Source organism: Bacillus stercoris (genome assembly GCF_029772985.1).
In the GTDB taxonomy this organism is placed as follows: Bacteria; Bacillota; Bacilli; order Bacillales; family Bacillaceae; genus Bacillus; species Bacillus stercoris.
This window is the reverse complement of record NZ_CP121861.1, coordinates 3,156,829-3,214,499: the sequence shown is the minus strand read 5'-3', so window position 1 is coordinate 3,214,499 and position 57,671 is coordinate 3,156,829. Positions and strand designations below refer to the sequence as shown.

General features: G+C 46.4%; 54 protein-coding genes, 3 pseudogenes and 1 riboswitch (2 of these 58 only partly in view). Of the genes and pseudogenes, 25 read left to right on the top strand and 32 right to left on the bottom strand.

What is annotated here, in order from left to right:
• Nucleotides 1-995, bottom strand: partial view of an MDR family MFS transporter gene (locus QA442_RS16775; RefSeq protein WP_095432675.1) — the 5' portion only. It extends 208 nt beyond the left edge of the window; only the first 995 of its 1,203 coding nucleotides appear in the window; the start codon lies at nt 993-995; its stop codon lies beyond the left edge, outside the window.
• A gap of 113 nt (nt 996-1,108) precedes the next feature.
• Here QA442_RS16775 and QA442_RS16770 point away from each other — a divergent pair, with 113 nt between their 5' ends.
• A complete protein-coding gene (locus QA442_RS16770; protein WP_095432674.1) occupies nt 1,109-2,836 on the top strand; it encodes an SgrR family transcriptional regulator in 1,728 nt (575 codons plus the stop codon).
• A gap of 35 nt (nt 2,837-2,871) precedes the next feature.
• Here QA442_RS16770 and QA442_RS16765 read toward each other — a convergent pair whose 3' ends face one another.
• Together QA442_RS16765 and QA442_RS16760 are read right to left on the bottom strand one after the other, a co-directional pair.
• On the bottom strand, nt 2,872-3,201 hold the full coding sequence (locus QA442_RS16765; protein ID WP_095432673.1) for a four-helix bundle copper-binding protein: 330 nt from the start codon (nt 3,199-3,201) through the stop codon (nt 2,872-2,874).
• A gap of 118 nt (nt 3,202-3,319) precedes the next feature.
• Nucleotides 3,320-3,757: a ferritin family protein gene (locus tag QA442_RS16760; RefSeq protein ID WP_040083516.1), complete on the bottom strand. Its 438-nt coding sequence runs from the start codon at nt 3,755-3,757 to the stop codon at nt 3,320-3,322.
• A 183-nt stretch (nt 3,758-3,940) separates the two neighbouring features.
• Between QA442_RS16760 and addB the strand changes: the two are divergent.
• From addB to hlpB, 5 genes and pseudogenes are all read left to right on the top strand, one after another.
• Nucleotides 3,941-7,440 (top strand): annotated as a pseudogene (addB, locus tag QA442_RS16755) (helicase-exonuclease AddAB subunit AddB).
• On the top strand, nt 7,427-11,131 hold the full coding sequence (gene addA / locus QA442_RS16750) for a helicase-exonuclease AddAB subunit AddA (protein ID WP_095432671.1): 3,705 nt from the start codon (nt 7,427-7,429) through the stop codon (nt 11,129-11,131). Before addB ends, addA begins: the two are co-directional and overlap by 14 nt.
• Before the next feature lie 71 nt (nt 11,132-11,202).
• Nucleotides 11,203-12,378: an exonuclease subunit SbcD gene (sbcD, locus tag QA442_RS16745; protein ID WP_095432670.1), complete on the top strand. Its 1,176-nt coding sequence runs from the start codon at nt 11,203-11,205 to the stop codon at nt 12,376-12,378.
• On the top strand, nt 12,375-15,767 hold the full coding sequence (gene sbcC, locus QA442_RS16740) for an exonuclease subunit SbcC (RefSeq protein ID WP_095432669.1): 3,393 nt from the start codon (nt 12,375-12,377) through the stop codon (nt 15,765-15,767). The genes sbcD and sbcC overlap by 4 nt, the downstream gene beginning before the upstream one ends.
• 13 nt (nt 15,768-15,780) lie before the next feature.
• Nucleotides 15,781-16,083, top strand: a complete 303-nt coding sequence (hlpB, locus tag QA442_RS16735) for an HNH nuclease-like protein HlpB (protein ID WP_014663462.1) — start codon at nt 15,781-15,783, stop codon at nt 16,081-16,083.
• 36 nt (nt 16,084-16,119) lie between these two features.
• On the opposite strand, the gene QA442_RS16730 is transcribed toward hlpB, so the two are convergent.
• The 8 genes from QA442_RS16730 to QA442_RS16695 form a co-directional block, all read right to left on the bottom strand.
• Nucleotides 16,120-16,338: a spore germination protein gene (locus QA442_RS16730; protein WP_003233096.1), complete on the bottom strand. Its 219-nt coding sequence runs from the start codon at nt 16,336-16,338 to the stop codon at nt 16,120-16,122.
• A gap of 31 nt (nt 16,339-16,369) precedes the next feature.
• Nucleotides 16,370-16,771 carry a spore germination protein GerPE gene (locus QA442_RS16725; protein WP_032725362.1) on the bottom strand — a complete coding sequence of 134 codons (402 nt, stop codon included), beginning with the start codon at nt 16,769-16,771 and terminating at the stop codon, nt 16,370-16,372.
• Nucleotides 16,771-16,947: a spore germination protein GerPD gene (gerPD, locus tag QA442_RS16720; protein ID WP_095432668.1), complete on the bottom strand. Its 177-nt coding sequence runs from the start codon at nt 16,945-16,947 to the stop codon at nt 16,771-16,773. Before gerPD ends, QA442_RS16725 begins: the two co-directional genes overlap by 1 nt.
• On the bottom strand, nt 16,944-17,561 hold the full coding sequence (gene gerPC, locus QA442_RS16715; RefSeq protein WP_003245548.1) for a spore germination protein GerPC: 618 nt from the start codon (nt 17,559-17,561) through the stop codon (nt 16,944-16,946). Before gerPC ends, gerPD begins: the two co-directional genes overlap by 4 nt.
• A gap of 23 nt (nt 17,562-17,584) precedes the next feature.
• Nucleotides 17,585-17,818: a spore germination protein GerPB gene (locus tag QA442_RS16710; protein ID WP_015483061.1), complete on the bottom strand. Its 234-nt coding sequence runs from the start codon at nt 17,816-17,818 to the stop codon at nt 17,585-17,587.
• Nucleotides 17,819-17,832: 14 nt separating this feature from the next.
• Nucleotides 17,833-18,054: a spore germination protein gene (locus tag QA442_RS16705; protein WP_003233088.1), complete on the bottom strand. Its 222-nt coding sequence runs from the start codon at nt 18,052-18,054 to the stop codon at nt 17,833-17,835.
• A gap of 402 nt (nt 18,055-18,456) precedes the next feature.
• A complete protein-coding gene (locus QA442_RS16700) occupies nt 18,457-18,627 on the bottom strand; it encodes an aspartyl-phosphate phosphatase Spo0E family protein (protein ID WP_014663466.1) in 171 nt (56 codons plus the stop codon).
• A 144-nt stretch (nt 18,628-18,771) separates the two neighbouring features.
• A complete protein-coding gene (locus QA442_RS16695) occupies nt 18,772-19,695 on the bottom strand; it encodes a CotH kinase family protein (protein ID WP_095432666.1) in 924 nt (307 codons plus the stop codon).
• A gap of 154 nt (nt 19,696-19,849) precedes the next feature.
• Here QA442_RS16695 and QA442_RS16690 point away from each other — a divergent pair, with 154 nt between their 5' ends.
• From QA442_RS16690 to wprA, 3 genes are all read left to right on the top strand, one after another.
• Nucleotides 19,850-20,755, top strand: a complete 906-nt coding sequence (locus QA442_RS16690) for a fumarylacetoacetate hydrolase family protein (protein WP_095432665.1) — start codon at nt 19,850-19,852, stop codon at nt 20,753-20,755.
• 115 nt (nt 20,756-20,870) lie between these two features.
• The gene (locus QA442_RS16685) at nt 20,871-21,227 is read left to right on the top strand and encodes a YisL family protein (RefSeq protein WP_014663470.1); all 357 of its coding nucleotides are present in this window, start codon (nt 20,871-20,873) and stop codon (nt 21,225-21,227) included.
• Nucleotides 21,228-21,394: 167 nt separating this feature from the next.
• Complete coding sequence (wprA, locus tag QA442_RS16680; RefSeq protein WP_095432664.1) at nt 21,395-24,079, top strand: cell wall-associated protease WprA; 2,685 nt, start codon at nt 21,395-21,397, stop codon at nt 24,077-24,079.
• A 31-nt stretch (nt 24,080-24,110) separates the two neighbouring features.
• On the opposite strand, the gene QA442_RS16675 is transcribed toward wprA, so the two are convergent.
• A complete protein-coding gene (locus QA442_RS16675) occupies nt 24,111-24,692 on the bottom strand; it encodes a DUF2777 domain-containing protein (protein ID WP_080478319.1) in 582 nt (193 codons plus the stop codon).
• A gap of 145 nt (nt 24,693-24,837) precedes the next feature.
• Here QA442_RS16675 and asnB point away from each other — a divergent pair, with 145 nt between their 5' ends.
• Nucleotides 24,838-26,682 (top strand): asparagine synthase (glutamine-hydrolyzing), encoded by a 1,845-nt coding sequence (asnB, locus tag QA442_RS16670; RefSeq protein ID WP_095432663.1) that lies wholly within the window; start codon nt 24,838-24,840, stop codon nt 26,680-26,682.
• A gap of 129 nt (nt 26,683-26,811) precedes the next feature.
• Here asnB and QA442_RS16665 read toward each other — a convergent pair whose 3' ends face one another.
• Nucleotides 26,812-27,291, bottom strand: a complete 480-nt coding sequence (locus QA442_RS16665; protein WP_095432662.1) for a DinB family protein — start codon at nt 27,289-27,291, stop codon at nt 26,812-26,814.
• Between the two features lie 231 nt (nt 27,292-27,522).
• Between QA442_RS16665 and farP the strand changes: the two are divergent.
• Nucleotides 27,523-28,348: pseudogene (gene farP / locus QA442_RS16660) on the top strand (farnesyl diphosphate phosphatase).
• Nucleotides 28,349-28,377: 29 nt separating this feature from the next.
• Here the strand turns inward: farP and QA442_RS16655 are convergent.
• The gene (locus QA442_RS16655) at nt 28,378-29,745 is read right to left on the bottom strand and encodes an MATE family efflux transporter (RefSeq protein ID WP_095432660.1); all 1,368 of its coding nucleotides are present in this window, start codon (nt 29,743-29,745) and stop codon (nt 28,378-28,380) included.
• A 123-nt stretch (nt 29,746-29,868) separates the two neighbouring features.
• Here QA442_RS16655 and QA442_RS16650 point away from each other — a divergent pair, with 123 nt between their 5' ends.
• The 3 genes from QA442_RS16650 (at nt 29,869) to iolX (ending at nt 32,997) form a co-directional block, all read left to right on the top strand.
• Nucleotides 29,869-30,732, top strand: a complete 864-nt coding sequence (locus tag QA442_RS16650) for an AraC family transcriptional regulator (protein WP_014663476.1) — start codon at nt 29,869-29,871, stop codon at nt 30,730-30,732.
• Between the two features lie 17 nt (nt 30,733-30,749).
• Nucleotides 30,750-31,763 carry a transcriptional regulator DegA gene (gene degA / locus QA442_RS16645; protein WP_095432659.1) on the top strand — a complete coding sequence of 338 codons (1,014 nt, stop codon included), beginning with the start codon at nt 30,750-30,752 and terminating at the stop codon, nt 31,761-31,763.
• Between the two features lie 205 nt (nt 31,764-31,968).
• Nucleotides 31,969-32,997, top strand: coding sequence for a scyllo-inositol 2-dehydrogenase (gene iolX, locus QA442_RS16640; RefSeq protein WP_095432658.1), 1,029 nt, complete (start codon nt 31,969-31,971; stop codon nt 32,995-32,997).
• A gap of 48 nt (nt 32,998-33,045) precedes the next feature.
• Here the strand turns inward: iolX and QA442_RS16635 are convergent, their stop codons facing one another.
• The gene (locus QA442_RS16635) at nt 33,046-33,555 is read right to left on the bottom strand and encodes a DinB family protein (RefSeq protein WP_038428145.1); all 510 of its coding nucleotides are present in this window, start codon (nt 33,553-33,555) and stop codon (nt 33,046-33,048) included.
• Nucleotides 33,556-33,605: 50 nt separating this feature from the next.
• Nucleotides 33,606-34,251 (bottom strand): annotated as a pseudogene (locus QA442_RS16630) (LysE family transporter).
• 85 nt (nt 34,252-34,336) lie between these two features.
• On the opposite strand from QA442_RS16630, the gene QA442_RS16625 reads away from it, so the two are divergent.
• Complete coding sequence (locus QA442_RS16625; protein WP_095432656.1) at nt 34,337-35,791, top strand: aminotransferase-like domain-containing protein; 1,455 nt, start codon at nt 34,337-34,339, stop codon at nt 35,789-35,791.
• Between the two features lie 7 nt (nt 35,792-35,798).
• Here the strand turns inward: QA442_RS16625 and QA442_RS16620 are convergent, their stop codons facing one another.
• Nucleotides 35,799-36,437, bottom strand: a complete 639-nt coding sequence (locus QA442_RS16620) for a pentapeptide repeat-containing protein (protein WP_095432655.1) — start codon at nt 36,435-36,437, stop codon at nt 35,799-35,801.
• A gap of 204 nt (nt 36,438-36,641) precedes the next feature.
• Between QA442_RS16620 and QA442_RS16615 the strand changes: the two genes are divergently transcribed.
• Nucleotides 36,642-37,448 carry an alpha/beta fold hydrolase gene (locus QA442_RS16615; protein ID WP_095432654.1) on the top strand — a complete coding sequence of 269 codons (807 nt, stop codon included), beginning with the start codon at nt 36,642-36,644 and terminating at the stop codon, nt 37,446-37,448.
• A 26-nt stretch (nt 37,449-37,474) separates the two neighbouring features.
• On the opposite strand, the gene cysC is transcribed toward QA442_RS16615, so the two are convergent.
• The 3 genes from cysC to QA442_RS16600 form a co-directional block, all read right to left on the bottom strand.
• Nucleotides 37,475-38,074, bottom strand: a complete 600-nt coding sequence (gene cysC / locus QA442_RS16610) for an adenylyl-sulfate kinase (protein WP_095432653.1) — start codon at nt 38,072-38,074, stop codon at nt 37,475-37,477.
• Complete coding sequence (gene sat, locus QA442_RS16605) at nt 38,071-39,240, bottom strand: sulfate adenylyltransferase (protein ID WP_095432652.1); 1,170 nt, start codon at nt 39,238-39,240, stop codon at nt 38,071-38,073. The genes cysC and sat overlap by 4 nt, the downstream gene beginning before the upstream one ends.
• A gap of 113 nt (nt 39,241-39,353) precedes the next feature.
• A complete protein-coding gene (locus QA442_RS16600; RefSeq protein WP_095432651.1) occupies nt 39,354-40,064 on the bottom strand; it encodes a phosphoadenylyl-sulfate reductase in 711 nt (236 codons plus the stop codon).
• Between the two features lie 178 nt (nt 40,065-40,242).
• On the opposite strand from QA442_RS16600, the gene QA442_RS16595 reads away from it, so the two are divergent.
• Together QA442_RS16595 and QA442_RS16590 are read left to right on the top strand one after the other, a co-directional pair.
• A complete protein-coding gene (locus QA442_RS16595; RefSeq protein WP_095432650.1) occupies nt 40,243-40,929 on the top strand; it encodes a 2-phosphosulfolactate phosphatase in 687 nt (228 codons plus the stop codon).
• Complete coding sequence (locus QA442_RS16590; RefSeq protein WP_014663488.1) at nt 40,926-41,684, top strand: phosphosulfolactate synthase; 759 nt, start codon at nt 40,926-40,928, stop codon at nt 41,682-41,684. The genes QA442_RS16595 and QA442_RS16590 overlap by 4 nt, the downstream gene beginning before the upstream one ends.
• Nucleotides 41,685-41,728: 44 nt before the next feature.
• Here the strand turns inward: QA442_RS16590 and QA442_RS16585 are convergent, their stop codons facing one another.
• From QA442_RS16585 to QA442_RS16555, 7 genes are all read right to left on the bottom strand, one after another.
• Entirely contained in the window at nt 41,729-42,358 is a 630-nt protein-coding gene (locus QA442_RS16585; protein WP_009966972.1) for a YitT family protein, read from the bottom strand.
• A gap of 95 nt (nt 42,359-42,453) precedes the next feature.
• Nucleotides 42,454-43,569 carry a mandelate racemase/muconate lactonizing enzyme family protein gene (locus QA442_RS16580; protein ID WP_095432649.1) on the bottom strand — a complete coding sequence of 372 codons (1,116 nt, stop codon included), beginning with the start codon at nt 43,567-43,569 and terminating at the stop codon, nt 42,454-42,456.
• A gap of 8 nt (nt 43,570-43,577) precedes the next feature.
• Nucleotides 43,578-44,846 (bottom strand): MFS transporter, encoded by a 1,269-nt coding sequence (locus tag QA442_RS16575; protein ID WP_069839038.1) that lies wholly within the window; start codon nt 44,844-44,846, stop codon nt 43,578-43,580.
• A gap of 112 nt (nt 44,847-44,958) precedes the next feature.
• Nucleotides 44,959-45,807, bottom strand: a complete 849-nt coding sequence (locus tag QA442_RS16570; RefSeq protein WP_095432648.1) for a GNAT family N-acetyltransferase — start codon at nt 45,805-45,807, stop codon at nt 44,959-44,961.
• Between the two features lie 4 nt (nt 45,808-45,811).
• Nucleotides 45,812-46,261 carry a GNAT family N-acetyltransferase gene (locus tag QA442_RS16565; RefSeq protein WP_141237733.1) on the bottom strand — a complete coding sequence of 150 codons (450 nt, stop codon included), beginning with the start codon at nt 46,259-46,261 and terminating at the stop codon, nt 45,812-45,814.
• A gap of 88 nt (nt 46,262-46,349) precedes the next feature.
• Complete coding sequence (locus tag QA442_RS16560; RefSeq protein WP_095432646.1) at nt 46,350-48,185, bottom strand: bifunctional homocysteine S-methyltransferase/methylenetetrahydrofolate reductase; 1,836 nt, start codon at nt 48,183-48,185, stop codon at nt 46,350-46,352.
• An 89-nt stretch (nt 48,186-48,274) separates the two neighbouring features.
• A riboswitch (SAM riboswitch) is annotated at nt 48,275-48,392 on the bottom strand.
• A 106-nt stretch (nt 48,393-48,498) separates the two neighbouring features.
• Complete coding sequence (locus tag QA442_RS16555) at nt 48,499-48,990, bottom strand: YajQ family cyclic di-GMP-binding protein (RefSeq protein ID WP_095432645.1); 492 nt, start codon at nt 48,988-48,990, stop codon at nt 48,499-48,501.
• Between the two features lie 146 nt (nt 48,991-49,136).
• Here QA442_RS16555 and QA442_RS16550 point away from each other — a divergent pair, with 146 nt between their 5' ends.
• The gene (locus QA442_RS16550; RefSeq protein ID WP_069839034.1) at nt 49,137-49,985 is read left to right on the top strand and encodes a CvfB family protein; all 849 of its coding nucleotides are present in this window, start codon (nt 49,137-49,139) and stop codon (nt 49,983-49,985) included.
• Nucleotides 49,986-50,037: 52 nt separating this feature from the next.
• Here QA442_RS16550 and QA442_RS16545 read toward each other — a convergent pair whose 3' ends face one another.
• Genes QA442_RS16545 through QA442_RS16535 form a run of 3 tightly spaced genes read right to left on the bottom strand, consistent with a single transcriptional unit; the run spans nt 50,038 to nt 52,069 of the window.
• On the bottom strand, nt 50,038-50,622 hold the full coding sequence (locus QA442_RS16545; RefSeq protein ID WP_003244950.1) for a sporulation delaying protein family toxin: 585 nt from the start codon (nt 50,620-50,622) through the stop codon (nt 50,038-50,040).
• A complete protein-coding gene (locus QA442_RS16540; RefSeq protein WP_095432644.1) occupies nt 50,619-51,548 on the bottom strand; it encodes a sporulation-delaying protein SdpB family protein in 930 nt (309 codons plus the stop codon). The genes QA442_RS16545 and QA442_RS16540 overlap by 4 nt, the downstream gene beginning before the upstream one ends.
• Entirely contained in the window at nt 51,533-52,069 is a 537-nt protein-coding gene (locus tag QA442_RS16535; protein ID WP_095432643.1) for an SdpA family antimicrobial peptide system protein, read from the bottom strand. Before QA442_RS16535 ends, QA442_RS16540 begins: the two co-directional genes overlap by 16 nt.
• Nucleotides 52,070-52,246: 177 nt before the next feature.
• Between QA442_RS16535 and QA442_RS16530 the strand changes: the two genes are divergently transcribed.
• The 4 genes from QA442_RS16530 to nprB all read left to right on the top strand — a co-directional run bounded on the left by QA442_RS16530 (nt 52,247) and on the right by nprB (nt 55,242).
• Nucleotides 52,247-52,594, top strand: a complete 348-nt coding sequence (locus tag QA442_RS16530; protein ID WP_003245674.1) for a PadR family transcriptional regulator — start codon at nt 52,247-52,249, stop codon at nt 52,592-52,594.
• The gene (locus tag QA442_RS16525; RefSeq protein WP_095432642.1) at nt 52,591-53,178 is read left to right on the top strand and encodes an HAAS signaling domain-containing protein; all 588 of its coding nucleotides are present in this window, start codon (nt 52,591-52,593) and stop codon (nt 53,176-53,178) included. The genes QA442_RS16530 and QA442_RS16525 overlap by 4 nt, the downstream gene beginning before the upstream one ends.
• A gap of 18 nt (nt 53,179-53,196) precedes the next feature.
• Complete coding sequence (locus tag QA442_RS16520; RefSeq protein WP_003233021.1) at nt 53,197-53,490, top strand: DUF3784 domain-containing protein; 294 nt, start codon at nt 53,197-53,199, stop codon at nt 53,488-53,490.
• A gap of 135 nt (nt 53,491-53,625) precedes the next feature.
• Nucleotides 53,626-55,242: a neutral protease NprB gene (gene nprB, locus QA442_RS16515; RefSeq protein WP_095432641.1), complete on the top strand. Its 1,617-nt coding sequence runs from the start codon at nt 53,626-53,628 to the stop codon at nt 55,240-55,242.
• 46 nt (nt 55,243-55,288) lie between these two features.
• Here the strand turns inward: nprB and QA442_RS16510 are convergent, their stop codons facing one another.
• On the bottom strand, nt 55,289-56,140 hold the full coding sequence (locus QA442_RS16510) for a DegV family protein (RefSeq protein ID WP_069149351.1): 852 nt from the start codon (nt 56,138-56,140) through the stop codon (nt 55,289-55,291).
• A gap of 138 nt (nt 56,141-56,278) precedes the next feature.
• Here QA442_RS16510 and QA442_RS16505 point away from each other — a divergent pair, with 138 nt between their 5' ends.
• Both QA442_RS16505 and QA442_RS16500 read left to right on the top strand, forming a co-directional pair.
• Nucleotides 56,279-57,121: a YitT family protein gene (locus QA442_RS16505; protein ID WP_003245017.1), complete on the top strand. Its 843-nt coding sequence runs from the start codon at nt 56,279-56,281 to the stop codon at nt 57,119-57,121.
• Between the two features lie 18 nt (nt 57,122-57,139).
• Nucleotides 57,140-57,595: a BsuPI-related putative proteinase inhibitor gene (locus tag QA442_RS16500; RefSeq protein WP_306646088.1), complete on the top strand. Its 456-nt coding sequence runs from the start codon at nt 57,140-57,142 to the stop codon at nt 57,593-57,595.
• 30 nt (nt 57,596-57,625) lie between these two features.
• On the opposite strand, the gene QA442_RS16495 is transcribed toward QA442_RS16500, so the two are convergent.
• On the bottom strand, nt 57,626-57,671 hold the 3' portion of the coding sequence (locus QA442_RS16495; protein WP_003233010.1) for a DUF3813 domain-containing protein. It continues 152 nt past the right edge of the window; only the last 46 of its 198 coding nucleotides appear in the window; the start codon falls outside the window, past its right edge; its stop codon occupies nt 57,626-57,628.

Sequence of the window (57,671 nt, the reverse complement as noted above, 5' to 3'; positions counted from 1 at the left end):
TGAGGCGGTGCCAATTTTGAGATGAAGGTCTGGATGTGAGTTAATCCGATGCTTTCGCCAACCGTCATCACCGCTGCCGTCACTAAAAGCATTGTCGGGGATGTTGAGCATGCAAAGCCGGCAGCCGCAAGGGAGTAGCAGATATAAGTAATGAAAAGAATCGTTTTCATTGTAAGCTTTTCAGTCCCTTTGACAAGAGGAACCTGGAAAACAAAGCTGAATAAAGCCTTTGCTGCTGAGTAGATGGTCAGCATGGACAGATAATCAGAAAACATATTTTTGCTGAACAGTCGGTATGTTGTTTCTGTTTGCGCATATAACATGCTGATGGGGAGAGAAAGCAGCAAAAGAAGCAGGACGGGCCTGTATATCGTAAAGCTCGCTGACTTTTCCTGTGTCACAGCTGTGTTTTGCGGCTTTGTCTCGGGAAGTTTCAATGCAGCTGCCAGAAAGTAGATGAACAAGGCTGCGGCATCTAAAGCGAATATCCATTCAGGATTTTGTTTGTACAGGAGCATTCCGAGCAGCGGCCCTGCCGTCAGGCCGGCTGAATAGATCGCGTTGATGACCGCAAATACTTCCGAACGTCTGCTTTCTGGCGTGCTTTCGGCGATTTGGGCGCGGGAAGCGGGAATGTATAACGATCTTCCGATGCCATTCACGACATAAAGAATGGCGAAAACATACGCATGCTCAGCAAATACAAACCCTGTCATTGCAGATGATTGCAGAAGCAATGCGATCAAAATCGCTGTACGCCGACCAAGCTGGTCCGTCACCCGTCCGGCAGCGAGCGTCAGGAAAAGATCAGCAAATGGCTGAAGGCTGATGATCAGCATTGGCATCATGACATTGCCGTTTAATTGTTCATGCAGATACAGCACCATAAAAGGTCCCATCATTGCACCTGTCAGGCTTGTCAGCATTTCGCCGAAAAAGCGGAGCCAAACGGGAGCGGTATATCTTGATTTAATAGATTGAAAGCTGGTCAGCATGTGATCGCCGCCTTTCGGTGTTTGATATAGTAGTAGTGTATAGAAGGGGCGGCGACCCAAAAAGTGAAGAAAAGAAGAGATAAAAGTTCCCCTTTTGTCGGGAGGTGCGGGGATTGAAGCTAATTGAGCACTACGTGGCACTTGTAAAAACAGGACGGGCTGAGTATGGGCAAATGAACGAAATGACGCTCACTGAGATTGCCGACAGTTTATTTTGTACGGAAAGAAATGCAAAGCTCATTTTACATAAGCTGGAGAACAGCAATTGGATTACCCGGGAAAGCGGGGCGGGGCGCGGCCGTAAATCAAAAATCGCGTTTCTTCGGAGGCCTGAGGAACTGCTTCTTCAAACTGCCAAGGAATATACCATGGCTGGAAAGCTTAAAAAGGCAGAGGAGCTGCTTCAGCAGTATCAGTCAGCGTTTCCGGAGCTTCAAAATGAATATGGTATGTGGTTTTCTGAGGTATTTGGTTTTGTGACAGAGTCCGGCCGGGATGGAGAAAAGGATGTTCTCCGGATGTTCATCTCCCCTGAATCTGCCAGCAGTTTTGATCCATGCCAAATATTTTTGCGGTCTGAGGGCCATTTCGTCAAACAGATATTTGATACGCTTCTCACGTTTGATCCGGATATGCAGGAGCCGAAGCCTCATTTGGTTCATGGATGGGAAGAGGATGGAAAAAAACGGTGGAGATTTTTTCTTCGAAAAGGTGTGTCGTTTCATAATGGGCAGCTGCTGACATCGCGGGACGTTGCGTTTACGTTTCAGCGCTTTTTGGAACTGGCTGACAACCCGTATAAATGGCTGCTGCACGGAGTGAAACAAGTCTTAGAAAAGGGCCCTTATTGTGTGGAGATCATACTTGATAAGCCGAATGAGTTTTTGCCGTATGCTCTTTGTGACGAACGGCTGTCCATATTGTCGGCAGAACAGGGCTGCGGGATCAATGGAACAGGGCCTTTTCGGGTGAATCAGCATCACGGCTGGATGCTTGTGCTTGAAGCCTATGAGCGCTACTTCAAGGGGCGCCCCTATTTGGATCGCGTGGAGTTTGTGTTTTCTGAACAAGCCGGTGAGATGAACGGATTTACCATTCAAGAAAAACAAACATGTCTTGAGCAGCAAACTGTTTTTGATGAGCGGCATGTCCAGTATTTGTCGCTCAATCTGAAAAAGAAGGGGCCTCTTCAGCACCGAAGCTTTAGAAAAGCGCTCCGGCTGTTGATTTCCTCTGAACGGCTCGTTCGTGAAGCGGGAGGGCACCGAAGAATCCCGGTTACGTCCTTTTGGCATTCGAGTTCTTTTGAGTTAGAGGGCGTTACGCCATCTGAATTGTTGAAGAAAAGCGGATACGAGGGCGAAACAATGGTGCTGTATACCTTTTCGGAAACAGATCATCGTGAGGACGCCGAATGGATTCAAAATATGTGCGCCCAACACGGGATCAAGCTTACACTTCAATTCTGTGATGCTGATAATCTGCGACGGCCGGAAGTCGTGCAGATGGCGGATATCATTCATGACAGTGCGACGTTTTATCAAGATACCGAGTTTGGTTTTCTGCATTTGCTGCTGTCGGAGAACAGTTTCTTGTGCCAGCATCTATCTGAAAAGCTGACACAATTCTGCTCGGGAATGATAGAGCGGATGTTTTCCATGCCTGACCGCTGTTCGAGAATGAATATCCTGCGTGACATTGACCGTCAGCTTACACAGGAGCTGAATGCAATTCCGCTATATCAAAATGTGTTACAGGTGACATCAAGTAACAATGTAAAAGGCCTGGTGCTTGATGAAGAGGGATGGATTGATTTGTACTCCGTGTGGCTGTCCAAATAAAAAAGAGGGTTCAATCATTGAACCCTCTCCGTCTTTTAAGACGCCGCCATGCTGCGGCATTGTTCAGCGCAGGCGAAGCAGGCTTTCGCACATGCTTGGCAATGATCGTGATCATGCTTTTCGCATTCAGTGCCGCACGCTTCACAAATATCGGCGCAAAGTGCACAAATTTCTTTCAAAAACGGGCTGTCCGTTTGCATGGCTTTGACTGCCAGCGCGCAAATATCCGCGCATTCCCTGTCAAGCCGGATGCAGCCGCTGAGATCGTGATGCGCGCTTTCATCCAGGCATTTTGTAAAACAATGATTGCAAGCCTCCATACAATCAATGCAAGCCTCAATACAAGCTTCTGAATATTGCTCCATGGTTGATTCCCCCTGTATGGCAATGTATGGTTTTATGTTTCCCGGCTGCATTTGAAAAAAACGGAGGAATGTGTTTTTAGCTGAGGAGATATGTACATATACCCTAAAACGGGTATATCTAACGTTTGGCCAGATAGTATAGGAACCAGACAGCGTGATTTTGTTCATCACGTGCGGCGCGCGTGAAGACGCCTTTCGCTTTTAAGTTTGACGTTTCCTCGGCTGCACGCAAGTAAAAGTCGACGGTTTCTTGTTCATCTTTAAAAGCGGCGTCCAGTCCTCTCGTGAAATGGTCCGGGCACTCTTCCGTTTGTTTCGGCATGATGTGCTTGCCGGTAATCGATCCGTACAGTGTGGAAAATTCACGAAGGTGGCGGATCTCGTCACGTCTGATTTCTTCAATCTGTTTTCTGACTTCATCGCGGTGGGCTAGTTCGGCAAGCCTGCGGTAGCATTGAATTGCACTGAATTCTCCGTTGATGGCCTTCTGCAAATTCCGAATCAAAACAGGATCTTCCCGGTACGGCACCGGATAGGGATAGTAACTGTAATGCAAGAGGATTCAACTCCATTCCTAGGAATTGGGCTTCTGTAAAAGTATATGTTGGGCAAGGAGAGATGTGCAGGGATAATCAGCTTTTTATATGTGAAAAGGCCGTTTTTACCAATAGATCAGATTGGTCATTTTCGTCAACATTCGATAAAATATATAAAGATAAAAAGAGAGGGGTCTTCTAATTTGGGAGCAGAGTTTTTAGTAGGCAGGTCCGGGAGTGGAAAAACGAAGCTGATCATCAACAGCATTCAGGATGAATTGCGCCGGGCTCCATTCGGGAAGCCGATCATTTTTCTAGTCCCGGATCAAATGACGTTTTTAATGGAATATGAGCTTGCTAAAACGCCAGATATGGGCGGGATGATACGCGCTCAAGTGTTCAGCTTTTCACGATTGGCCTGGCGCATCCTTCAGCATACGGGAGGAATGAGCAGGCCGTTTCTGACGAGCACCGGCGTACAAATGCTCCTGCGGAAGCTCATTGAGGAGCATAAACAGGAGTTCAAAGTCTATCAAAAAGCGAGTGACAAAAACGGGTTTACCGCACAGGTTGAGCGGATGCTGACAGAGTTTAAGCGGTATTGTCTGGAACCGGAGGATATCCGCCGGATGGCGGAAAGCGGAACGGCTTCCGAATATCGCGGAGAACGTGTGTTATCTGAAAAGCTCCATGACTTATCGATTCTGTATCAGCAAATGGAAAAAAGCCTCGCAGATCAATATCTTCACTCTGAGGATTATTTGACATTGCTGGCAGAGCATATCCCGCTTGCGGAAGATGTAAAAGGCGCGCATATCTATGTGGATGGCTTTTATCAGTTTACACCGCAGGAATTCAGGGTGCTGGAGCAGCTTATGGTTCATGCAGAGCACATCACGTTTTCGCTCACAGCGGACAAGCCGTCATATGAGCGGGAGCCGCATGAACTGGAATTGTTTAGAATGACGGGAAAAACCTATTACCGCCTGCATCAGAAGGCGAAGGAACTGAATTTAGACATTACGTATAAAGAGCTGAGCGGGACTGAGCGGCATACAAAGACGCCCGAATTGGCCCATCTAGAGGCGCAGTATGAAGCGCGTCCTGCCGTTCCTTACGCAGAAAAACAAGAAGCACTGACTGTAATGCAGGCCGCGAACAGACGAGCTGAGCTGGAAGGTATTGCCCGGGAAATTCACGCCCTCGTCAGAGAGAAAGGATATCGCTATAAGGATGTAGCAATTCTTGCGCGCCAGCCGGAAGACTACAAGGATATGGTGAAGGAAGTTTTCGCAGATTACGAGATTCCTTATTTCATTGACGGAAAAGCATCTATGCTGAACCATCCGTTAATCGAATTTATCCGCTCAAGCCTTGATGTTCTGAAAGGGAATTGGCGTTATGAAGCGGTGTTTCGCTGTGTGAAAACCGAACTGCTATTCCCGCTCAATGAACCGAGGGCCAAAGTGAGAGAACAGGTCGATCAGCTCGAAAATTACTGTATCGCTTATGGGATCAAAGGCGACCGCTGGACAAAGGGCGACCGTTTCCAATATAGGCGCTTTGTGTCGCTGGATGATGATTTTGCGCAGACCGATCAGGAAATCGAAATGGAAAACATGTTGAATGACACCCGCGATTGGATTGTTCCGCCGCTTTTTCAGCTTCAAAAACGAATGAAAAAAGCAAAGACGGTACATGAGAAGGCGGAGGCGCTCTATCGCTATTTAGAAGAGACGGAGGTGCCGCTGAAGCTGGATCAGGAAAGGCAGCGTGCTGAGGAAGATGGCAGAATCATTGAAGCACAGCAGCATCAGCAGGCGTGGGACGCAGTCATTCAGCTGCTTGAGGAGTTTGTTGAAATGATGGGAGATGATGAGATTTCTCTTGATTTGTTTCAGCAAATGATAGAAGCCGGCGCGGAGTCGCTTACATTTTCGCTTATTCCGCCTGCGCTTGACCAGGTATTTGTCGGCAATATGGATTTGTCCAGAATGTATGGCACATCCTGTACCTTTGTGCTCGGGGCAAACGACGGCGTTCTCTAAGACGCCCTGATGAAAACGGGGTTCTGTCGGATGATGACCGGGAATGGCTGAAAACGATCGGGGTTGAGCTTTCCTCAGGCGGACGGGAGCGTTTGCTTGATGAGCATTTCCTCATCTACATGGCATTTTCAAGTCCGTCTGACCGGCTTTATGTATCGTATCCGATTGCAGATGCGGAAGGAAAAACGCTTTTGCCGTCGATTGTCGTTAAACGGCTGGAAGAACTGTTTCCGCATCATAAAGAGCGCCTGTTGACAAATGAACCTGAGCAGGTCAGCGATGAGGAACAGCTGAAGTATGTCGTCAATCAAAGCGTGGCACAGTCCTTTACTGCGAGTCAGCTCAGATTATGGACCCGGGAATATGACATCAGCGACGTCTGGTGGAGCACGTACAATGTGCTGATGAGTGAGCCGGACAGGCTGCAATCGAAAAAGCTGTTCTCAAGCCTGTTTTTCCGGAATGAAGTGAAGCAGCTTGAACGCAGTGTGTCAAGACAGCTCTATGGTGAACGCATTCAGGGCAGCGTATCGAGAATGGAAACCTTTAACGCATGTCCGTTTTCCCATTTTGCGTCACACGGGCTGCATCTGAAGGAACGGCAATTTTTCAAGCTTGAAGCGCCGGATATTGGCCAGCTGTTTCATTCCAGCTTAAAGCTGATTTCAGACAGGCTGCGTGAGCAAAAGCTGGATTGGCGAGATTTAACGAAAGAGCAGTGCGAGCTGTTTTCTTATGATGCGGTAGAGCGGCTGGCACCGAAACTGCAAAAGGAAATTTTGCTCAGCTCAAACCGGCATTATTATGTAAAGGAAAAACTGCAAAAAATTGTGACGCGTGTGTCCGGTATTTTAAGCGAGCATGCGAAAGCGAGCGGATTCGTACCGATCGGGCTGGAACTGGGCTTCGGAGGAAAAGGGCCGCTTCCGCCGCTGACCTTTCAACTGAAAAACGGCTGTACGATGGAGCTCGTCGGGCGTATTGACCGTGTGGATAAAGCTGAAAGCTCAAAAGGCCTGCTCCTCAGAATTGTCGATTATAAATCAAGCGACAAAGGCCTTGACTTAGCGGAAGTATATTACGGATTGGCGCTGCAAATGCTGACGTACCTTGATTTATCGATTACACATTCAGCCGACTGGCTCGGAATGAGGGCAACGCCTGCAGGAGTGCTGTATTTCCATATTCATGATCCGATGATTCAATCTAATCTCCCGCTCGGGCTTGACGAGATTGAACAGGAGATTTTTAAGAAATTTAAAATGAAGGGCCTGCTCCTCGGCGATCAGGAAGTGGTTCGCCTTATGGATACAACCCTTCAAGAGGGACGGTCAAATATCATCAACGCCGGCTTGAAAAAAGACGGCTCTCTCAGATCAGACTCGGCAGCAGTCGGTGAAAAGGAATTTGATCTTTTGACAAAGCATGTGCGCCGTACCTTCCAAGAAGCAGGCGAACAAATTACCGACGGCCGCGTATCCATTGAGCCGTACAAAATGAAGAACAAGACGCCGTGCACATACTGTGCGTTCAAATCAGTGTGCCAATTTGATGAATCACTAGAGGAAAACGAGTATCGCACATTAAAAGCTGAAAAAGACAAGACGATACTTGAGTGGATAAAAAAGGAGGCGGATGGCAATGAACATTCCTAAACCGGCAGATAGCACATGGACAGATGACCAATGGAATGCCATTGTTTCAACCGACCAGGATATTCTCGTGGCAGCGGCTGCGGGCTCTGGTAAAACCGCTGTGCTCGTTGAACGAATGATTCGGAAAATCACCGCGGAGGAAAACCCGATTGATGTAGACCGCCTTCTCGTTGTGACATTTACAAACGCCTCAGCGGCAGAGATGAAACACCGAATTGCGGATGCCTTGGAAAAAGAGCTTGTACAACGCCCCGGCTCGCTGCATATTAGACGGCAGCTTTCTCTTTTGAACCGGGCCAGCATTTCGACGCTTCATTCCTTTTGCCTGCAAGTGCTGAAGAAATATTACTACTTGATCGATCTTGATCCGGGTTTTCGGATAGCTGATCAGACGGAAGGCGAGCTGCTTGGGGATGAAGTGCTTGACGAGCTGTTTGAAGACGAATATGCAAAGGGCGAAAAGGCATTTTTTGAGCTTGTTGACCGCTACACGACAGACCGGCACGATCTGGATCTCCAATTTCTCGTTAAACAAGTGTACGAGTATTCCCGATCCCATCCCAACCCGGAGGCGTGGCTGGAAAGCTTTGTTCATTTGTATGATGTATCAGAAAAGAGCGCCATCGAGGAGCTGCCGTTTTATCAATATGTCAAAGAGGATATTGCAATGGTGCTTAACGGGGCGAAGGAAAAGCTCTTGCGCGCGCTTGAGCTGACGAAAGCGCCGGGCGGCCCGGCGCCGCGTGCTGACAATTTTCTTGATGATCTTGCGCAGATTGATGAACTGATCGAGCATCAGGACGATTTTAGTGAACTATATCGTCGTGTGCCCGCCGTCTCCTTTAAGCGTGCCAAAGCAGTAAAAGGGGATGAGTTCGATCCGGCGCTCCTTGATGAGGCGACAGATTTGAGAAACGGCGCGAAGAAACTGCTTGAAAAGCTCAAAACCGACTACTTTACGAGAAGTCCTGAACAGCACTTGAAAAGCCTAACCGAAATGAAGCCTGTCATTGAAACGCTTGTACAGCTTGTTATCAGCTATGGAAAACGGTTCGAAGCCGCGAAGCAGGAAAAATCAATCATCGATTTTTCTGATTTGGAGCATTACTGTTTAGCGATTTTGACAGCTCAGAATGATAAAGGTGAACGTGAGCCGAGCGAGGCTGCAAGGTTTTATCAGGAGCAGTTTCATGAGGTGCTCGTTGACGAATATCAGGATACCAACCTCGTACAGGAATCGATTCTGCAGCTCGTCACAGGCGGGCCGGAGGAGACTGGCAACCTGTTTATGGTAGGAGATGTCAAACAGTCGATTTATCGATTCAGGCTTGCGGAGCCGCTTCTTTTCCTTTCTAAATACAAACGGTTTACAGAGAGCGGGGAAGGCACGGGGCGGAAAATCGACTTGAATAAAAATTTCCGAAGCCGTTCAGATATATTAGACAGCACAAACTTTTTATTTAAACAGCTGATGGGCGGCAAAATCGGTGAGGTCGATTATGACGAGCAGGCTGAGCTGAAGCTTGGTGCGTCGTATCCGGACAATGACGAGACGGAAACGGAGCTGCTGCTGATCGACAACGCAGAAGATACGGATGCAAACGAGGAAGCGGAAGAGCTTGAAACCGTGCAGTTCGAGGCAAAAGCCATCGCTAAGGAAATTCGCAAGCTGATTTCATCGCCATTTAAGGTGTATGACGGAAAAACGAAAACACATCGCAATATTCAATACCGAGATATTGTGATTTTGCTCCGCTCCATGCCGTGGGCTCCGCAAATCATGGAAGAGCTGAGAGCACAGGGCATACCGGTTTACGCCAATTTAACGTCAGGCTATTTCGAAGCGGTCGAAGTCGCCGTCGCGCTTTCGGTGCTGAAGGTGATCGATAATCCGTATCAGGATATACCGCTTGCCTCTGTGCTGCGTTCACCGATTGTCGGTGCAGATGAAAACGAGCTGTCTTTGATCCGGCTTGAAAATAAAAAAGCGCCGTACTATGAGGCGATGAAAGACTACCTGGCTGCCGGTGACCGGAACGATGAGCTTTATCAAAAGCTGCATACGTTTTACGGACATCTGCAAAAATGGCGTGTCTTTTCGAAAAACCACTCAGTATCTGAGCTGATTTGGGAAGTGTACCGCGACACGAAATACATGGACTATGTCGGCGGGATGCCGGGCGGAAAACAGCGCCAGGCCAATTTGCGTGTTCTTTATGACAGGGCGCGCCAATATGAATCAACGGCATTTCGCGGCTTGTTTCGTTTCCTGCGGTTTATCGAACGCATGCAGGAGCGGGGCGATGATCTTGGTACGGCGAGAGCGCTCAGCGAGCAGGAGGATGTTGTCCGCTTAATGACGATTCACAGCAGCAAAGGGCTCGAATTTCCAGTCGTGTTTGCAGCGGGTCTCGGCCGGAATTTTAACATGATGGATTTAAATAAATCGTACCTGCTGGACAAGGAGCTCGGATTCGGCACGAAGTATATTCATCCGCAATTGCGCATCAGCTACCCGACGCTGCCTCTCATTGCGATGAAGAAAAAAATGCGCAGGGAGCTGCTGTCAGAGGAATTGCGTGTTCTCTATGTTGCATTAACGAGAGCGAAGGAAAAGCTGTTTCTGATTGGCTCGTGCAAGAATCATCAGAAACAGCTCGCAAAATGGCAGGCATCCGCGTCCCAAACTGATTGGCTCCTTCCGGAATTTGACCGCTATCAGGCGAAAACATATTTAGATTTCATCGGACCGGCTCTTGCCAGACATAGAGACTTGGAGGCTTTGGCTGGAAACGGTACACCAGTACACGCTGATATCTCAGGCCATCCAGCTCGTTTTGCCGTTCAAATGATTCATTCCTATGATTTGCTTGATGATGATGTGGAAGAAAGAATGGAAGAAAAAAGTGAACGTCTGGAAGCGATCCGCCGAGGGGAACCAGTTCCCGGCTCGTTTGCGTTTGATGAAAAAGCCCGCGAGCAGCTGAACTGGACCTACCCGCATCAAGAGGTGACACAAATTCGGACAAAGCAGTCGGTTTCTGAGATCAAGAGAAAAAGAGAGTACGAGGATGAATACAGCGGCAGGGCACCTGTAAAACCGGCTGACGGAAGCATTCTGTACAGACGTCCCGCTTTTATGATGAAAAAAGGCCTGACAGCGGCAGAGAAAGGTACTGCCATGCATACGGTGATGCAGCATATCCCGTTGTCACATGTGCCGTCGATAGAAGAAGCTGAGCAGACGGTTCAAAGGCTTTATGAAAAAGAGCTGCTTACTGAAGAACAAAAAGACGCTATTGATATAGAAGAAATCGTGCAATTTTTCCATACAGAAATCGGGGGACAGCTGATCGGTGCGAAATGGAAGGACCGGGAAATACCTTTCAGCTTGGCGCTTCCGGCTAAGGAGATCTATCCTGATGCAGAGGAGGCGGATGAGCCGCTTTTAGTGCAGGGGATCATTGACTGTCTCTATGAAACTGAGGACGGATTATATTTATTGGATTATAAGTCGGACCGGATTGAGGGCAAATTTCAACATGGATTTGAAGGAGCGGCCCCGATCTTGAAGAAACGATATGATACCCAGATTCAGCTGTACACGAAGGCAGTTGAGCAAATTGCAAAAACAAAGGTAAAGGGATGTGCGCTTTATTTCTTTGACGGAGGGCACATTCTCACATTATAGCGAGATCCGTAAGCTCCGGGATTTCAGACGGAGCGGGTCTCGTTTTCTATATAAAAGAGAGGTGAGAGCATTTGCGGATTTTACATACAGCTGACTGGCATCTTGGAAAAACGCTTGAAGGAAGAAGCAGGCTGAGTGAGCAGGCCGATGTGCTGGATGAACTGAATACGATTGTAAAGGATGAGCAAATTGATGCCATTGTAATGGCGGGAGATGCGTTTGACACCGTGAACCCGCCGGCTTTAGCTGAGCAGCTGTTTTATGAAAGCCTGTCTGCGCTCAGTGACAGAGGAAAGCGCCCGATCGTTGTCATTGCCGGAAACCATGATAATCCTGATCGTTTGTCCGCCGCTTCACCGCTGACACATGAAAGCGGCATTCATTTAATCGGTTATCCGACAACAGAGCCGATTCATATTGATGTGCCCTCAGCAGGGGAGCTTTTGGCGGTTGGAGCGCTGGCGTATCCATCAGAAGCGCGGTTGAATGAAGTGCTATCCGATACGTTTGATGAAAAGCTGCTCCGTGATCATTATGACGTGAAAATCAGGCAGGCGTTTGAACATATGACAAGCCGTTTCCGGAACGATGCAGTGAAGATTGCCGCCAGCCATATTTATGTCGCAGGCGGAAACCAAACCGATTCAGAGCGGCCGATTGAAGTCGGGGGTGCATACACGGTGGCTGCTGAAAGCCTGCCTGCGGGTGCCGCTTACGTCGCGCTCGGGCATTTGCATCGCCCGCAAACGATCAAGCGGGCGCGGACGCTTGCGCGTTATTCAGGATCTCCGCTCGCCTACAGCTTTTCTGAAGCAGGCTACGCTAAATCAGTGACGATCGTGGACGCAAAGCCGGGGGAAGACGCCTCTTGGCGTGAGGTATTATTATCAAGCGGCAAGCCCCTTGTGAAGTGGAAAGCGGCAAATAGATTAAGTGAGGTGTACAGCTGGCTGGATGAAGGCAGGGATCAGAATGCTTGGATTGACCTAGAAATCCGTGTCACGGACCAGCTGTCACTTGAAGAGATTCACAGGCTACGGAAGGCGCACCCGGGTTTTATCCATATCAGGCCGGTTTTTGAAGAAAAGAACAAAGACCGGGAACGGATCGAGGTTAAACAAGTCTCAATCGAGGACCGCTTTAAGAAATTTTATGAAAAACAAACTGGCGGCGCGGTGCCGGATGAAGAAATGGTGAAGCTGTTTTTAGAGCTTGCATCAGGCGTTGAAGAGGAGGATGCGAAATGAAGCCGATCGCCTTAAGCATTAAGGGGCTCCACAGTTTTAGAGAGGAGCAGACGATAGATTTTGAAGGCCTTTCCGGTGCTGGTGTTTTCGGCATTTTCGGCCCGACAGGAAGCGGTAAATCCTCTATTCTCGACGCAATGACGCTTGCTTTATACGGAAAGGTGGAACGGGCGGCAAATAATACGCACGGAATCTTAAACCACGCCGAAGATACGCTGTCTGTTTCCTTTACCTTTGCGCTTCAGTCGAATCATCAAATCTCATACAAAGTTGAGCGTGTGTTTAAGAGAACGGATGAAATGAAGGTGAAAACGGCACTTTGCCGCTTCATCGAAATCAAGGATGAGCATACGGTGCTGGCTGATAAAGCCAGCGAAGTGAATAAAAGAGTGGAGGAGCTCTTAGGGCTGACGATCGACGATTTTACGAGAGCGGTGGTGCTGCCCCAAGGGAAATTTGCTGAATTTCTGTCTTTAAAAGGGGCAGAGCGCAGGCATATGCTTCAGCGTTTATTTCATTTGGAGCAATATGGAGACAGGCTTGTGAAAAAACTGAGGCGGCAGGCGCAGGAAGCCAATGCGAGAAAAAATGAAATGCTTGCTGAACAGTCCGGTCTTGGTGAGGCGAGTTCAGAGGCAGTTGAGCAAGCGGAAAAGGCTCTCGAACAAGCCGAAACCAGGCTGGAAGCGATGAGGAAGAGCCGTTATCAGGCGAAAGAGCGATTTACGGAGCATCAGGAGATTTGGAATGTCCAAAAGGAACAATCCGCTTATGAAGAAGAGAAAAAACGTCTCGCGGAAGAACAGCCGCATGTAGACATTATGCAAAAACGCCTGCTGGAAGCGGAAACAGCCGCCGCTCTTAAGCCCTATGCGGACCGATACGCAGAAGCGATCCAGCATGAGGCGAAAGCTGAAAAGGAACAAACGCTAGCCCGAAAGGATTTAGAAGACCGGAATGCTTTCTTTCAGCAAAAACATGAAGAGTATGAAGCGTGGCGCCAGCATAAAAGCGAGAAAGAGCCTGAGCTTTTAACTAAGCAGGAACAGCTTTCCCGTTTGCAGGAAATCGAAATGAAACTGAGTGAGGCCAAGCAAGAGGAAGAGCGCAAAAAGGCTGAACTCCGGCAGAAAGAAGAGGCTCTTCAATCTGTCATGAGTGAATTGGAGACCGTAACAGACCGCCTGACACGAGGGCAAAACAGACAGACGGAATTGAAGCAGCAGCTCAAATCCCTGCAGGTGACATCCGATGAGCGAAGAAGCTGCCAGCAGGCCGCAGAAATGGCATTGCACATCAGGCAAACTGAAGAGCAAATCAAAAAAGAGAAAAATCGAAGTGACGAATTGAACCTCGTGCTGCAGAAGATGAATGAAGAGAAGAATACACTTGTTCAAAGGACGGAAGCGGAAGAAAACAACATCATTCAGGCATATGAGGCTGTGCAAACCGTGTACCATTTGGTGTGCGAGGCGGAACACTCATTAACACGTATGACTGAAGAGGCTAGAAAGAATCAACATACGCTTCACTTACAGCGTGAAAAAGCAAGGATGGCACTCCTGACAAAAGAGTTAGCGCAAAAACTGACCGCTGGAAAGCCTTGCCCGGTCTGCGGTTCAACCGATCACGATCCATCCGCGTCAGTACATGAAACGTATGAAGCCGACAGCCATCTTGAAGAGTACATCAAACGGACAGATGTGTTATTGACGGAAGCAGCAGCTCTCAGCCAAGAGATTCTTTCAGCCAAAATTACGCTTGAAGAACAGTCCGCACGCTTTATTGAACAGTGTCCGTTTTTGCAGACAATTCAAGCGCAGAACCTTGAAGCGGCGGCTTCCTTCGAGAATCAGCCGGTGTATGAAGCATTTGAAACTGCCAAATTTGAATGGAAACGAATCAAGCAGGACATTCTTTCTGTTAAAACACGCATGGCACAAATAATCGGCGCCTATCAGGAGTCTTTAAAAAAGGCCGAGCAGCTTAATGAAAAAATCGGTTTTGAAAAAAGAGAGGCAGACCGTATTGAAAGCATCATCACCGAGCTTCAAACTTCATTGGACAGCCGTCTGAACATGTTTAAAAAAGCATTTCAGGATCAATCTGTGGACGAAGCAGAAAAATGGCAAAAAGCCATTGAAGAAAAGGACCGGGCTGCAGAAGAATGTGAAAAACGAATTGAGAAGAGTATCGCGTTTCTTGCTGAGCATGAAGCACAAAAGGAAAAACTGCGGGAATCGGGACACCGGCTTGAACGGGAAAAACTGGAGCTTCATTATGCCGCTGAACGCATCAAGAGCGTGATAGCTGATTATGAGAACGAACTCGGAGATTATGCAAAAGGAGATTCCATTCAAGTCAAACTCCACTCTGTCCAGCAGGATCTAAAGCTGTTAAAGGAAAAAGAACAATCTTTATATGAAGAATTGCAAAGCGCCCAAATGAAGCTCAATCAGGCGAAAAGCCGCGCTTCGGCAAGCGAGCTCACTCTTCAAGAGGCGAAGGGGAGATTGGAAAAAGCAAAAGCTGCTTGGCTTGAGCATGCCCAAAATACCTGCTTTACCCGGACTGAAGAGGTTGAACAAAGTCTCATCCCAGCCGATGAACTTGAAAAGATGAAAACTGGCATAGACCAGTTTATGGATAAACTGAAGCAAAATGCTGCAAACTTAAAACGAGTAGCAGAGATACTTGACGGCAGAGCGATATCAGAGAGCGAATGGAGCGAAACCGTTGCAGCATTACAAAAAGCTGAGGACGCATTTGGCGCTGCTATAGAGGAAAAAGGCGCGGCTGCGAAAGCACTGGCCGTCATTCGCGACCATCATAAACGATTTAAAGAAATTGAAGCGGAACTGAAAAAGTGGCAGACGCATATCGACAGGCTGGACAAGCTGCAAGCTGTGTTTAAAGGCAATACCTTCGTCGAATTTTTAGCTGAGGAGCAGCTTGAAAGCGTTGCGAGGGACGCCTCAGCAAGACTCGGTATGCTGACGAGACAGCGCTATGCCATCGAAGTAGATTCTGAGGGCGGCTTTGTGATGCGGGATAATGCGAACGGAGGCGTAAGACGCCCGGTATCCAGTTTGTCTGGAGGAGAAACCTTCCTCACTTCGCTATCACTTGCTCTTGCGCTGTCTGCCCAGATCCAGCTTCGCGGAGAATACCCGCTCCAGTTCTTTTTCTTAGATGAAGGATTCGGCACACTGGATCAAGATCTGCTTGATACGGTTGTAACGGCCTTGGAAAAACTTCAGTCAGACAATCTGGCTGTCGGTGTCATCAGCCATGTGCAGGAACTGCGTGCACGGCTTCCGAAAAAACTGATCGTCCATCCGGCTGAACCGAGCGGCCGCGGTACACGGGTATCACTTGAGTTGATGTAAAGGGGGAGCTGATATGGCAAAGCAGACTGCCGGAATATGTGAGCTGTGCGGCCGGAGCGATGTCCAGCTGACAGAGCACCATCTCACACCGAAAGAAGAAGGCGGAACGTTTTTGCCGACAGCGATGCTCTGTATTCCTTGCCATAAACAAATTCATGCCTTATATACCAATCAAGAGATCGCTGTACGCTTAAACGGAATAGAAAAGCTCAGAAGCGATCCAGAGCTTGCCCGGTTTGTCAAATGGATCAGAAAACAGCCGCCTGAGAAGCTGATCAAAACAAAGAAATCAAATGAACGAAAAAAGAAAAAATGACTAAAAAGCAGCCCTCTCTTTGCAGAGCGGCTGCTTTTATCCGTTTCCAACCATATCCTGATCGTTGACATCGGGGTCTATATAATTTGTCGCGTTGACTGCGTTATTTAATAGAAGGAAATCTCCCGTGTTTCCTGCTCCCGAACCGAGCGCAGATTTTGAAGAGCTTTTCGGAGAAAGGTAAAAGGAATCACCAAAGTTTACGACTCCGCCCGATATGGAATTGATAGCTATAGGCCCGACAATTGCTGGCATAAACGACACCCTTTATCGAAGTCTCTGTTTATTATATGTTCTTGGCGGGCGATTGTGAGCGCGGAGACTGAATCTGTCTGATATGTTTGATTCTTGCATCACCGCGGATAAGCGAAGCTGAACCAGCATGTAAAACAGAAGAGGCGGACACCCCTTGAATTTTGATGCTGCGAACATAAATAGCCGGCACCTCGTGGCAAAATGCGCTTTGTACACCTGTTTCGGGAATCGGCTTCACTGCCTGCTGCTGAAAGATCTGGTACTCCTTTTTGTTAAATGAGCCTTCATTATTGTAAAACGTGGACAGAGAACGCTGAACAGCAAATACTTTTACACTCATATCGATTTCATTTGTGTCGCCAACTTGAAACACACTTGCGATCCCGAGGGAATTAAACTTAACTAGTCTGATGCGTGATATGCGTTTAAGCATTATTCTGGCGCAAGCGGAACAAACGGCCCGATAATAAGAGATTCAGGCGGTGTATCAAAAATAGAAGACAGGTAGATGGATTCAGTGTCTCCGATGTGGAAAACGGAGGAACTGGACACACCGTTCATCCGGATGTCCCCGACTTCCAAGCTGCGGTTGATGACTGTAAAGATCATGCTTGCTCATCTCCTTTCATTTCTGATGGAATATGCTCCAGAAAGTGTTCTACAGCGCGGATGACATCACGCTTCACATGCTCAGCGATATGTTCTGCATATTGTGCAGGCGGTGTATTTTCTTCTTTTTTGATATGGGACATATAATAGTGAATCCGGCTGTCCATTTGTTTTCTGATGTCTTCAATAACATGATGTCTGTTTGTATCGTCAAGTCTGCTGTCATATTGGTTTTCAAGCTGTTCCAAAATATCTGGGATTTCCTCGGTTAAGTACATGTCGACATTCTGGCGGATTTGCTGCATGAGCTGAGCGCTCTCTTCCTGCTGCATCATCCCGATTTGCGGTGTCGACTGGCTGACGTCAAAGTTTTGGACGCTGTTCGGGTCAGTCGGATTTAAGCCGATATTCAAAGTCCCGTCGAGCCTTTCGATTTTCAGCTGATCAAATTTATACTCCACACGCTCAATGGTAGTGGCCGGCCGCTGTTTCATCGTATTCATTTCAGTTTGAATCTCTTTCAGCTGACGTTCGAGCTGCTGAATGTGAATCGCCTGCTGCTGAACGAAGGAATTCAAGTTTTGCAGGTAAGAGGAAACAGATTGATCATACATGTTCTTTCACCTCTTTCATATGATTAACGGCCAGGAGGCTGGAGCGGGACCAATGAACCTGTAGAAGGCCCCTGTAATTCAACTGGCTGCCCCGCGGAGGCTACCTCAGGTGCGGCCTCTACGTAACTTCCTGTATTATACAAATTTGACAGAGACTTGATTGATCCGGCGCTCCCGATTTGCAGAATGGAGGAGTTGCTGATTGATTCCAGCCGGAGATAGTTGATTTGAATGGTTTGATTAATATAGAAGTTCATGAGCCTCACTCCTTTTACGCATTGGCCACGATCGGCTGATCAACCGCATCATTGTCATACACATTCGTCGCGTTTTGATAATTCATCACCTTGAGGCTGTCGCCAGTATTAAAGCTGCCAGCACCGGCAAACGTTCTGACCTGAGCCTGAGGAGAAATCGTAATGCAGTCCCCGATGTGAACGACTCCGCTCGTACCAATCGCATTAATTTTAAACGCTCCGACAATGGCTGGCATACGAGCACATCCTTTGTTGAAAAATTTAAAAAAGACAAGTAAAGTGAAAATACAATTCTGATTTCACTTGGGCTATTCACGATAGCTTATGACAAACGCACATATGTGTGAGAGAAATTTAAAGGGGACATATCGGCTCTTGGTGAAAGCGTTTTATTTTTTCGGGCCGTTATGTTTTGTGTATAAGTTGAGCGGACATGCGGCTAAGGATGCCGCGATCCGCCTATGGTTATTTTGGTTTGTTTCTTTGGTGTTTTTGCGTGTAGAAATGCTTTTTGGAGTATGTCGTGCTGCGGTATACGATTGTTGGGCGGGCACATTCTCGCCCTGAGGTATATCCCAGAAGTGCTGAGCAAAAAGCGGAGTCACATGTGGTGTATTCGAATCGTTATCGAAAATGGTTTACATACGGGAGTTTTCAAGATATCCCGAAAACATCATTTCTTCTTTTATCCGGGTATTCAGCAGGATATCCAGCTCTTGGCTGCATTGAATCGTTTCCTTTGAATTCATGCCGTATTTTTGTGCTGTTTCAATTAGTGTGATTCTCATTTCTTCAATTTTACAGTTCATTACGCTATCTCCAATTCTAGATTTTATTTTGATATAAATACAGGATATCGTTAGTATAACCTATTTTGGCTGAAAAGGTTGCCTTTCGTCAATTTGACTAAAAAAGCGACATTTTTTGCTGCGGCTTTTTTGAAGGAGAAAGGACTATAGTCTTGCTAAGTGTGCTTGTAAAAAGTCCTGCCGTTCCTCAATTTCTCTAAGTATGTTTGTCTGCTCCTTTTCGATCTGAAAGGGGATTTTTTTTAGAAAAGGATCATCATCAGCTCTTTGACAAATGTCAAGATGCCATTCGCTGATGAAAGGAGACAATCGTTCAATAGTAAACGACCGGTTCAGCACGTTTTTCATTAATGTGTGATATTGCGAACGGAAGGCGGGAATGGAAAGAAGCCTTGACGAAAGCGTCTCTCCTTTTGCCAGAAGCGGGTCCTCATCATACCTTCCTTGAAAGGCAAGTGATCTTGTCTCTATCGGAGAAACGTAAATCCGGCTGGATTCATTTAAACAAAATGTGTAATAAAAGCCTTGATTGGTGCAGGCATTGCCAATCAGCCACAAAAAAAACAGCTTGACATCCAGATACAATTTAATGCGTTCGGCCAATTCGTCATCTCCAGCTGTGCGGATCAGTATAAAAAATTCATGCAAGAATGCGGAAGAATCATCGTTAAAAACCGACACTGGAACCCTTGGATCGGAGGTCTTCACTCCGTAACTCGTTCTACCGGCTGGCTGATGGTTCTTGATGTTCAAATAAATGCCTTCAGGCTGGCCATTGATGGTCAGGAAGCTGTACGAGGCAGCGGGAGCAGGGACGCCGATCTGGTCAAAAAAACAATAGGCGAGTCTGCGCCGCATCAGGGACGGATCATCCTGTTCCGCGTTCAAAAAAAGTGTCCTTTCACCAAGCAGAGACCTTTCCCAGCTGATTTCATAGGATGCCTTTTCCGCTCTGTCACGCTGTGTGAGAAGAATGGGAGAAACAGACCGGTCTGTTACGAAAAGCCCCTTGGCAGTACCTTTCCTTTTCAGCTGCTCCCGGTGAAAAAATAAATGTACGCTTTCCATATTCTTTCCTCCTTCTCAAAACGACATTTGTATGATATGAACAGCAAGCCCGTCCTGAAACGAAATGAAAACGAATATGAGAAAAAGGGATTTCAGCATTCGACAGAGAATACATGAAGGAGCATTCTGATTTAAAAGATGATGGAGGAATAACATGAAATTTGCGACAGGGGAACTTTACAACCGAATGTTTGTCGGCCTGATCATTGATGATGAGAAAATTATGGATTTGCAAAAGGCTGAAAAAAAACTGTTTGAACTTGAGACGATTCCGGGATCGCTGATTGAATGTATCGCAGAAGGGGATAAATTCGTTGCGCATGCAAGGCAGCTGGCCGAGTGGGCGAAGAAACCGAATGATGAGCTTGGATCATTTATGTATACATTATCTGAGGTGAAGCTCCATGCACCCATTCCGAAGCCATCAAAAAATATCATCTGCATCGGCAAAAACTACCGGGATCACGCGATTGAAATGGGAAGTGAGGCTGATATTCCGGAGCATCCGATGGTATTTACTAAATCGCCGGTAACGGTTACGGGGCATGGTGATATCGTCAAGGGACATGAAGAGGTCACCTCCCAGCTTGATTATGAAGGAGAACTTGCTGTCGTGATCGGAAAAAGCGGGACCCGCATTTCAAAAGAAGACGCATATGACCATGTTTTCGGATATACGATTGTGAATGATATCACGGCGCGTGATCTGCAAAAAAGGCATAAGCAGTTTTTTATCGGAAAAAGCCTGGATACGACATGTCCGATGGGACCCGTGCTTGTACATAAATCATCGATTCAGGAGCCGGAGCGCCTCAAGGTTGAAACAAGAGTCAACGGTGAGCTGCGCCAATCCGGTTCAGCAAGCGATATGATCTTTTCCATTCCGGAATTAATTGAAACCCTCTCAAAGGGGATGACGCTTGAAGCGGGAGACATCATTGCCACCGGTACCCCGTCTGGTGTCGGCAAGGGGTTTACGCCCCCAAAATTTTTGCGGTCAGGTGACAAAATTGATATTACAATCGACCCGATCGGAAAGCTGTCAAACCAAATCGGCTGAATAAAACTGGAGGGCGGACCTGAACCCGCCCATTTTTTCTGACAATCTTCTTTGTGGCAGAGGACATGTTCATGGTACTATAAGTGGGGTAATTTATCTGATAGGGGGAACATATATGACACACCTACATATTACAACATGGGTAGTGGCGCTGATTCTGCTTTTCGTCAGCTACTCGCTCTATTCTTCAGGAAGTGCGAAGGGCGCAAAAATCACTCATATGATTCTGCGGTTATTCTATATCCTTATTATTCTGACAGGAGCTGAGCTGTTTGTCCGTTTTGCCAACTGGAACGGGGAATATGCCGGCAAAATGATTCTGGGCATTATCACCATCGGACTGATGGAAATGCTCCTCATCCGCAAGAAAAAAGAAAAATCAACAGGAGGCCTGTGGATCGGCTTTGTCATTGTTCTTGTGCTGACAGTGCTGCTTGGTCTGCATTTGCCAATCGGTTTTCAATTATTTTAATCGAAAATCCCGTGAACCCGGCTCTTTGATAGAGTTGGGTTTTTTTATAATTATCCCCTTATATACCAAATCATTTAAAATAACCTTAAAATTCCCTGTAAGCGGTATCTCGTCCTATGAAATTATGATACCTTCAAGGAGATTCATTATTTTGCAGGAGGGATATCATGAAACGTAGAAAATTCAGCTCGTTTGTGGCGGCAGTGCTTATTTTTGCACTGATTTTCAGCCTGTTTTCTCCGGGAACCAAAGCCGCAGCGGCCGGAGCGATTGATCAGGCGGCTGCTCTGGAAAACGGCAAAGAGCAGACAGGCGCCATGAAGGAGCCGGAACAGGTGAAATGGTACAAAGTGACTCCGGGAAAGACGGATATTCAGAAAAACTCTCATATGGCACTGACCGTAAAGAGTGATTCAGTACTGAATGTATCTGTATATCCAAGTAAGGAAAAAGCGCTTAAAGATGAAACGTTTGAGATGTACCGATCTTTCACAGCGGAGGATGGAAAAAGCGAAATCATTTTTCCATACGCGTGGAGCGGCCCTTACTATGTAAAAGTTGAATACCTCGGAGAAGAAGAACCGGAGGACGGCGGAACAGCAAAAGCAGCTGCAGAAGCCAAGTATACGATTGGGTATAAAGGCACCAAAAAACAGCCATCAGATTTAGAAGAGGAAGAAGCTTGTCCGGTTGAAATGAGTGTCGATCAGAAGAAATCTGGAAAAGGCATTCTGGATAAGCTGAGAGCGATTCGGGATGAGCAGCTGAGCCAAACAGCAGAAGGCAAAGAACTGACAAGCCTTTATTACAAAGCAGCACCGTTTATCGTTGCAAAGCTCGCACTCAATAAAACAGCAAGAAATGAAATCTATCAGGATCTTGTGACATTAAAGCCGTTATTTGACGATGTGTCAGAAAACGGAACGTCATCTTCATATAAGGTCACTGAAAAGGATCAAAAAGCGATCAATCGGCTATATGACAAAGCTTTACAGTCGGTACCATCTTTCCTTAAAGAGGAAATAAAGAAACAGGCGGATCGATTAAATATTAAGCAGCTGCAAGGCAAAACAGCAGGAACAATTTTAACTGAAAACAATATTGCAGCAAAAAGTGAAGTTCAGACAACAAAGGTTATTTTCAAGGTGAAGGATAATAAAAGCCTCTCATCCGTACATAACGAAATGAAGGGCTTTTCTGCAAGCGCACAATCGAAAAAAGACATTTCTAATGTGAAAAAGGCAAAGAAACTGTTTGACAATCTATATTCATTTGAACTGCCAAAAGATGAGAAACAGAACGGCACATATACGGCAAGCGCCAAACGGGTCAAAAGCGCTGCCACGACATTATCCAAGATGTCTAACGTAGAATTTGCGGAGCCTGTTCAGGAATACAAGAGCCTGGCAAACGATATTCAATATCCTTACCAATGGCCGCTTAAAAACACTGGTGAAAACGGCGGTGTCAAAAACGCGGATGTAAAATACGAGCCTGCCAGCACATTGCTGTCCAAGCGCAAGCTTAACGATACACTCATTGCAGTAGTAGACACAGGCGTTGACAGCACGCTTGCCGATTTAAAAGGAAAAGTAAGAACCGATCTCGGACGCAATTTTGTCGGACGGAATAACAATGCAATGGATGATCAGGGGCATGGAACGCATGTCGCCGGAATTATCGCCGCCCAAAGCGATAACGGCTACTCAATGACTGGATTGAACGCCAAAGCGAAAATTATCCCTGTCAAAGTGCTTGATTCCACGGGCTCCGGAGATACTGAACAAATCGCACTCGGCATCAAATATGCTGCTGACAAAGGAGCAAAGGTAATTAATTTAAGTTTAGGCGGAGGCTACAGCCGCGTGCTTGAATTTGCTTTGAAATACGCAGCTGACAAAAATGTCTTGATTGCCGCAGCCAGCGGGAATGACGGAGCCAATTCTTTATCTTATCCTGCATCTTCTAAATATGTGATGTCAGTCGGCGCCACAAACCGCATGGATATGACCGCGGATTTTTCTAACTATGGAAAAGGCCTGGACATCTCTGCTCCAGGGTCTGATATCCCGAGCTTAGTGCCGAACGGAAATGTCACATATATGAGCGGAACATCCATGGCGACGCCATATGCTGCCGCTGCTGCGGGACTGCTGTTTGCTCAAAATCCTAAGCTGAAAAGAACAGAAGTAGAGGATATGTTGAAAAAGACTGCAGATGATATTTCCTTTGAAAGTGTCGATGGCGAAGAAGAAGAGTTATATGACGATTATGGCGATCCGATTGAAATTCCAAAGACACCTGGAGTAGACTGGCACTCAGGCTACGGGCGCCTGAATGTCATGAAGGCTGTCAGCGCAGCTGATTTACAGCTCAAGGTCAACAAGCTGGAAAGCACTCAAACAGCTGTCAGAGGAAACGCAAAGGAAGGCACGCTGATCGAGGTGATGAACGGCAAAAAGAAACTCGGCAGCGCCAAAGCCGGAAAAGACAATGCGTTCAAGGTTAATATCGCGACTCAAAAACAGGATCAAGTACTGTATGTGAAAGCAACAAAAGGCGATGCGAAAACATCGTATAAAGTTGTTGTCGTCAAAGGAAAACCTTCTGGCACACCGAAAGTAAACGCGGTCAAATCGAAGGATACGGCAGTAAAAGGGAAGGCGAACAGCAAAGCGATGATCAGAGTGAAAAACAAATCAAAGAAAGTCATTGCTTCTGCCAAGGCTGACGCAAAAGGAGCGTTTTCGGTGAAAATCAAAAAACAAAAAGCCGGAACGGTGCTGTATGTCACGGCTGCGGATACAGATAAAAAAGAAAGCAAGGAAGCAAAAGTTGTCGTAGAAAAGTAACCAAAAAGCGGTGCTCGATGCACCGCTTTTTTTATTTGCGTCCCCGTTGGACTGCTGAATACATGATGGATCGCTTTCCGTTTGAAGCCGTCCATTCAAACCGGTCTCCTGTCCCTTCGCTGCTGTAGTGATGCTGCATCGCGCATTGGGCGGTATCATTTGAAAAGTGATAAAAGGACACACCCTGCTCCTCCGAAGTATTTGAAAAGACTCCTTTATTATAAGAAAAGACGCAATCGAATACCGATAAGCCGAAGCTGTGCAAGTGCTGCAGAAATGCGAGAAAGGTTTCGTCGTCAAGCGAATCCAAAAGAGCCATAAGCGGCCGCTTGACTGATTTCTCATAGCGGATGCGTTCTCCACCGGCAAGGGAGATGTTTTCTTCACCGCATGCCAGAACCAATTGATCCTGAAAGCCGGCTTGCTCCCACTTTCCTTTATGATGAACCCAGATTGGGCTATGTTGGAGACTGTCTGCCAAAAGTATATCACCTTCCCCGTTTTCGATTAAACAGATGCCGTCTTCGATGAGGATGGTGCCGTATTCCCATTTTCGTTCCTCTGTATATATCAATTGTTTCCGTTTCATGCATGCTGTCTCCTTTTTCTTCATTCCTCTCTTTTCTTTCCAATTCAAGCCTGTCCCATACAACTCTTTTATGGACAAATCAACTATCTGCCTATAGATGCATAAACTTACTAAGGTGCTGAAAGAAACGAAATTGTTACGATAGAAACGGGATTGGAGCTGATATCACATGTGTGGAATTACGGGTTGGGTCGATTTTAAAAAGCAGCTCGTCCAGGAAAAACAAACGATGAACAGAATGACAGACACTCTTTCCAAACGAGGGCCTGATGATTCTAACGTTTGGGGAGAGCACCATGTTTTATTCGGACATAAAAGACTTGCTGTTGTTGATATTGAAGGCGGACGCCAGCCGATGGCGTGCACCTATAAAGGCGATACGTACACCATTATTTACAATGGCGAGCTGTATAACACGGAAGATTTGCGCAAAGAATTGCGGGCTCGGGGCCATCAATTCGAGCGTACGTCAGATACCGAGGTGCTTCTTCACAGCTACATTGAATGGCAGGAAGACTGTGTGGACCATCTCAATGGCATATTCGCTTTTGCTGTGTGGGATGAAAAGCGCAATCTGCTGTTTGCCGCAAGAGACCGTCTCGGCGTAAAGCCGTTTTTTTACACGAAGGAAGGCTCTTCATTTCTCTTCGGGTCAGAAATCAAAGCGATCCTCGCACACCCTGATATAAAAGCGCGAGTGGACAGAACGGGACTTTCTGAAATTTTCGGGCTTGGACCGTCCAGAACCCCGGGCACTGGCGTATTTAAAGGCATAAAAGAAATCCGTCCAGCTCACGCGCTGACGTTTTCCAAAGACGGGCTTAAAATTTGGCGTTATTGGAATGTTGAAAGCGAAAGACATACGGACAGTTTTGATGACACGGTTGCCAATGTCAGATCATTGTTTCAAGACGCGGTGACACGGCAGCTTGTGTCGGATGTGCCGGTTTGTACATTCCTATCAGGCGGTCTGGACTCAAGCGCGATTACAGCGATTGCGGCGGGCCATTTTGAAAAGGAAGGAAAAGCACCGCTTCATACTTATTCAATTGATTACGAAGAGAACGATAAATTTTTTCAAGCAAGCGCTTTTCAGCCGAATGATGACGGGCCATGGATTGAAAAAATGACAGAGGCTTTCGGCACAACGCACCACAAATGTGTCATCAGCCAAAAGGATCTCGTTGATCACTTGGAGGAAGCTGTACTGGTCAAAGACTTGCCGGGAATGGCGGATGTCGACTCATCCCTGCTGTGGTTTTGCCGGGAAATCAAAAAGGACTTTGTCGTCAGCCTGTCGGGAGAGTGCGCGGATGAGATTTTCGGCGGGTATCCGTGGTTTCATATGGCTGACGTCGAGTCAGGCTTTCCATGGATGAGGTCGACAGAGGAGCGGATCAAGCTGCTTTCTGACTCATGGCAGAAAAAATTGAATCTGAAAGAATACGTAAATGCCAAATACGAAGAAACCTTGGCGGAAACGCCATTATTAGATGGAGAAACGGGTGTGGATAAAGCAAGAAGACAGCTGTTCTATTTAAATATGCTTTGGTTTATGACGAACCTTTTGGATCGGAAGGATCGCATGAGCATGGGTGCGAGCCTGGAAGTGCGGGTGCCGTTCGCCGATCACCGGCTTGTGGAATATGTTTGGAATATTCCGTGGGAAATGAAAATGCATGACAACCGGGAAAAAGGCATTTTGCGCAAAGCGCTCGAGGGCATTTTGCCTGATGACATTCTGTATCGCAAAAAAAGCCCGTATCCGAAAACGCACCACCCGGAATATACAAAAGGCGTCAGCGAATGGCTGAAAACGATCAGAAGCCAAAAGGATTCTGTACTCCATACCTTGCTGGACAGAAAACAATTAGATCAGCTTTTAGAAACGGAAGGTTCCTCCTTCAAGGTTCCGTGGTTCGGACAGCTTATGAAAGGGCCTCAGCTGATCGCCCATCTAGCCCAAATTCATACATGGTTTGAAGCGTATCGCATTGATATTGACGAGAGGTAGGTTCAATGCAGATGTGATTAAAAGCCAGAGATGTATAGATTTAAATAAGAAGGATAGATGAGCAGGGAAATATATGCTCTATCTATCCTTTTTTGTACAACAGCACTATCGAATTGCCCCCGCATTCCTTCAATAAGAATGAATAGGTTTTAATGTTCTGCCGATAAAACTAGCTGATACCGGGCTTAACTTTAATTCCCTAGCCCATACAGAAAGTTGACCAATATGGTGAATTTCGTGAGCGATGATATGGTGTAATATTTCATCTCGCGTATATAAAACACCTGTCTCCCAAGGAACGCTTACAAGTTCATCTTTTATTTGATCTGAATGTGTTTGTAAAACATCAATTATTTCAGTTCGGAATGTATTTGAGATAGATTTCACTTTATTGAGTGTTTGATAATCAGCGAACTGAACAGCGATATCTTCTTTTCCTTGGATAGCACGAATCCAACTATATTCCACATCAATAATATGAAAAAGGGTATATAAAATATTCTCTACTCCGCCAAGACGGTTTTTAAGTAATTCTTCAGTGGTTAGTTGATGACACCAAGTAAACCATTGATCTCTAACCTGCCAGTTATATTCAAAAAATTTTATCACTGAACTCACTCCAATACTATCATGTAACATAACAATTAGCCCTTTTTTCCGTGATTCCTCTATTATTGAAGTGATGATTGAGAAATGTTTACATTCTACCTGTTGTATGGCATTAAAAATAATAATGCATATCTCGTCGATGATGCTGTGCGTCTTGTTACTTTTACAAAGTAAGAATCGGCATTTTCTTCATATACAATTAGGAAAAAACATACTAGACTTGAAGAAGCAGTGATACATAGGAGTGAGAAAAATGAAAGAGATAAAAGAAGCTTACCAGCAATGCGGACAGATTGTTGGCGAATACGCGCCAGCCTGTTTCAAAGCATTATCATATCTCCCGCTAAAGCAAAGACAAGCCTCTTGGGCAGTATTGTCGTTTTGCCACACGGCGGCCAGTGCAGACGAAAAGGTATTGCCCGCATTTGAAGCTAAAGCTGATCATGTTTACCAAAGGACAAATAACGGTAATCAACATCTATGGAAGGCTTTTGATCATGCGTATCGGACCTTTACATTGGAAAGCGAACCATTTCGGGAGTTTATTGCCGTACAAAAAGAAGACGCCAAGCCGTATGATGACCTTGATGAACTGCTCATGTACGCATATCGGACGGGCGGTGCTGCCGGATTGATGCTGCTGCCGATACTGACACGTCGAAAACAAGGTCAGCTCAAACAAGCAGCCGTCTCTCTCGGCTTGGCCATACAGCTGGTTCGCTTCTTAAGTGATCTTGGCACAGATCAGCAAAAAAACCGCATTCCCCGTCAGGTAATGCAGCAATTCGGCTATACAGAGGCTGATCTCCAAAAAGGCACCGTAAATAAAGCGTTCACAATGACGTGGGAGTATATCGCTTTTGAAGCAGAAGCCTACCTTGAAGAGTGTCAGGATGCCTTGCCGTTATTTCCGCAGTATTCACAAAAAACGGTGAAAGCCGCTCTTCATTTGTACCGGGCTGTTTTAGAAAAAATCCGGGCGGAGCAGTATGATGTATTTCAACATCAATACGCCCTCACAGAGAATGAAGTGAAGCGGATTCTGTCTGACATATAAAAAAACACCCGGCCTTATTGAGCCGGGTGTTACGCCATACCTTTTTGAATCCAGATGCGGGAGCGCCATCTTCTGTACATTAAGATTCCCCGAACCCATTCATCCGCGATAAAAGAAATCCAAATGCCGGCAAGACCGAAACCGAGATGGATGCCGAATAGATAAGCAAGCGGGAGACCGATGCCCCACATTGAAATCATTGCCATGTAAACCGGGAATTTCGCATCCCCCGCGGCACGCAGGGAGTTAATGATAATGACATTAAACGAGCGGCCCGGTTCAAGGATAATCGTCATGGCAATCAAAAGGCTTGCAGTCGCAATAATGTCCGGGCTTTGTGTAAAGATGCCGATCAGGTCTTTTGAAAAGATCGTCATTAAAACTGAGGTAGCCGCAGCAATTCCGAGTGCCCAATATAAGCTCTTCATGCAGCGCTCATAAGCGGCATCAAATTGTTTGCCGCCGATATAACGGCCGATTAAAATTTGCGTACCTTGGCTGATCGCAGTGCCGAACAGCAAAATAAACATCGTAATATTTTGCGTATACACTTTTGTTGTCAACGCCTGCGCGCCCATGATCGCGATAAAATACGTGACAATCATTTGCGACAGGTTGTATGACAGCTGCTCTCCCGCAGAAGGGATGCCGATTTTCAGCAGCTTGCGCAAATGCTCTTTATGCATATGAAATACTTTTTTCAGCGTCATCTTTAGCTGAATGCGTTTGTTGACTATCACAATCATCGCGATTAATCCGATGACGCGGGCGATAGATGTAGACAGCGCCACACCGGCAACGCCGAGAACAGGAAAGCCGAACAAACCGAAAATCACCACAAAGTTTCCGGCAATGTTTAAAATGTTCATGCCGATAGTGACAAACATTGTATCTTTTGTATAGCCGTAGCTTTTTAAGACCGCGCTGAATGTCATGATTAAAGCCTGAATAAAGGACAGACCTCCGACAACTTGTAAAAAGACTTTCGCATCAGGCATCAGCTCGTTTGATAATCCCATCATATGAAGCAGAGGAACCGCCGCGAAAAAAATGATGGCACTGATCGCAAGGCTGATGAAGAAGTTGGCGCCGATTGACACATAAGCGACTTCCATGGCTTCTTTCTTTTGCCGCGAGCCTAAAAATTGTGAAATCACAACGGTCGTTCCTGTGGCGATAAAGCTGAACATCACGATAATTAAATTCAAAATCTGGTTGCTGACGCCGACTGCTGCCACGCTGTTATCCGAGTATTGGCTGAGCATCAGTGTATCGGCATTACCCATAAACATATATAATGAGACCTCAATAAAGATCGGCCAAGTAAGCGAAAATAATGAGAACGTTTTGTCAGCGGGTTTTTTCAAAGCAGTTGATTTGAAGACAGCTTGTTTCATCGTGTCTAACCCCTTTCGTAAATAAAATCAACGTTTTAAAGTGTACCTCCATTTCCTTATAATAAAAAGGGAGAGAAACGATACTTCTTGTAAAAATCCGACTTAAAAAGGAGGATGATTCAAATGCCTCGCATCCTGTTTACAGTCCCGCCTTTTCCGGTATTTATCGCGGCCGGAGAAGGGGTTTTTAAAAAGGGAGAAACCCATGTGAAACGTGTATTCTCCGTGTTTGATCTGATATATGTCAAAGACGGAACGTTATATATTACGGAAAATGAGAAATCATTCTCCATTAAAGGCGGCGAGTACATTCTGCTTTCTCCCGGTCTCGAACACTATGGAACGAAGGGCAGTGATGAAGCAACCTCCTACTATTGGCTTCACTTCGATGAACATCGTTATGAATTTACAGCTAAGGGAGGCAGCAATTGGTCTGAGCTTCAGCAGGAAAAAGGGAGCTTCGAAGAGCCGGCCCGCTACGGATTGGCTTTGCCGAGAAAAGGCAAGGTGCAGCGCCCGCAGTTTATGGCCCAGCAGTTTGAAAGACTGATTGATTACTCCGCGGAAAACTCCGATTTGCCGCTCAGAAAGCAAATCTTATTTGAGGAGCTGATGCTGCATCTGCAAAAAGAAGCGTTCCAAATACCGTCTGCGAAAGAGCGGGTAGCCTGGGAGGCGGCCCGGTACTTACAGGAGCATTATAAGGAAAAGACGACAATCAAGGACCTGTCACTCGCCCTTCACTATCATCAGGATTATGTGAGCCGCTGCATGCAGCAGGTGCTCGGCGTAACGCCGGCACAATACACGAACCGGGTGAGAATGACAGAAGCGAAGCGTCTTTTATCCTCTACAAATGATAAAATGGGAGTTATTGCAGAAACGGTTGGAATGGAAGATCCGACATACTTTTCGAAACTCTTTAAGCAGATAGAAGGGATTTCACCAATTGAATACCGGAAAATTGTCAGCCGGAAAGTTCAATAACCAAACGAGGGATGAACATGAAAACAACAATCTACGATGTGGCAAGGGCGGCGGGTGTCTCGATTACAACCGTGTCGCGTGTGATTAACAATACGGGGAGAATCAGCGACAAAACGCGGCAGAAGGTCATGAATGTCATGAATGAAATGGCATACACGCCCAATGTCCACGCCGCGGCGTTAACGGGAAAACGAACGAATATGATCGCTCTCGTAGCGCCTGATATTTCAAATCCGTTTTACGGCGAGCTTGCCAAAAGCATTGAGGAAAGAGCGGATGAGCTTGGTTTTCAAATGATGATTTGCAGCACCGATTACGATCCGAAAAAAGAAACGAAATATTTTTCTGTACTGAAGCAGAAAAAGGTGGACGGCATTATTTTTGCGACAGGGATTGAAAACCATGACAGTATGTCTGCTCTGGAGGAAATCGCCAATGAACAGATTCCGCTTGCCATGATTTCTCAGGATAAACCGCTGCTTCCGATGGATATTGTCGTCATGGATGATGTTCGCGGCGGGTACGAGGCTGCCAAGCATCTTCTGTCACTCGGCCACACGAACATCGCCTGTATTATCGGAGACGGGTCAACAACAGGTGAAAAAAATAGAATCAAAGGCTTCCGCCAGGCGATGGAGGAAGCGGGCGTGCCCATTGATGAGTCACTGATCATCCAGACGCGATTTTCCTTGGAAAGCGGCAAGGAAGAAGCGGGTAAATTGCTCGACAGAAACGCTCCGACGGCTATTTTTGCCTTCAATGACGTATTGGCCTGCGCCGCCATACAAGCTGCAAGAATAAGAGGCATAAAAGTGCCGGACGACCTTTCTATCATTGGTTTTGATAACACGATACTCGCAGAAATGGCGGCTCCGCCCCTGACGACCGTAGCCCAGCCGATAAAAGATATGGGGCGAAGCGTCATTGAACTGCTGGCAGAAGCAATAGAGGGAAAACGGAAGACGAAACATAAAATAGTGCTCCCGCCTGAACTTGTTATCAGACATTCTACATCACCGCCTAACACATAAGCCCGCTAATGAGCGGGTTTTTTCATTAGGAAAGTTGAAGCCAAAAAACATATTGCGTGTAAACCAAAGGCAGTGTAAAATGAAACCATCTTTTGAGAAAGCGCTTGCGCAAAAATGAAAGCGGAGTTGCCGCTGTTTTTTTAGATGTTGAGAGAAAGCGCTTTCTCCAAGCGATCCTGAAATGAGACAAAGGAGAGGATGGGGCGTGGAACATCAAGTAAGATGCGCAGTATTGGGATTAGGAAGGCTCGGTTATTATCATGCGAAAAATCTCATCACCAGTGTACCAGGGGCAAAGCTGGTCTGTGTCAGTGATCCGTTGAAAGGGAGAGCGGAGCAGGTTGCCAGAGAATTCGGTATCGAAAAATGGTCAGAGGACCCATATGAGGTGTTAGAAGATCCCGGTATTGATGCTGTCATTATCGTAACACCGACAAGCACACATGGTGATATGATCATCAAAGCAGCCGAGAACGGCAAACAGATCTTCGTTGAAAAACCGCTGACATTAAGCCTTGAGGAATCTAGAGCAGTTTCTGAAAAAGTGCAGGAGACAGGTGTCATTTGCCAAGTCGGCTTTATGAGACGATTCGATCCCGCATACGCAGATGCCAAGCGGCGGATTGACGCAGGTGAAATCGGCAAACCTATCTATTATAAAGGCTTTACGCGCGATCAAGGCGCGCCACCCGCAGAGTTTATCAAACACAGCGGTGGAATTTTTATCGACTGTTCCATCCATGACTATGATATTGCCCGTTATTTGCTAGGGGCGGAAATCACTTCTGTTTCAGGACACGGCAGGATTCTGAACAATCCGTTTATGGAGCAGTACGGCGATGTGGATCAGGCGCTGACGTATATTGAATTTGACTCCGGCGCAGCGGGGGATGTCGAGGCAAGCAGAACCTCTCCATACGGACATGACATCCGGGCGGAGGTGATCGGGACAGAGGGCAGTATTTTCATAGGAACATTGAGAAATCAACATGTGACCATCCTTTCGGCTAAAGGGAGCAGTTTTGATATCATTCCAGACTTTCAAACTCGTTTTCATGAAGCCTACTGCTTGGAGCTTCAGCATTTTGCCGAGTGTGTCCGGGATCGAAAAACACCGATTGTGACTGATATTGATGCGACGATCAATTTAGAAGTGGGTATCGCCGCAACCAATTCCTTTCGGAGCGGCATGCCGGTCCAGCTAGATGTGAAGCGTGCTTATACAGGTATGTAAAAGCTAGTATGTTGCATTGAGGCTTTCCGCAAAAAAAGCAAGGACATTTTAACCCTTGCTTTCTCTTTTCTCATATAAATAGTACATATAATCAGTAGGTATGCCTGAATGGCCCAGCTGTCTCAGCATGGCGGTTACGTTCCCTCTGTGGTAAGTGCCGTGATTGACGACATGCAGGATGGTGTCTGCATAGGTTGATTCCAGTGTACCTAGTTTCGGATGCTGCATTGTGAAGGTCTGTTCTAAGTCCGTCTGGCGGCTGAAGAAATCATGATACTGTGACTCCAGCTCGGCAGCGTGCTGTTTAATCGCTGCCATATTACCTTGCGCGGACTCTAATTTACCTGCGCTGTCTATAATCTCTTGGTAGGCCACTCCCGAAAGAACATTCAGCCAAATGTAGTCAGCCCTGCACATATGAAGCAGCACGTCGCTGACAGAAGGAAATACGCTCTTTACTTCTTGATAGGCAGTTTCCTCCGGCAGGTTTTCGATATGGGTAAATATTTTCTTATTTGCCCAAGAATGATAGTCATAAAACTGTTTTGCATCAGTCATCAGCATTGCCCCCTTTTCTAAGAAATTCGTTTTTTTCATCTGTTTCTCCTTCAATTGCAAAAGAGTGATACCCCAAAATATCCTGCCGCTGCCCACATGACCGCTGCAGAGCATTTGTTTACGATCACCATTAGCCTGCCGCTCGTATCCATTGTTTGAAACAGCCTGCCCGCTATTGCAAGACTGCTAAACCAAATCCAAGATACAGCGATGCAGGCGGCCATAAAGAGCCATTTCTCAAGCCCCGAATATTGAAGAGAACTCGTGCCGATGACACCGATCGTATCCAGAATGGCATGCGGGTTTAAAAGTGAAACAGCGGCCGCAAACACGGCTTGCTTTTTTGCTGTAAATGTATGTTTTTCATCTTGGCTTGTTTTTGGACGGCTGTTCCAAGTTACCCAGCCCATATAAAGCAAAAATAAAAATCCGCCGGCCATCATCACTGCCTTAAACATGGGCAGCTGCTGCACAATGACAGATACGCCCGCAACAGCTAATACAATGAGCAGGGTGTCGCAGACTGAAGCACTGATGACGGCGGGGAGTGCTCGCCAAACATATTTTTGCCACGCGCCTTGCTGAAAAATAAACACATTCTGCACTCCCAGCGGCAAAATTAAGCCAAACGCGAGCAGAATTCCGTGAATGATTGCATTCATGCTGAAAAAAGCTCCTTTCACATCTTTTTTTCAATCATAAAAAAGATGTTTACCAAAGTCTCCAGCCATTTGGTTGGGTTTGGACCCAGCCAAATGTATAATGTGAAAAAAGGGGGGGCATGACCTTGTCGCAATGGAAGCCAAGCCGAAAGTCAGATGTTCCGCTGCATCGGCAGATCGAACAATATATGAAAGACAAAATTCTTCACGGAGAGTGGGCTGTAGGGACGAAAATCCCTTCACAGAGAACGCTGGCCGACATGTTTCAAGTCAACCGCAGCACAGTCACAGCAGCTATAGATGAACTCACGTCTCAAGGCTTGTTAGAGGGAAGAAGAGGCGGCGGTACGAAGGTTGTAAACAGTACTTGGAGCGTGCTGGCGGCTGAGCCTCCGCTTGATTGGAGCGATTACGTCCGTTCGGGCATTCATCGCCCTAACTCTTCCATCATTCAGGCTATTAATCAGAACGAACCAAGAACGGATATCATCAGATTAGGCACAGGAGAACTTTCACCGGATCTGCTGCCTGCTGACACAATGGGCCGGATGTTTCAGCGAATCAATTCGTGTGCCCTATCTTTAGGGTACGAGCAGCCGAAAGGAAACCGTCAGCTGAGGGAAGCGGTGGCGGACCATTTAAAAGGAAAGAAGATCCGTGTGTCACCGTCTGCAATTTTAATTGTGTCCGGCGCACTTCAGGCACTTCAGCTCATCTCAATTGGACTTTTAAAACGAGACTCTGTCATTTTGACGGAGAAGCCGTCCTACCTTCAATCTTTGCATGTGTTTCAATCAGCGGGGATGCGGCTTCGCGGCTTGCCGATGGATAAAGAAGGGATCAAGGCGGGGCTTGTTTCTTCTTATCGAAAACAATATGGAGGACAGCTGCTTTACACGATTCCGTCGTTTCAAAATCCGACTGGCACAGTCATGTCAGAGCAGCGGAGGAAAGAGATCATCAGCCTGTCAAAAAAAGAGCAGCTGCCCATCATTGAGGATGATGCGTATGGTGATTTATGGTTCGAAGAAAAACCGCCGCAGCCGTTGAAAGCAATGGATCACGAGGGCCATATTCTGTACCTGGGCACGTTTTCAAAAACGGTTAGCCCCGGTCTGCGAATCGGCTGGATTGCCGGTCCGGAACCGGTTATTGAAAGGCTGTCGGACATTAAAATGCAGACAGACTACGGTTCAAGCGGACTGTCCCAGTGGGCGGCTGCCGAGTGGCTGTCGCAGGGGTATTATGAAGAGCATCTGACTTGGGTGCGAAGGGTGCTTAAACAAAGGAGAGACGCCGCCGTTCATTTTCTCGAGCGGTATGCGGGGGACATTGCCTCGTGGCGGATTCCTGCCGGCGGCTTTTATATTTGGGTGACATTTCATAAAAACCTGCCTGTCAGCCGTTTCTTTTATGAACTGCTGAAACGGCAAGTGCTTGTGAATCCCGGTTCCATTTATGACGGCGAAGACCGAAACAGCATCAGGCTGTCATATTCCTATGCATCTCTTGGGGATTTGGAAACTGGCATTAAGGCGGCAGCCGAAACAGCCCGCCGCCTGATGATGTCCTAAGCTTTTGTTATACGATGACAGCTCCCAGCGCCCTGGCGAAAGCAATCGCGTGCTCAGGTGCGATTTTGCAGCCTTTCAATTTGTCGAGGGAGACATGAAGCTGTTCAAAACGGCACGTGCTGATGTCCATGTTTTGAAGGGACGTGCCGGAAAAGCTGGCGCCTTCCAATTCGCACCTGTCAAAGTGTGTCTGCTGGAGCACCGTATTGCTGCACTCACTTTGCATAAGAGCACAGTGATCAAATCGAACTTGTTTCATATTTGAATACGAAAATGAGCTGAAATGTCCGTGGCATTCCTCGAATGAAACATTCCGCAGCGTTGCTTCCGCCACATTCATTCCAACCATTTTTGACTGCTTAATAGAAGTTCTGTGAATGACAGCTCCGCTGAAATCGGCGTTTGATAAATCACATTTTTCAAAGATTACATCGGTCAGTTCAATATGCCGAAAAGACACATCGATAAACACGACATTTCTAAAGATCGTTTTTTCCACACAAAGTCTTTCGATATCTTCGCCGAAGATTGTACAATCTTCAAACAAATGCATGCTGATTACATCATCCTGCGTCACGGCATCATGAAAATCTGCGGTTTGCAGGATTTCCGGTATATTCGGTTTTTGAATTGTAATTTTATTCATGTGATGACATCCTTTGCTGCCCGAAAAACAGAGGCTTCCGGGTTCAATTTAGTAGATCGTTAAGGAATTTGATACATATAGTAAATCGTAAAGAGCCTTTCTTGGTACAGCAGCCCGCTTGTTTTGTAAGCATAAATGGAAAGCTTCCTGTACGTCAAGGCGTTTACAGGCCGGGAAAGCCAAAGGGAACAGGAGGAATGCGAAATGGGGCATTACGTCAAAACCGAGGAGCATGTGACACTGTTTGTAGAGGATATCGGACATGGAAGGCCAATCATCTTTTTGCACGGGTGGCCGTTGAATCATAAGATGTTTGAATATCAAATGAATGAGCTTCCGAAAAGAGGCTTCCGTTTTATCGGCATTGATTTACGGGGATATGGACTATCTGACCGCCCTTGGGAAGGCTATGATTATGACACGATGGCCGATGATGTGAAAGCAGTCATTTATACGCTGCAGCTTGAGAATGCGATTCTTGCCGGTTTTTCAATGGGCGGAGCCATTGCAGTCCGTTATATGGCAAGGCATGAGGGAGCCGATGTTGATAAGCTGATTTTACTGTCAGCAGCGGCACCCGCGTTCACAAAACGCCCGGGTTATCCGTACGGAATGAGGAAGCGGGATATTGACGATATGATTGAACTGTTCAAAACGGATCGGCCCAAAACACTGGCGGATTTAGGGAAACAGTTTTTTGAGAAAAAAGTGTCCCCAGAGCTGAGACAGTGGTTTCTCAATCTGATGCTGGAGGCCTCCTCCTACGGGACGATCCACTCGGGCATTGCATTAAGAGACGAGGATCTCAGAAAGGAACTTGCTGCAATCAAGGTGCCAACGCTGATCCTGCACGGGAGAAAGGATAAAATTGCGCCGTTTGATTTTGCGAAAGAGTTGAAGCGCGGCATCAAACAGTCGGAATTGGTTCCGTTTGCAAACAGCGGGCACGGAGCATTTTATGAGGAAAAAGAGAAGATCAACAGTTTGATTGCGCAGTTCTCCAACTCATAAGAAAAAACCCGATATTCATCGGGTTTTTATATGATCCCTTTGTTTTGCAGTTCGTTAATGATGAGGTCAGCTCCATCGGAAATCGAGATCTGGTCCGACTCAATGATAAAATCGGGTGAAATGGGCGCTTCATACGGAGAATCGATCCCGGTGAAATGTTTGATCTCTCCGTTTCGCGCTTTTTTATAAAGTCCTTTTGGATCGCGCTGTTCACAAACATGCAGCGGGCACTTTACATAAATTTCGAAGAACTCACCTTTTGGAAAGAGCGCTCTAACCATGTCCCGGTCTTCTCTGAATGGAGAGATAAAAGCCGTTAAAATCATTTGTCCGCTGTCGACAAACAGCTTCGCCACTTCTCCGATCCGGCGGATGTTTTCAATCCTGTCACCAGTCTGAAATCCAAGATCTTTGTTTAAGCCGTGGCGGATATTATCACCGTCAAGCACATAGCTCTGAATGCCCCTGCGGTAAAGCTTTTCATCGACCGCATTGGCCAGCACCGATTTTCCGGAGCCTGATAAGCCGGTAAACCAGAGGACGCAGCTTTTGTGTCCGTTTAAGGACTGTCTGTCAGACTTTGAGATGGAAGCGGGATGCCAAATGATGTTCGGATTGTGTGTCATTTTAATTCCCCGCTGTTTTGCTGGATGGCAACAGGCTGTTGATGAAGTCCCTTGATCAGCACGGCTGCGACCTCAGGCCGGCTGAACTCTTTAGGCGGCTTTTTGCCTTGGCGGAGAAGCTCTCTCACTTTTGTGCCTGATAAGTGGATGTGGTCTCTTGAGCTGTGCGGACATGTTTTGGAGGTGCCCATGTTTCCGCATTTTCGGCAATAAAAGCTGTGCTCGAAAAACAGCGGCTTGATGCCAAGCTCCTCCTCTGTGAATGATTGAAAAATATCTTGTGCGTCGTATGTCCCGTAGTAGCTGCCGACCCCTGCGTGATCACGGCCTACAATAAAATGGGTGCAGCCGTAATTTTTTCGGACGAGCGCATGGAAAATCGCTTCCCGCGGACCTGCATAACGCATGGCGGCAGGGAAAACCGATAACATGACACGATCCTTTGGATAGTAGTGATCAAGCAAAACCTGGTAGCTCTCCATTCTGATATCGCTCGGGATATCGTCTGACTTTGTTTCACCGACAAGAGGGTGAAGCAGCAGACCGTCGACCGTTTCTAACGCTGTTTTTTGTATATATTCATGCGCTCTATGAACAGGGTTCCTGGTTTGAAAGCCGACAATTGTTTGCCAGCCGAGTTTTTGAAAGGCCGCTCTTGTTTCTGCGGGCGCTGCATAAAACTGCTCGAAAGGTTTGTCAGGCAGGCGGCTGACCGTGATAGGCCCCCCGATATAATAATCCGGGCGCGCCAGCAATTTTTTTACGCCTGGGTGGGCAGGATCGGTTGTTTTAAAAACAGACAGTGCTTCCAGTGTTTTATCAGGCCGGTATATATCGGTGACTGTGATCATGCCGTAGGTAACGCTGTCTTTCACAAGCTTGACGTGATCTCCGGCAGACAGCTGTTTTGCTGTTTCTTCTCCGACAGGCAGCGTAATCGGCAGGCTCCACGGCAAGCCGTTTGCCAGCCTCATTTCTTTCACAACACGATGATAATCCTTTTCTCCCAAAAAACCTGTTAACGGGCTGTAGCCGCCGATCGCAATAAGCTCCAGGTCGCTCAGTGCAAGCTGATCCAGCTCCGCTTCGCACGTGCACCCTTCAAAACGGCATGCGGGATCACAGCGGTTGATTAATGCCCCTCCATGGGGCTCGTTTCCATTCAACGTGTTCAACCTCCATTTATACGTTTCCTTGTTTTCTTTTCTGCACTTCAATAAAAGCTTTACATCAGCGCCTTAACATCATTTCGATTCTCACAGCAAGAACCTGCCATCCGCTATTCCTGATGCAGGCCGCATTCTGTTTTCTCCCGTCCGGCCCATCTTCCAGCCCTCTCATCGTTCGGGTCCGAGGAAGGCAATGTACACATTTCACAGCCTATGCTCGGATAATGTTGATCGTGCAGTTTGTTGTAAGGCAAATTGTGCAGGCGGATGTACGTCCAAACGTCATCCCATGTCCAGTGGATGAGCGGGCAAATTTTGATGAGCTTAAACTTCTGGTCCAGGTTTACGTATTGAATATGCTTTCTCGTTGGCGACTGCTCCCGTCGCAGCCCTGAAATCCAAGCTGTCATGCCGGACAGGTGCTTTTTGAGCGGTTCGATTTTCCGCAATTGGCAGCAGAGGTTCGGGTTATGCTTCCACAGCTCTCCGCCGTACTTCGTCTCCTGTTCTGCCAGGCTCAGCTCGGGTTCGAGCAGCTGGATTGTAAATCCTGGATACCGCTCTTTGACAGCCTCGATCAGCTCATATGTTTCTTGAAAATGAAGCCCTGTATCCAAAAAGATGATGTGTGCGTTTTTGTTGATTTTTGATATTAAGTCGAGAAGCACCATCCCTTCTGCGCCAAAGCTGCAGGCGTACACAATCTTTTCCCCGTACGTTCGGTAAGCCCATTTCAACACATCGAGCTCATCGATCAATTGATCCGTTACCTGTTTGGACAGCATGTCGTTCCATGTGTCATACGTGATGGTTTCGTTCAACGTTTTCCCCCCGTTTGCATCTGCTTTATTGATCGAGTTATAGGCAGACTATTCATTTTTTGCATAAAGGTTCAGGGTTTTTAGGTGCCGCGCCCGCCTAAAATGAGGAGCGGAACCATTAAGAGCCCGGCTGAATATGCTTTTAAGCAAAATGGTTTTATGCCCAAGGAGAGGTATTATGCCGATTTCCATTTATCAGGGGCATCATCATTCGCTTGCCCCGGCGGATATTAACATCGTCATTGATGTCATCAGAGCCTTTACGGTCGCCCATTATGCGTTTATCGGCGGGGCGAAAGAGATTTTGTTGGTCCGGACGGCTGATGAAGCCTTTGCGCTGAAAGGCACCTATCCGGATTATGTATTGACGGGAGAGGAAAAGGGGGTCGGTATCAGCGGATTTGATTTAGATAATTCTCCAAAACGCATGGCTGAGCAGGATATGGCGGATAAGCGTCTGATCCAGAAAACAACTAATGGCGTCACAGCGGCGTTGGGGGCGCTGAATGCAAAGCATCTGTTCGTAACTGGATTTTCCAATGCCAAAACAACGGCACAGCATGTAAAAAAGCTCGCCGCAAACGATTGTGTCATAAACATTGTGGCTTCCCACCCATCCGGTGATGACGATATGGCGTGTGCGGAGTATATCAAAGGCATCATTGAAGGGACAAATGCGGTAACGGCTGAGGAGGCGATTCAAAGAATAAAAGGCTCTTCTGTTGCAGAGAAATTTTTTGACCGCCGCCAGCCATTATTTGATTCGGAGGACATCGCTTACTGTGCAAAAGAACTGACGGGCGATTTTGTGATGAAAGTGAAACAAGATGGAGAAGTTCCAACGATAGAGAGGGTCATAATATGAATGATTTTTCACTAGAATTGCCAGTGAGAACAAATAAGCCGAGAGAAACCGGGCAGTCCATTTTAATTGATAACGGCTATCCCTTGCAATTTTTCAAAGATGCGATAGCCGGAGCGTCCGACTATATTGATTTTGTGAAATTCGGCTGGGGCACATCATTACTTACGAAAGATCTTGAAGAAAAAATCAGTACGCTAAAAGAGCATGACATTTCATTTTTCTTTGGCGGCACACTGTTCGAAAAGTACGTAAGCCAGAAAAAAGTGAATGAATTTCATCGGTACTGCACCTATTTCGGCTGTGAATATATTGAGATTTCAAACGGTACGCTCCCGATGACAAATAAAGAGAAAGCGGCTTACATTGCCGATTTTTCTGATGAATTTCTTGTGCTTAGTGAGGTGGGCAGCAAGGATGCGGAATTAGCAAGCCGGCAAAGCTCTGAGGAATGGCTTGAATATATCGTTGAAGATTTGGAAGCGGGCGCGGAAAAAGTGATTACAGAAGCCAGAGAAAGCGGGACGGGAGGGATCTGTTCCAGCAGCGGCGATGTCAGGTTTCAAATTGTTGACGACATCATTTCTTCGGATATTGATATCAACAGGTTGATTTTTGAAGCGCCTAACAAAACGCTTCAGCAAGGGTTTATTCAAAAAATCGGGCCGAATGTGAATCTGGCCAATATACCATTTCATGATGCCATCGCGTTGGAGACGCTGCGTTTAGGGCTAAGATCCGATACCTTTTTTCTGTAAAACAGCGGCTGCGGGGCTCTCGTCGTGAAGAGAGCCTCTGCCTATTATTTTTTATGGCGGTACATAGGCGTGAGATAGGGAAGAGAGGTCAGGCGGATGTTGTAGATGAAATCGATGACTCTTGTCGATATCACCTGGCATATCAGGGCTTGAATGACGATGCCCCAGTCAATAATAGACGCGGTGACCATAAAAATGATGCAATTCATGATGAGCAGGATCGTTCCGGGATTTCCGCCGCGGTAGATAGAAATCATTAGAGCAAGGGCTCCGAATCCTCCGTTCGAAATTTTATATTTGTATAAAAGTCCGATGCCGAGTCCCAGTAACACTGCGCCGCTTGCCAGATCAAGCCACAGATTAGATGTGATATCCGGAAAAACCGCATCAAAGATCAATACCGAGACAGAGGTGACGGTGATAGAAGCGAGGGTGCCGGTGAATGTTCTCATCTCCAGCCATTTTAAAGCGGTAAAAAGCATTGATACATTCACAGCCCACACTGAAAATCCGTGGGGGATTTGAAACAGATAATGCAATAGCACCGCAATACCTGCTGCACCGCCTGTTGGAATATCATGCGGAAATAAAAACAAGGACATGCCGAGTCCCTGTAGTACGCCGCCTACGACAATCATAAACGTAAGTTTTGCTTTCATCAGCAGTTCAGCCATTAAGTCATTTGCTCCTTTATGAAAAGACTTGTCCGCTGTTTTCATTTTATGAGGCTGTCCATTATTTATGTCTCAAAATAAAGAAATGGCACAGCTTAATAGGCTGAGCCATCCCACTTGCAGCGATTGATGATTTCCATATTGATCTCTGTTCCAATGCCTTTTCCTTTCGGGATGTGGACCATTCCTTTTGAAGGCTGCAGGCTGACGAGATCTGCAAAAGGATTTTCCATGACGTCCCACTCGATCGGTTCAATTTGATCGTTCTTCATTTTAGACCATGGGGGCAGGCAGGCTTGTGCAAATAAAGCATAGAGCCGTGAAAGTGATCCATCATATGCATGGGCGGATGCTCTGACGCCAAAATAACGGGCGAGCTGGAGGCAGTCCCGAAACTCATCGATTCCGTTGACATGCATGACATCAGGCTGAATGATATCCAAACAGCGCTGTGAAAGGAGAGGCGCAAATTGCGCCGCGCCTTTCATGTTTTCTCCACCTGCAACAGGAATAGATAAACGGCTGCGAAGCAAAGCGTAATCCTGCGGCTGATCAAAGGGCAAAGGCTCCTCAAGCCAGCCAATGTTCGTCCATTCAGAGAAATAGCGCTCCCATTTAAACGCCGCCGCGGCATCATAGCTTTGATTTGCGTCCAGAATCATCGTAATGGAACTGCCGGCTGTATGCTGCAGCGCATTGATGTGCCGGACATCCTCCTTGAAGGAGGTCCCGCCGATTTTGACTTTGATTTGCTCAAAACCCTTTTTTAACTGGGCTTCAACGTTGGAGACCGAGCGGCTGATCCATTGCGGGGAGTCTGAGTACGATTGAAAAGAGGCGTACACAGGAATCTCTTCTCTGAATCGCCCGCCCCATAATTCGCAAACTGAACAATCCGCAGCTTTGGCCGCAATCTCTGTCAGCGCCATGCTTACAGCGGAGGCCGCCCGCTGGTGCCATTTCTGAATCGTGCGCACTAATGAAAGGCGGCTGCCGGCCTGTTTTCCTAAAAGAAACGGGATGATCCGTTTGGTAAAGCCGACATGGAGAGTCGGGAGCCAATCAACACATTCTCCCCAGCCGTCTATCCCGCTTTCGGTGATAATCCTGATCAGATAACAAGTCCGATATCGTTTAAGCCCGTTGGCGTCTCCGTATGGCTTTTCTAATCGGTGCAAGAGCGGAAAGGTTTCAATTCGTACAATTTTCAAGCTAGGTGCTACCTTTCCTCAGCGGGCTGCAGCCGATTGCCAGCCATTTTAGGGTCTTCTTTCTCTTTTGTTTCTTCATTGTTTTGCTTCACATGGATTAACATCATCACAAGAATGCCGACAACGAGAGTCAATCCCGCAATGCTTAAAAACATGCCGGGTCTGGACCATTGCATCAGGCGGCCGAAAATCGGAGGGCCGATTGCTACCCCTAAGAAGCGTACAGATCCGTACAGCGAGGTGACAAATCCCCGTCTTTCTTTGCCGACAGCACCGGTAATGAAACTGTTCACACAAGGAAGGACAAGACCTGAGCCGATACTGCTCAGCACGAGAACACTGATAAAGAGGACAAGATTTTCAATGAATGACAGTGCCGCGTAAGATACGGTCATGAACGCCAATCCGAGTACGATCAGTTTTTTCATTAACGATTGCTTTTGCCCGATTTTGCTTCCTGTTGTATAAGACGTCACACACATAACCAAAAGCGGAATCGCTAAAATCAAGCCTTTTTTCACGCCGTCGGTGTCGTATGTTTTTTCAAGAACATCTGAGAGGTAAAACAGGATGCCGAATAAAGTAAACAAACAGGTCGCACCGGCTAAATAAGCGGTAAACAGCCATCTGCCTTCATGTTTAAAAACACTTAACAGCCCTTTCGCATATTTTCCGATAGGTGGCGGTTCTTTTTCCTTTTTCTTCTCTTTAATAAAAATCCAAGTCAGCACGATTGAAATGATACAAAACACAGGGAAGGCAAAAAACGCGCCATACCAGACAAGCAGGGCGATAAGCGAGCCGATGATCGGTGAAAGCACTTTCCCCATGCCGTTTGAAGCTTCAACAAGGCCCAGCACCTTGCTCTCCTGGGCGCCTTTAAACAGATCTCCCGTCAGTGCCATGGCAATTGGGCCTGTTCCGGCTGCCCCGATTCCCTGAAGCGCTCGTCCTGCCATGACCCAAGGAAAGGCATTGTCAAAAAAACCTGCCGCAAACCCGGCTAACAAACCGCCGGCACCATACAAAATTAAGCAGGGAATAATGATGATTTTCCTTGAGAATCGGTCTGCGAGATAACCGACGATCGGAATCGCAAATGCTGCAATCAAGGAAAATACTGTGATCACCAGACTGACTTGAAATTGTGATAAATGAAGTTCAGATTTCATTTTTGGCAAAATCGGAATAAGCATCGAGTTTCCGAGGGTTAATATTAAAGGGATTGAACCGATTGCTACAATCGTCATTCCGTTATTTTGTTTTGATGATTCCATCTCAGAGCACACTCCTTTTCTTCTGCTTAGAATGTCCCTGATGGCTTCGTTTATTCAGTAATCAGACAGCAAAAAAACCGAACAGAAGATACCTGTTCGGGAAAAAAGAGGGTTAACCGAGAGCCTGTGAAATCAAAGCATATAAGTGTCCATTTTGAATAGGAGCTTTTTTCTGATAGAACAAAAGCGGAGGTTCATCATCTTTATGAAATCCCATTTCTATCAGGCTGTCATGCAGAGACGTGTGTTCACCCGGTATATCGATTCGCATCGGGCCTTGTTTGCCGGCCGCCAGCCTGTTGATTAATTGTGCAGCAACGTCTGATGATGGAGCGATAATGGGGCCGAATTTCAAATGGGCCGGTGTTTGTACAGAAAGTCCGTAACCAATGAACTGTCCGTCACGATTTCTGGCGATGACACATTCGCATGAAGTGGAAATAAGCTGCTGCAAAAGGTTTGATCGATCTCCGCCAAAGGCGGCAAGATCCGCCGTCGCTAAGTCTTGAAAGTCTTGTTCTCTAAAGGGTGACAGTTCAGCGTCAACCTGCTTTGTATAAGGTTGAAAACTGTGACAGCTGTACTTTCGCACTGTTCCTGCCGTATGAAAGCCTGCTTTTTCATAAAGCGGCAAACCTTCTTTTGTGGCGCAAAGCCTGATGGCGGTGTTTTCATCCGCTTGGGCGATACAGGCGTTTACCATACGCCTGCCGAGACCAAGCCGTTTATATTCCTTGTCAACGATAACAAGACCGATAGAAGCAAGACGGCCAAACAAAAACAAGCCGATGCAGGAAATCATCTCACCGCTGACATTTTGATAACCGAAAAAGCGTCCCTGCTGAACAAGCAGTCTCAGTTCTTGTTCGCCATAATCCGGCCACCCGGCTTGCCCGCAAAGCCGCAATAAGCCGGAAACGTGTTCTTCATGAAGCTCAACCAGTTCATCCACTACGTCCATAAGATCACCTGCTTGTTCTAAGTGTTTTGTACATGACAATATGATTGCCAATGCCGGGAATGTCAAATGGTTCGCCAAGTTCCTCCCAGCCAAGCTTGGCATAGTAGCCCTTGACATGGTGCCTTGCGTTGCACCATACCGCCTGAACGCCGCTCTCCGCCAGTTTGTGCTCCGCGTGTTTGATCAGCGTGCTTCCAGCTTTCTGATCGCGATATCCCTCGAGCGTTGCCATGCCTCTCAGCCGATACGCAGGGGTTTCCGTTAATAAAGGCTGACTTTGCGGGGAAAAAGAAGCGATGCTGATCAGCGTTCCTTCATAAAACGCGCCGAGATGAAAGGAGCCTTCTGCATGATCCTCTTCATATTTGCATTGTTCAATGGATTGATGGGGGCGCAGAATGCGGTGCCGGATTTCATATGTATCTTCCACAGAAATGGTTTTGACTTCGAGCATAATGTTCCTCCTCATGATTGTTTGTCTATATCGTAACACGAATCTCGTTGAAAAAGACCGCCCGATTGGATCAGGCAGTCTTTTGGGATTAATGCAAGATATTTTGGCGCTGCTCATCTTTTTGCTGAATATATGAAGTGAGCTCAGCGGTTAAGTCAGATCTGAGGAAAGGCGTTATCAAGTAGATGCCGTTAAACAGCTCGCATGCCGTATCCAGCAGGGAGCGTGCAATTGCAAGGCCTTCCGCCTTTTGCTTTTCTTTATCTTCACCGGCACGGGCCATTTTTTCGCGAATCGTATCAGACAGCTTAATGCCGGGAATTTCATTGTGGATGAATTCGGCATTCCGGCTGCTTGTCAGCGGCATGATGCCGATATAGATCGGTGTCTTCAGATGTTTTGTTTCGTTATGGATATCGACAAGCTGCTGCTCGGAATAGACAGGCTGAGAAACAAAATAATCCGCGCCGCAATCTATTTTTTTCTCAAGCCGTTTTACTGCTTTATCCAGATGGCGGACGTTAGGATTAAATGCGGCGGCGACTGAGAAATTCGTTTTCTTGCCGAGCGGTTTTCCAGACAGAGACAGACCTTCATTGAATTGTTTGATCAGCCTGATTAAATCAAAGGATGTTAAATCATATACAGACGTTGCACCGGGAAAATCCCCGATTTTAGAAGGGTCACCTGTAATAGCAAGCACGTCATTCAGCCCTAACGTATCGAGGCCCATTAAATGTGACTGTAAGCCGATAATGTTACGGTCGCGGCACGTAATATGGACAAGGGAACGCATATCGAGCTGCTGCTTGACAAGGGCGCCGCAGGCAACATTGCTGATCCGCGGGGTCGCCAGAGAATTGTCGGCGAGTGTCAGGGCATCAATTCCCGCTTCTTTTAATTCAGCGGCCGCCGATAGAAATTTGTCAAAGCTCAGTTTTTTCGGCGGATCCAGTTCTACGATAATAGAGCGTTTTTCCGCCGCGATCTCATTCAGACCGGGCTCGGTTCGCTCGTGCTGAACAGAAATGAGTTCTTTCGCCCGGGTTTTGACTTCTTTTTCCGTAATCGGAGCCACCCCGCCAACTGCTTCCGCCATCGCACGGATGTGATTCGGCGTGGTGCCGCAGCAGCCGCCGATAATTCGCGCACCCTGCTTACGGAATTCTGATGCGCTGTTTTGAAAATACGTGTCGTCTGTTTCATAGACGAGCCGTCCCTCTTCAAGCGAAGGAAGGCTGCTGTTTGGATAAACGGATAAGAACACGTCATCAAAAATCGGCACTTCGCTGAGCGCTTCAATCATGTGATAAGGGCCGAGGCGGCAGTTAATGCCGACAATATCAGCTCCGAGATCCGCAATCGAGCGCAATGCGTCAGAAAGCGGCGTTCCGTCCTGCAATACGCCTTGCTCGTGCATGGAGACATGGAGCATAATCGGAAGATCAGTCTCTTTCCGCGCGATTTTCAGCACTTCACGGGCTTCTTCCAAATCATAATACGTTTCTAACAGCAAGCCATCCGGCTCTTCATGCAGCAGCAGGTACAGCTGCTCGCGGAAGCTGCGCTTAATTTCGTCAAGGCTGTACGCGTTTTTATTAAATGTGCGTATGCCGCCCATCGTTCCAAGCACGTATGCATCGCCTGCTGAAGCCCGCGCGATCTTTACGGCCTCCTGATTCATTTTTTTGATGTCATCCTCAAGACCGTGTCTGGATAATTTAATATAGTTGGCCCCGTACGTATTCGTTTGAATAATGTTGGCTCCAGCTTCAACGTACGCTTTATGTATGCGCTGAATTTCCTCCGGCTTTGAAATATTGAGCTCCTCAAAACACCTGTCAATGCCATAGGAGTAGAGGAGCGTCCCCATGGCGCCGTCACCGATTAACACCTGTCTTTGCAAATCTTCTAAAAGTCCCATTGTCTGCCTCCTTTATTCACATCAGCAAGGAAAAAAGAGAAATAAAAAAAGTCCTCTTAAGAAGAAGACTTTGTCAGTGATTTTGTCTCTTCTTATCTTCCAAGCTGTTCGAGCTTGCTGGATTTAGCACCTTGGTCATGGCTAATCGCCATTACACCGGTTGCTGAAGCTTCGTCGGGCCAGTCCCTCTGCTTCTCTTGATAAGAACGGATATGAAATTTTCGTGTCAGGAAGTGCCGTAAGATACCTGGCGTTTTTCCCTTTCTCCAAATTTACCGAAAATAAAGACAATAATCAATAGGAATCAGAAAATTTATCTGAAATTTATAAATTGAACGTCAATTGGCAGATCTGCTCCACGCACAGCTGAGATAATCTGCTGCAGGTCATCTTTGTTTTTTCCGGTGATGCGCACTTGATCATCCTGCACCTGAGATTTCACTTTCAGTCCGGAGTTTTTGATGATCGTATTGATTTTTTTTGCGTTGTCTTTGTCAATGCCTTGAACAAGCTTTGCACGCTGGCGTACCGTTCCGCCTGACGCATTTTCCACCTTGCCGTAATCAATGTTTTTCGTCGGTACGTTGCGTTTAATCAATTTGCTGACCAGCACATCCTTCAGCTGGCTTAATTTAAATTCGTCATCGGAAACGAGGACCAGCTCCTCTTTATCTAAGGAAATATCGCTTTTGCTTCCTTTAAAGTCATATCGTGTACTGATTTCCTTCAGTGCGATTTGGATCGCGTTTTGCACTTCAGGCAATTCGACCTTTGATACAATATCAAATGAACTTTCTTTTGCCATATGAAAACCTCCATAACATTTAACTTATGTGTTGATTATAGTAGAATAAAGAGAAACTTCCAACAGAACAAAGAATCAATTTGGGATGATTGGAAAAAATGTTAACAAAATCCGTATAAAATAAGCGGAACAGGAAGGACGATAGCATGAGACCAGGGCAGCAATTAACCTTGAGTATAGATCACCAAACCGACTTCGGTTACTTTTTAACCGATGGGGAAGATACGATTCTCTTACATAACAGTGAAATGACTGAGGATATCGAGGACAGAGACGAAGTAGAAGTCTTTATATACGTCGACCAGCAGGAAAGGCTTGCGGCCACGATGAAAATTCCGGTCATCAGCGCGGATGAATATGGCTGGGTTGAAGTGGTGGATAAAGTGGAAGATATGGGCGTTTTCGTTGATGTCGGTTTATCGAAGGACGCGCTAGTCGCAACTGAGCATTTGCCGCCGTACGAAGATGTCTGGCCGCAAAAAGGGGACAAGCTTTACTGTATGCTGAAGGTGACGAACCGGGGGCGCATGTTTGCGAAACCAGCGCCGGAAGACATCATCAGCGAACTGTTTACCGACGCTTCAGAAGATCTGATGAATAAAGAGCTGACAGGTACGGTGTACAGGCTGATCGCATCGGGATCATTCGTGATTACGGATGATGGGATCCGCTGTTTTATTCACCCGTCAGAAAGAAAAGAGGAGCCAAGACTCGGTTCAAGAGTAACAGGGCGGGTGATTCAAGTGAAAGAAGACGGTTCGGTCAACTTGTCGCTGCTTCCAAGAAAACAGGATGCAATGTCTGTTGATGCCGAGTACATTCTAACGTACATGAGAACGAGAAACGGCGCCATGCCGTACAGTGACAAAAGCGAGCCTGACGATATCAGAGAACGTTTTAACATGAGCAAAGCCGCCTTTAAACGCGCGCTGGGCCATTTAATGAAAAACGGAAAAGTGTATCAGGAAGATGGATGGACATACGAGAAAAAATAGCATGAAAACGGCTCGCCTGCAGCAAAACTGCGGGGCGAGCCGTTTTTTATGTCTAGTTTAATTCATCAACAAGCGTTCTGATTGCCATTTCGCGATCTACATTGTCTGAAATCGCGATCGGCGTAATATCGATGGCGAGAATGATCAGAATCAGGGCACCGGCTGCAGCAACATAAGAAACATAATAGAAATAGTTAGCGGTATCAACAGTGTTGACAAGCTCGGCCTGAACTCTGGATGTATCATCCTTGGAAGCGGCGATTTCCTTTGCAGCTTCTACTTTTTCTTCAACGATTTGACCTGCTTTTTTCAGCAGTTCATCCACTTTCAATGCATCTTTGCTGTAAACAGCTTTCTTCAGGTTGTCAAAAAAGTCAGCATCCTCTTTTTTAATATCAGCTACAACCTGATTGGCAAAAGCCTTTGCCTGTTTTGTGTTGAGTTTGTCTGTCATCGCTTTATTAAAGACCTCTGGCAGCTGTTTGCCAACTTCCCCTTGGGCAAACACAAACCCTTTAAAAATTTCCTCACCTGAATACTCAAGCTGCTTTGCCTGTGCCACACTTTCTTGCTGTTTCACCAAAAACACAGTCGTCACCAATACAACCGACAAAAATACTAGAAACGCCTTCTTCAAACTGAAACCTCTCCCTTCTTTTGTTTTTTATTCCACAACAGTCTGCGAATATATGTAAAGTGAATCGTGGAATCGATAGGTGTGAGATACAATATCAAAATGCCGGCCATGATAAGCGAGAAACTGATCAGACCCAGCATGACTGCAAAAATCTCATGCATAAAAACAGCGATAATCAAAATAAATCTCCAATGCTTCTTCGGCGCAAACAGCGCCGCGAAGATGACGATTTGAACCAGCAGCGTCCCCCATGTCGAAATCACCACGAACGGGCTTGTTACAATTGGCTTTGTTAACGCCTGAAAAAAGCCGTTGAAGCCGATGGTTTTTTCCTGGGCGAAATAATAGACGGCTGTTCCGTCCACCCATTCCTGTTGAGACAGCTTAGCGACGGTAGAGTGAAAATAAAGCACCGCCACTTGAATTCTGATCACAAAATAAGAAATAAAAGCTGTTATTTTTCCAAGTGTTCTTTTGCCCTCTAGAGGTCTCGTGCTCCAATGCCATTTTCTCGGATCGGTCAGCGTGATGGGAAGCAATAAAAAGGTCATGACAGCTGCTGCCTGCTCGCCTCCGTCGATGACGATCAGCGATGACTGCAGGCTGTAACTGACATACCAATGCAGAACGCCGGTGATTCTTGGGCGCCAGCCAATGACAACAAGCACCAGAATGGCAATGCAGACCCATCTGAGAAGATTTAACATCATATAGTTATTTTCGCCGAGGCAAAAGAGACTGAGATTCATTTTACAAGCAGGATAACTGCTGATTCCGCTGGCTGGCTTCATGATGAGGCTCGAGTGATTGATGAGCAGCGTCAGCAGGCTGGATAGCGCAATGATGCTTCGCGCAAGGCCGTATACATTCGTCCACGGGTTTCTATCGTCCCAACTGGTGATGGTCTTTTTTATGTTTTCGAGCATGAGATCACAACCTTGACTATGCTTTTTACCTGATAAGACGAAGGGGTGTATTTAGAATAGCTCCAAGGTACAATATCCTCTTTCGTCAAATAGTAGCTGCCGCAAAGCAGCGGGCGGGGAGCGGGTGTTTTTAATTGCACGGTTTTTGCTTTGCTTTTGCATGCGCCGAGGTTCTTTTCTTTGCATGCGGTCCACTGTTCCTTGCCGACTTGGCTGTAGATCACGCCCATTTCAACGCCTTGTGACCGCCCATACCGATACAGGCCGAATAAGTTATCTGCCCTCATATTAGGCCATCTGACCTTGGCGCTGGCACCTTCAGCCTCATATAAGCCGATTGAAGTATCGCGCGGATTTTTGCTGAAAAAGCCCCAGCCCTGAGGAAGGATGCTGGACATGAGAAATTTGGAGTCCTTTGTCAGCGGGATCGGGGTTGTCCCTAAGCTGCCAATAATAGAAAACAGAAATATCGAACCCCAAAGGACTGAAAAAATGATAAAAAATGATATCGATTTCTGCATTCGACTGCTCCTTTTAACCTGAAGAATCGTTTTCACACTTTTCATAATATAAAAACATTTATGTAATAAAAAGGTTAAAAAGTATGAGAAATTCCATTTTTGTCAAAAGAAAAAACAGGACATTTTACACTGCTATATATGATTGATATATAGTGGTTTTTTCGATATATTGAAACCATGAAAACGAATCAAGTGAATGACCGCTGGATAGTTCAATTTCGAAAAGGGATTTTTGAGCTGGCCATCCTTTCCCTTCTGCGATCTAAACCGATGTACGGTTATGAGCTGACGTCATCCTTAAAAACCACCTCGGCGCTGGCTATTTCAGAGGGAGCGATTTATCCGATTCTGAAACGAATGACCGAGAAGGGATGGATCGAATTCTTTTGGGAAGATTCACTGGACGGCCCGAAAAGAAAGTATTACAAAATGACACAAAAAGGAGAAGAAATGTTAAAAGAACGGCTGGAAAAATACCTGGAAACCCATCAAGCCTTACTGTCTTTATCGGGGGATTTGCTATGAATGCCCAGCATATCATTGACCGGTACATGGAGGAACTAAATGCAGAGCTGGCGAATATGCCTGATGTAGAGAGAGAAAACGCTATCGACGAATTAAAGGGGCATATCACCGCTTTCGTTCAAGACAGAATCAAAGCCGGCCTTAGTGAAGAGGAACTGCAGGAAGCTATTGAATCTGAATTTTCTCATCCGAAGGAGCTTGCCGAAGTGATGATGGGTGATGGGGAAGAGCTGAAAAGGAGGAGGTCATTATTGGGCAAAAGCTGGCTTTCGGTTCTTCTCATTGTCGCGATTATCGCCCTGCCGCTGCTGCCGCCCGATTTCAGACATCTGCCGCTGGCTGTTTATTTAGCGGTGCTCGCCGGATATGTATGGAAGCGGAAAAAATTGATGATGTTTGCCGGCGTCAGAAAAAACAAAATGCGCTCTCAAAAGGAGATTGTCACGATTTCGCGAGTCGGTGCGGCTTATCTGCTGTTTTTAGCAGTGCTGCTTCTTTTGAGCCCGTTCCTCAAGGCGTTTGTCGTCCTGCTGCTGATTGCAGTAAGCTGCGCCGCTTTTTTTCTTTTTCTAAACATCAAGTAATGTGTAGGAGGCTGTAAGATGGAAATCAGCATCAATTATCTATTAATCGTCATCGCGCTCTTATTCTTTGTGGTTGCCTATTTTGTCGGAATCAAAAAACAAACCTGGATGCTGGCCGGATTTAACGAGGCGCGCATACGGGATAAAGATCGGCTGGCCAGAATAGCAGGCTACTTTTTCCTGAATTCCGGTTTGTTTATTTTGCTGAATAGTTTTATCTCATTTCAAGGCCAGGAGCAGCTCATACCACCGCTTATACTGGCATATGGCGCAGGGGTTATTATTTATGTCAATAAAAAATTAGTAGAGTAGAATAAGGAGGGCAGAGTGAAGTATCTCTGCCCTTCTTTTTTGGGAAAATAAGAACGAAGCACCACATACAAGTTTTTGTATTTTTGATAGGATGAAGAAAAATGATAGATTCCAAAATAGGAAGGATGTGGTGTTTTGCGCAATCTGACTAAGACATCTCTATTACTGGCCGGCTTCTGCACGGCGGCCCAAATGGTTTTTGTAACACATGCCTCAGCTGATCAAAGCATCAAATACGACCATACGTATCAAACCCCTTCATACATCATCGAAAAGCCATCACAGAAGCCGGTACAAAACACAACTCAGAAAGAATCGTTATTTTCCTATCTTGATAAACATCAATCGCATTTTAAGCTCAAAGGGAATGCGAACAGCCATTTTCGTATTTCGAAAACCATAAAGGATCCAAAAACAAAACAAACGTTTTTTAAATTAACGGAGGTTTACAAAGGAATTCCGATTTACGGCTTTGAACAAGCGGTCGCGATGAAGGAAAACAAACAAGTGAAAAGTTTCTTTGGAAAAGTGCATCCGCAAATCAAGGACGTCTCTGTCACACCGTCTATTTCTGAGGAAAAAGCAATACGTACAGCACAGCGTGAGCTCGAGGCTGCCATTGGGAAAATCAAATATCTTGATGGGGAGCCAAAGGGCGAATTATATATCTATCCACACGACGGGAAATTCGATCTTGCCTACCTTGTGAGACTCTCGACATCTGAACCTGAGCCTGGCTATTGGCATTATGTCATCGATGCCAATAGCGGAAAGGTCATCGAGTCCTTTAATGCCATTCATGAAGCGGCAGGTACAGGAATCGGCGTGTCAGGCGATGAAAAAAGCTTTGACGTCACAGTACAGGATGGGCGCTTTTATTTGGCCGACGAAACAAGGGGAAAAGGGATTAATACGTTTGACGCGGAGAACCTGAACGAAACCTTGTTTACACTTTTGTCTCAACTGATCGGATATACGGGCAAAGAAATAGTCAGTGGCACTTCCGTATTTAATGAACCTGCGGCTGTAGACGCGCATGCAAATGCGCAAGCCGTTTACGATTATTACAGCAAGACATTTGGCCGTGATTCTTTTGATCAAAACGGAGCAAGGATTACGTCTACCGTGCATGTCGGCAAACAATGGAACAATGCAGCGTGGAACGGCGTCCAGATGGTGTACGGTGATGGAGACGGTTCAAAATTTAAGCCGCTGTCCGGATCGCTCGACATTGTCGCGCATGAAATCACACACGCAGTCACACAGTATTCCGCCGGCCTATTATATCAAGGAGAACCCGGTGCATTAAATGAGTCCATTTCCGATATTATGGGCGCAATGGCTGACCGTGATGATTGGGAAATCGGCGAGGATGTCTATACTCCGGATATTGCAGGAGATTCATTGCGGTCGTTAGAGGACCCATCTAAGCAGGGAAATCCAGATCATTACTCGAACCGCTACACAGGAACAGAGGATTATGGCGGAGTCCATATCAATTCGTCCATCCACAATAAAGCAGCTTACCTTCTGGCAGAAGGAGGCGTGCACCACAATGTGCAGGTTGAAGGGATAGGGCGTGAAGCATGTGAACAAATTTACTATCGGGCTTTAACATATTATGTAACGGCATCTACAGATTTCAGCATGATGAAGCAAGCGGCGATTGAAGCCGCCAATGATTTATACGGTGAAGGATCGAAGCAATCAGCTTCAGTCGAAAAAGCGTATGAGGCTGTCGGCATTTTATAAGCAAACAAAAACAGTCAGGGCACAGAGTCTGACTGTTTTTGTTTGCTCATTTTCTTAAAAAGAATATCGCCAATGTACCTGGACCGGCGTGCGAGCCGATTGCAGAACCGATAGAATGCATAATGATTTCTTTCGGCTTGAAGGCTTCCTCAATCAAGTGTTTCATGTCCGTGGCTTTTTCTTTGTTCGCGGCGTAGCTGATCCCGATGGTTTGATTGCTCCAATCATCCCCGCGCTCTTTCATAAGCTCGATGATCCGTTTGAAAAGTTTCTTCTGTCCGCGAATTTTTTCCAGCGGCACAAGCTTGCCGTCCTCCATTTGAAGCAACGGTTTTATATTCAGCAGGCCGCCGACAAAAGCGGATGTTTTGGATATCCGGCCGCCCCTTGCGAGATATGTTAAATCATCAACGGTAAAAATATGTTCAAGCTGGTTGCAAAAGTTCTTTACAGACGTTTCAATTTCTTGTATTGTATTCCCGTTGATACAGAGATCGGCAGCATGCCGGACAGCCAGGCCGTATCCTAATGAAGCGCATTTGGAATCAATGACCCGCAAATCGAAATCAGGGAATTCCTCCTTCACTTCATTGGCGATCATTACAGCTGTCTGATACGTGCCGGAGAGACCTGAGGAAAAGGCAATGTAAAGAGCGGGATCACCTGTTTCGGCATATTGCAAAAATACATTTTTAATCGTTTGCGGTGAGGCTTGGGACGTCTTGGGCGTTTCTCCATTTTGCATCGCTTCAAATATTTGATCCGCATGAATTGTGACTGCATCTTCGAATTCTTTATCGCCGAGTGAAACCCTGAGCGGAATAAAGCCAATGCTTTTTTCTTCAAAATAAGAACGAGGCAAATCAGCTGCGCTGTCAGCGATGAGATGAACTGTCATATTGCTTCCCTTCTTTCCGTTATCGCTCGTTATCATGAGAGTTTAAGCCAACTATATCATATTAATTTGCCAAAATCGTGTTCAAATATTTGTTTTAAGGGAAAACATAATAAAGAAGAAAGAGCGGAGGAACATGCCATGGTACTAGATCAAACAAAAAAATTACTCATCGTCATCATCGGCGCTTTACTCAATGCAGCCGGGCTGAACTTATTTTTGATTCCGGCAGATGTATATGCCAGCGGATTTACAGGTGTCGCCCAGCTTTTATCAAGCGTCGTTGATCAATATGCCCCCTTTTACATATCGACGGGAACGCTCTTGTTCCTCTTAAACATTCCGGTCGGTATTTTAGGATGGCTGAAGGTCGGCAAATCGTTTACGGTGTACAGCATTTTAAGTGTCGCACTCACTACTCTGTTTATGGGGATCCTGCCGGAAACAAGCTTATCACATGATATTTTGCTGAACGCGGTGTTCGGCGGCGTCATTTCAGCGGTTGGTATCGGCTTAACATTAAAATACGGGGCTTCGACAGGCGGGCTTGATATCGTCGCCATGGTCCTTGCAAAGTGGAAGGATAAACCCGTCGGCACGTATTTCTTCATTCTGAACGGGATTATCATCTTGACGGCAGGATTATTGCAAGGTTGGGAGAAAGCATTATATACCCTGGTTACACTATATGTGACAACGAGGGTGATCGACGCCATTCACACCCGCCACATGAAACTCACGGCGATGATCGTGACGAAAAAAGCGGACGAAATTAAGGAAGCCATTTACGGAAAAATGGTGCGCGGCATCACAACTGTTCCGGCAAAAGGAGCATTTACGAACGAACAGAAGGAAATGATGATTATCGTCATTACGAGGTACGAACTGTACGATTTAGAGAAAATCGTCAAAGAAGTTGATCCGAAAGCATTTACAAACATTGTACAGACGACAGGGATTTTTGGCTTCTTTAGAAAAGACTGACGAAAGCAGGTGGAAGTCGTGAAACGGCTGCTTGTGATGCTCCTCCCCGTGCTGCTTTTGATAGGCTGCGGGAAAGATGAGCAGACAGAACCCGATAAGGAGGTATCAGGCGGAATGGAGAATCAAGAGGTTGTTTTATCTGTTGACGCAATTCAGGAGCCTGAACAAATCAAGTTTAACATGTCGCTGAAGAACCAAAGCGAACGTGCTGTCGAGTTTCAATTCAGCACAGGGCAAAAATTTGAACTTGTCGTGTATGATTCTGGGCACAAAGAAAGATACCGTTATTCGAAAGACAAAATGTTTACGCAGGCTTTTCAAAACCTGACACTTGAACCCGGAGAAACATATGATTTCTCTGATGTGTGGAAGGAAATCCCTGAGCCCGGAACCTATGAGGTAAAGGTGACATTTAAGGGCAGAGCGGAAAATCTAAAGCAGGTTCAGGCTGTTCAGCAATTTGAAGTTAAATAAGAGGCTATGGCGAATCGCCATAGCCTTTTTTTATTGCAGTTTGTCCAGCTGATTTTGAAATTGATGCAGCTGGCGA

What these genes read in the sequence shown, in the direction of transcription:
- QA442_RS16765 (WP_095432673.1), bottom strand. Translation starts at nt 3,201, where the DNA reads ATGGAGCAATATTCAGAAGCTTGTATTGAGGCTTGCATTGATTGTATG.
- addA (WP_095432671.1), top strand. Translation starts at nt 7,427, where the DNA reads ATGAACATTCCTAAACCGGCAGATAGCACATGGACAGATGACCAATGG.
- sbcC (WP_095432669.1), top strand. Translation starts at nt 12,375, where the DNA reads ATGAAGCCGATCGCCTTAAGCATTAAGGGGCTCCACAGTTTTAGAGAG.
- hlpB (WP_014663462.1), top strand. Translation starts at nt 15,781, where the DNA reads ATGGCAAAGCAGACTGCCGGAATATGTGAGCTGTGCGGCCGGAGCGAT.
- QA442_RS16730 (WP_003233096.1), bottom strand. Translation starts at nt 16,338, where the DNA reads ATGCCAGCAATTGTCGGGCCTATAGCTATCAATTCCATATCGGGCGGA.
- QA442_RS16725 (WP_032725362.1), bottom strand. Translation starts at nt 16,771, where the DNA reads ATGCTTAAACGCATATCACGCATCAGACTAGTTAAGTTTAATTCCCTC.
- gerPD (WP_095432668.1), bottom strand. Translation starts at nt 16,947, where the DNA reads ATGATCTTTACAGTCATCAACCGCAGCTTGGAAGTCGGGGACATCCGG.
- gerPC (WP_003245548.1), bottom strand. Translation starts at nt 17,561, where the DNA reads ATGTATGATCAATCTGTTTCCTCTTACCTGCAAAACTTGAATTCCTTC.
- QA442_RS16710 (WP_015483061.1), bottom strand. Translation starts at nt 17,818, where the DNA reads ATGAACTTCTATATTAATCAAACCATTCAAATCAACTATCTCCGGCTG.
- QA442_RS16705 (WP_003233088.1), bottom strand. Translation starts at nt 18,054, where the DNA reads ATGCCAGCCATTGTCGGAGCGTTTAAAATTAATGCGATTGGTACGAGC.
- QA442_RS16700 (WP_014663466.1), bottom strand. Translation starts at nt 18,627, where the DNA reads ATGAACTGTAAAATTGAAGAAATGAGAATCACACTAATTGAAACAGCA.
- QA442_RS16695 (WP_095432666.1), bottom strand. Translation starts at nt 19,695, where the DNA reads ATGGAAAGCGTACATTTATTTTTTCACCGGGAGCAGCTGAAAAGGAAA.
- QA442_RS16690 (WP_095432665.1), top strand. Translation starts at nt 19,850, where the DNA reads ATGAAATTTGCGACAGGGGAACTTTACAACCGAATGTTTGTCGGCCTG.
- QA442_RS16685 (WP_014663470.1), top strand. Translation starts at nt 20,871, where the DNA reads ATGACACACCTACATATTACAACATGGGTAGTGGCGCTGATTCTGCTT.
- wprA (WP_095432664.1), top strand. Translation starts at nt 21,395, where the DNA reads ATGAAACGTAGAAAATTCAGCTCGTTTGTGGCGGCAGTGCTTATTTTT.
- QA442_RS16675 (WP_080478319.1), bottom strand. Translation starts at nt 24,692, where the DNA reads ATGAAGAAAAAGGAGACAGCATGCATGAAACGGAAACAATTGATATAT.
- asnB (WP_095432663.1), top strand. Translation starts at nt 24,838, where the DNA reads ATGTGTGGAATTACGGGTTGGGTCGATTTTAAAAAGCAGCTCGTCCAG.
- QA442_RS16655 (WP_095432660.1), bottom strand. Translation starts at nt 29,745, where the DNA reads ATGAAACAAGCTGTCTTCAAATCAACTGCTTTGAAAAAACCCGCTGAC.
- QA442_RS16650 (WP_014663476.1), top strand. Translation starts at nt 29,869, where the DNA reads ATGCCTCGCATCCTGTTTACAGTCCCGCCTTTTCCGGTATTTATCGCG.
- degA (WP_095432659.1), top strand. Translation starts at nt 30,750, where the DNA reads ATGAAAACAACAATCTACGATGTGGCAAGGGCGGCGGGTGTCTCGATT.
- QA442_RS16635 (WP_038428145.1), bottom strand. Translation starts at nt 33,555, where the DNA reads ATGACTGATGCAAAACAGTTTTATGACTATCATTCTTGGGCAAATAAG.
- QA442_RS16625 (WP_095432656.1), top strand. Translation starts at nt 34,337, where the DNA reads ATGACCTTGTCGCAATGGAAGCCAAGCCGAAAGTCAGATGTTCCGCTG.
- QA442_RS16620 (WP_095432655.1), bottom strand. Translation starts at nt 36,437, where the DNA reads ATGAATAAAATTACAATTCAAAAACCGAATATACCGGAAATCCTGCAA.
- QA442_RS16615 (WP_095432654.1), top strand. Translation starts at nt 36,642, where the DNA reads ATGGGGCATTACGTCAAAACCGAGGAGCATGTGACACTGTTTGTAGAG.
- cysC (WP_095432653.1), bottom strand. Translation starts at nt 38,074, where the DNA reads ATGACACACAATCCGAACATCATTTGGCATCCCGCTTCCATCTCAAAG.
- QA442_RS16595 (WP_095432650.1), top strand. Translation starts at nt 40,243, where the DNA reads ATGCCGATTTCCATTTATCAGGGGCATCATCATTCGCTTGCCCCGGCG.
- QA442_RS16590 (WP_014663488.1), top strand. Translation starts at nt 40,926, where the DNA reads ATGAATGATTTTTCACTAGAATTGCCAGTGAGAACAAATAAGCCGAGA.
- QA442_RS16585 (WP_009966972.1), bottom strand. Translation starts at nt 42,358, where the DNA reads ATGGCTGAACTGCTGATGAAAGCAAAACTTACGTTTATGATTGTCGTA.
- QA442_RS16575 (WP_069839038.1), bottom strand. Translation starts at nt 44,846, where the DNA reads ATGGAATCATCAAAACAAAATAACGGAATGACGATTGTAGCAATCGGT.
- QA442_RS16570 (WP_095432648.1), bottom strand. Translation starts at nt 45,807, where the DNA reads ATGGACGTAGTGGATGAACTGGTTGAGCTTCATGAAGAACACGTTTCC.
- QA442_RS16565 (WP_141237733.1), bottom strand. Translation starts at nt 46,261, where the DNA reads ATGCTCGAAGTCAAAACCATTTCTGTGGAAGATACATATGAAATCCGG.
- QA442_RS16560 (WP_095432646.1), bottom strand. Translation starts at nt 48,185, where the DNA reads ATGGGACTTTTAGAAGATTTGCAAAGACAGGTGTTAATCGGTGACGGC.
- QA442_RS16555 (WP_095432645.1), bottom strand. Translation starts at nt 48,990, where the DNA reads ATGGCAAAAGAAAGTTCATTTGATATTGTATCAAAGGTCGAATTGCCT.
- QA442_RS16550 (WP_069839034.1), top strand. Translation starts at nt 49,137, where the DNA reads ATGAGACCAGGGCAGCAATTAACCTTGAGTATAGATCACCAAACCGAC.
- QA442_RS16540 (WP_095432644.1), bottom strand. Translation starts at nt 51,548, where the DNA reads ATGCTCGAAAACATAAAAAAGACCATCACCAGTTGGGACGATAGAAAC.
- QA442_RS16535 (WP_095432643.1), bottom strand. Translation starts at nt 52,069, where the DNA reads ATGCAGAAATCGATATCATTTTTTATCATTTTTTCAGTCCTTTGGGGT.
- QA442_RS16530 (WP_003245674.1), top strand. Translation starts at nt 52,247, where the DNA reads ATGAAAACGAATCAAGTGAATGACCGCTGGATAGTTCAATTTCGAAAA.
- QA442_RS16525 (WP_095432642.1), top strand. Translation starts at nt 52,591, where the DNA reads ATGAATGCCCAGCATATCATTGACCGGTACATGGAGGAACTAAATGCA.
- QA442_RS16520 (WP_003233021.1), top strand. Translation starts at nt 53,197, where the DNA reads ATGGAAATCAGCATCAATTATCTATTAATCGTCATCGCGCTCTTATTC.
- QA442_RS16510 (WP_069149351.1), bottom strand. Translation starts at nt 56,140, where the DNA reads ATGACAGTTCATCTCATCGCTGACAGCGCAGCTGATTTGCCTCGTTCT.
- QA442_RS16505 (WP_003245017.1), top strand. Translation starts at nt 56,279, where the DNA reads ATGGTACTAGATCAAACAAAAAAATTACTCATCGTCATCATCGGCGCT.